54 protein-coding genes (2 of these 54 only partly in view) are annotated in these 55,786 nt (G+C 66.1%); 28 read left to right on the plus strand and 26 right to left on the minus strand.

Annotated features, from left to right (window positions below):
* Positions 1-361, plus strand: the 3' portion of a protein-coding gene (locus QOL68_RS10075; protein WP_058804174.1) for a VOC family protein. Its footprint begins 17 nt before the window's first position; the window shows 361 of its 378 coding nt (coding positions 18-378); the start codon falls outside the window, past its left edge; the stop codon is at positions 359-361.
* Positions 362-396: 35 nt separating this feature from the next.
* The gene (locus tag QOL68_RS10080; RefSeq protein WP_349252322.1) at positions 397-864 is read left to right on the plus strand and encodes a prolyl-tRNA synthetase associated domain-containing protein; all 468 of its coding nucleotides are present in this window, start codon (positions 397-399) and stop codon (positions 862-864) included.
* Here the strand turns inward: QOL68_RS10080 and QOL68_RS10085 are convergent.
* The gene (locus QOL68_RS10085; RefSeq protein WP_282948438.1) at positions 861-1,994 is read right to left on the minus strand and encodes a serine hydrolase domain-containing protein; all 1,134 of its coding nucleotides are present in this window, start codon (positions 1,992-1,994) and stop codon (positions 861-863) included. The two genes, QOL68_RS10080 and QOL68_RS10085, sit on opposite strands and share 4 nt — an antisense overlap.
* 73 nt (positions 1,995-2,067) lie before the next feature.
* On the opposite strand from QOL68_RS10085, the gene fghA reads away from it, so the two are divergent.
* The gene (gene fghA / locus QOL68_RS10090) at positions 2,068-2,916 is read left to right on the plus strand and encodes an S-formylglutathione hydrolase (protein ID WP_282948436.1); all 849 of its coding nucleotides are present in this window, start codon (positions 2,068-2,070) and stop codon (positions 2,914-2,916) included.
* Between the two features lie 28 nt (positions 2,917-2,944).
* On the opposite strand, the gene QOL68_RS10095 is transcribed toward fghA, so the two are convergent.
* The 5 genes from QOL68_RS10095 to QOL68_RS10115 all read right to left on the minus strand — a co-directional run bounded on the left by QOL68_RS10095 (position 2,945) and on the right by QOL68_RS10115 (position 7,865).
* Positions 2,945-3,931 carry a quinone oxidoreductase family protein gene (locus tag QOL68_RS10095; RefSeq protein WP_282948434.1) on the minus strand — a complete coding sequence of 329 codons (987 nt, stop codon included), beginning with the start codon at positions 3,929-3,931 and terminating at the stop codon, positions 2,945-2,947.
* Positions 3,932-4,102: 171 nt separating this feature from the next.
* Entirely contained in the window at positions 4,103-5,965 is a 1,863-nt protein-coding gene (locus tag QOL68_RS10100) for a DEAD/DEAH box helicase (RefSeq protein ID WP_282948432.1), read from the minus strand.
* 66 nt (positions 5,966-6,031) lie between these two features.
* Positions 6,032-7,204, minus strand: coding sequence for a BaiN/RdsA family NAD(P)/FAD-dependent oxidoreductase (locus QOL68_RS10105; protein ID WP_282948430.1), 1,173 nt, complete (start codon positions 7,202-7,204; stop codon positions 6,032-6,034).
* Between the two features lie 8 nt (positions 7,205-7,212).
* Positions 7,213-7,392 (minus strand): hypothetical protein, encoded by a 180-nt coding sequence (locus tag QOL68_RS10110; RefSeq protein ID WP_058457294.1) that lies wholly within the window; start codon positions 7,390-7,392, stop codon positions 7,213-7,215.
* Positions 7,389-7,865: a GreA/GreB family elongation factor gene (locus QOL68_RS10115; RefSeq protein ID WP_282948428.1), complete on the minus strand. Its 477-nt coding sequence runs from the start codon at positions 7,863-7,865 to the stop codon at positions 7,389-7,391. Before QOL68_RS10115 ends, QOL68_RS10110 begins: the two co-directional genes overlap by 4 nt.
* A gap of 143 nt (positions 7,866-8,008) precedes the next feature.
* Here QOL68_RS10115 and QOL68_RS10120 point away from each other — a divergent pair, with 143 nt between their 5' ends.
* The 11 genes from QOL68_RS10120 (at position 8,009) to QOL68_RS10170 (ending at position 16,627) form a co-directional block, all read left to right on the plus strand.
* The gene (locus tag QOL68_RS10120; protein ID WP_282948426.1) at positions 8,009-8,302 is read left to right on the plus strand and encodes a BufA1 family periplasmic bufferin-type metallophore; all 294 of its coding nucleotides are present in this window, start codon (positions 8,009-8,011) and stop codon (positions 8,300-8,302) included.
* Positions 8,303-8,304: 2 nt separating this feature from the next.
* The gene (bufB, locus tag QOL68_RS10125) at positions 8,305-9,165 is read left to right on the plus strand and encodes an MNIO family bufferin maturase (protein WP_282948424.1); all 861 of its coding nucleotides are present in this window, start codon (positions 8,305-8,307) and stop codon (positions 9,163-9,165) included.
* The gene (locus QOL68_RS10130) at positions 9,158-9,856 is read left to right on the plus strand and encodes an HvfC/BufC family peptide modification chaperone (protein ID WP_282948422.1); all 699 of its coding nucleotides are present in this window, start codon (positions 9,158-9,160) and stop codon (positions 9,854-9,856) included. Before bufB ends, QOL68_RS10130 begins: the two co-directional genes overlap by 8 nt.
* Positions 9,857-9,859: 3 nt before the next feature.
* Positions 9,860-10,318, plus strand: coding sequence for a DoxX family protein (locus QOL68_RS10135; RefSeq protein WP_282948419.1), 459 nt, complete (start codon positions 9,860-9,862; stop codon positions 10,316-10,318).
* On the plus strand, positions 10,315-10,836 hold the full coding sequence (locus tag QOL68_RS10140; RefSeq protein ID WP_282948417.1) for a sigma-70 family RNA polymerase sigma factor: 522 nt from the start codon (positions 10,315-10,317) through the stop codon (positions 10,834-10,836). The genes QOL68_RS10135 and QOL68_RS10140 overlap by 4 nt, the downstream gene beginning before the upstream one ends.
* Before the next feature lies 1 nt (position 10,837).
* Positions 10,838-11,488 carry an NrsF family protein gene (locus QOL68_RS10145; protein WP_282948415.1) on the plus strand — a complete coding sequence of 217 codons (651 nt, stop codon included), beginning with the start codon at positions 10,838-10,840 and terminating at the stop codon, positions 11,486-11,488.
* 61 nt (positions 11,489-11,549) lie between these two features.
* Positions 11,550-12,302, plus strand: a complete 753-nt coding sequence (locus QOL68_RS10150) for a head GIN domain-containing protein (RefSeq protein WP_282948413.1) — start codon at positions 11,550-11,552, stop codon at positions 12,300-12,302.
* Between the two features lie 42 nt (positions 12,303-12,344).
* Positions 12,345-13,055 (plus strand): head GIN domain-containing protein, encoded by a 711-nt coding sequence (locus tag QOL68_RS10155; protein WP_282948411.1) that lies wholly within the window; start codon positions 12,345-12,347, stop codon positions 13,053-13,055.
* A gap of 11 nt (positions 13,056-13,066) precedes the next feature.
* A complete protein-coding gene (locus QOL68_RS10160) occupies positions 13,067-15,112 on the plus strand; it encodes a transglycosylase domain-containing protein (RefSeq protein WP_282948409.1) in 2,046 nt (681 codons plus the stop codon).
* Between the two features lie 51 nt (positions 15,113-15,163).
* Entirely contained in the window at positions 15,164-15,670 is a 507-nt protein-coding gene (gene ybeY / locus QOL68_RS10165; protein ID WP_282948407.1) for an rRNA maturation RNase YbeY, read from the plus strand.
* 18 nt (positions 15,671-15,688) lie between these two features.
* On the plus strand, positions 15,689-16,627 hold the full coding sequence (locus QOL68_RS10170; RefSeq protein WP_282948405.1) for a hemolysin family protein: 939 nt from the start codon (positions 15,689-15,691) through the stop codon (positions 16,625-16,627).
* On the opposite strand, the gene QOL68_RS10175 is transcribed toward QOL68_RS10170, so the two are convergent.
* A complete protein-coding gene (locus tag QOL68_RS10175; RefSeq protein ID WP_282948403.1) occupies positions 16,624-17,343 on the minus strand; it encodes a COG3904 family protein in 720 nt (239 codons plus the stop codon). The genes QOL68_RS10170 and QOL68_RS10175 overlap by 4 nt on opposite strands.
* A 434-nt stretch (positions 17,344-17,777) precedes the next feature.
* Here QOL68_RS10175 and QOL68_RS10180 point away from each other — a divergent pair, with 434 nt between their 5' ends.
* Genes QOL68_RS10180 through QOL68_RS10200 form a run of 5 tightly spaced genes read left to right on the plus strand, consistent with a single transcriptional unit; the run spans position 17,778 to position 23,108 of the window.
* On the plus strand, positions 17,778-18,842 hold the full coding sequence (locus QOL68_RS10180) for a hypothetical protein (protein ID WP_282948401.1): 1,065 nt from the start codon (positions 17,778-17,780) through the stop codon (positions 18,840-18,842).
* Between the two features lie 44 nt (positions 18,843-18,886).
* Entirely contained in the window at positions 18,887-20,044 is a 1,158-nt protein-coding gene (locus QOL68_RS10185; RefSeq protein ID WP_282948399.1) for a glycosyltransferase family 4 protein, read from the plus strand.
* Between the two features lie 4 nt (positions 20,045-20,048).
* Positions 20,049-21,368, plus strand: a complete 1,320-nt coding sequence (locus QOL68_RS10190) for a replication-associated recombination protein A (protein WP_282948398.1) — start codon at positions 20,049-20,051, stop codon at positions 21,366-21,368.
* Between the two features lie 2 nt (positions 21,369-21,370).
* Positions 21,371-21,727, plus strand: a complete 357-nt coding sequence (locus tag QOL68_RS10195) for an MmcQ/YjbR family DNA-binding protein (protein ID WP_282948396.1) — start codon at positions 21,371-21,373, stop codon at positions 21,725-21,727.
* A gap of 1 nt (position 21,728) precedes the next feature.
* Positions 21,729-23,108 carry a serine hydrolase domain-containing protein gene (locus QOL68_RS10200; protein WP_282948394.1) on the plus strand — a complete coding sequence of 460 codons (1,380 nt, stop codon included), beginning with the start codon at positions 21,729-21,731 and terminating at the stop codon, positions 23,106-23,108.
* 96 nt (positions 23,109-23,204) lie between these two features.
* On the opposite strand, the gene QOL68_RS10205 is transcribed toward QOL68_RS10200, so the two are convergent.
* The gene (locus tag QOL68_RS10205; protein WP_282948392.1) at positions 23,205-23,615 is read right to left on the minus strand and encodes a GFA family protein; all 411 of its coding nucleotides are present in this window, start codon (positions 23,613-23,615) and stop codon (positions 23,205-23,207) included.
* A gap of 177 nt (positions 23,616-23,792) precedes the next feature.
* Here QOL68_RS10205 and QOL68_RS10210 point away from each other — a divergent pair, with 177 nt between their 5' ends.
* Both QOL68_RS10210 and QOL68_RS10215 read left to right on the plus strand, forming a co-directional pair.
* Positions 23,793-24,797, plus strand: a complete 1,005-nt coding sequence (locus tag QOL68_RS10210; protein WP_282948390.1) for a glycosyltransferase family 2 protein — start codon at positions 23,793-23,795, stop codon at positions 24,795-24,797.
* On the plus strand, positions 24,797-26,467 hold the full coding sequence (locus QOL68_RS10215) for a hypothetical protein (protein WP_282948388.1): 1,671 nt from the start codon (positions 24,797-24,799) through the stop codon (positions 26,465-26,467). Before QOL68_RS10210 ends, QOL68_RS10215 begins: the two co-directional genes overlap by 1 nt.
* A gap of 54 nt (positions 26,468-26,521) precedes the next feature.
* On the opposite strand, the gene QOL68_RS10220 is transcribed toward QOL68_RS10215, so the two are convergent.
* The 6 genes from QOL68_RS10220 to QOL68_RS10245 all read right to left on the minus strand — a co-directional run bounded on the left by QOL68_RS10220 (position 26,522) and on the right by QOL68_RS10245 (position 33,153).
* Complete coding sequence (locus QOL68_RS10220; RefSeq protein WP_282948386.1) at positions 26,522-27,373, minus strand: hypothetical protein; 852 nt, start codon at positions 27,371-27,373, stop codon at positions 26,522-26,524.
* Positions 27,366-28,010 carry a class I SAM-dependent methyltransferase gene (locus tag QOL68_RS10225; protein WP_282948384.1) on the minus strand — a complete coding sequence of 215 codons (645 nt, stop codon included), beginning with the start codon at positions 28,008-28,010 and terminating at the stop codon, positions 27,366-27,368. The genes QOL68_RS10220 and QOL68_RS10225 overlap by 8 nt, the downstream gene beginning before the upstream one ends.
* A gap of 79 nt (positions 28,011-28,089) precedes the next feature.
* A complete protein-coding gene (ptsP, locus tag QOL68_RS10230) occupies positions 28,090-30,387 on the minus strand; it encodes a phosphoenolpyruvate--protein phosphotransferase (protein ID WP_282948382.1) in 2,298 nt (765 codons plus the stop codon).
* A 58-nt stretch (positions 30,388-30,445) separates the two neighbouring features.
* On the minus strand, positions 30,446-31,048 hold the full coding sequence (locus QOL68_RS10235) for a hypothetical protein (protein ID WP_058457268.1): 603 nt from the start codon (positions 31,046-31,048) through the stop codon (positions 30,446-30,448).
* Between the two features lie 354 nt (positions 31,049-31,402).
* Positions 31,403-32,116: a hypothetical protein gene (locus QOL68_RS10240; protein ID WP_282948376.1), complete on the minus strand. Its 714-nt coding sequence runs from the start codon at positions 32,114-32,116 to the stop codon at positions 31,403-31,405.
* A gap of 32 nt (positions 32,117-32,148) precedes the next feature.
* On the minus strand, positions 32,149-33,153 hold the full coding sequence (locus tag QOL68_RS10245) for an NAD(P)H-dependent flavin oxidoreductase (RefSeq protein ID WP_282948374.1): 1,005 nt from the start codon (positions 33,151-33,153) through the stop codon (positions 32,149-32,151).
* Positions 33,154-33,343: 190 nt separating this feature from the next.
* On the opposite strand from QOL68_RS10245, the gene QOL68_RS10250 reads away from it, so the two are divergent.
* Both QOL68_RS10250 and QOL68_RS10255 read left to right on the plus strand, forming a co-directional pair.
* A complete protein-coding gene (locus QOL68_RS10250; RefSeq protein ID WP_282948372.1) occupies positions 33,344-33,514 on the plus strand; it encodes a YezD family protein in 171 nt (56 codons plus the stop codon).
* Positions 33,515-33,613: 99 nt separating this feature from the next.
* Positions 33,614-36,166 (plus strand): TonB-dependent receptor, encoded by a 2,553-nt coding sequence (locus QOL68_RS10255; protein WP_282948370.1) that lies wholly within the window; start codon positions 33,614-33,616, stop codon positions 36,164-36,166.
* A 73-nt stretch (positions 36,167-36,239) separates the two neighbouring features.
* Here QOL68_RS10255 and QOL68_RS10260 read toward each other — a convergent pair whose 3' ends face one another.
* The gene (locus tag QOL68_RS10260; RefSeq protein WP_156416591.1) at positions 36,240-36,395 is read right to left on the minus strand and encodes a hypothetical protein; all 156 of its coding nucleotides are present in this window, start codon (positions 36,393-36,395) and stop codon (positions 36,240-36,242) included.
* A gap of 14 nt (positions 36,396-36,409) precedes the next feature.
* On the opposite strand from QOL68_RS10260, the gene QOL68_RS10265 reads away from it, so the two are divergent.
* Both QOL68_RS10265 and katG read left to right on the plus strand, forming a co-directional pair.
* Positions 36,410-36,556 carry a hypothetical protein gene (locus tag QOL68_RS10265; RefSeq protein WP_283404293.1) on the plus strand — a complete coding sequence of 49 codons (147 nt, stop codon included), beginning with the start codon at positions 36,410-36,412 and terminating at the stop codon, positions 36,554-36,556.
* A gap of 196 nt (positions 36,557-36,752) precedes the next feature.
* Entirely contained in the window at positions 36,753-38,945 is a 2,193-nt protein-coding gene (katG, locus tag QOL68_RS10270; protein ID WP_282948366.1) for a catalase/peroxidase HPI, read from the plus strand.
* Between the two features lie 87 nt (positions 38,946-39,032).
* Here the strand turns inward: katG and QOL68_RS10275 are convergent, their stop codons facing one another.
* Entirely contained in the window at positions 39,033-39,542 is a 510-nt protein-coding gene (locus QOL68_RS10275; protein WP_283404294.1) for a YdeI/OmpD-associated family protein, read from the minus strand.
* Between the two features lie 81 nt (positions 39,543-39,623).
* Entirely contained in the window at positions 39,624-40,349 is a 726-nt protein-coding gene (gene ubiG / locus QOL68_RS10280; RefSeq protein ID WP_282948362.1) for a bifunctional 2-polyprenyl-6-hydroxyphenol methylase/3-demethylubiquinol 3-O-methyltransferase UbiG, read from the minus strand.
* Between the two features lie 159 nt (positions 40,350-40,508).
* Here ubiG and QOL68_RS10285 point away from each other — a divergent pair, with 159 nt between their 5' ends.
* Positions 40,509-41,756: an aspartate kinase gene (locus QOL68_RS10285; protein WP_282948360.1), complete on the plus strand. Its 1,248-nt coding sequence runs from the start codon at positions 40,509-40,511 to the stop codon at positions 41,754-41,756.
* A gap of 130 nt (positions 41,757-41,886) precedes the next feature.
* Complete coding sequence (locus QOL68_RS10290; protein WP_282948358.1) at positions 41,887-42,810, plus strand: alpha/beta fold hydrolase; 924 nt, start codon at positions 41,887-41,889, stop codon at positions 42,808-42,810.
* 34 nt (positions 42,811-42,844) lie between these two features.
* Here the strand turns inward: QOL68_RS10290 and QOL68_RS10295 are convergent, their stop codons facing one another.
* The 4 genes from QOL68_RS10295 to QOL68_RS10310 all read right to left on the minus strand — a co-directional run bounded on the left by QOL68_RS10295 (position 42,845) and on the right by QOL68_RS10310 (position 45,661).
* Positions 42,845-43,423, minus strand: coding sequence for a septation protein IspZ (locus tag QOL68_RS10295; RefSeq protein WP_058457222.1), 579 nt, complete (start codon positions 43,421-43,423; stop codon positions 42,845-42,847).
* Between the two features lie 119 nt (positions 43,424-43,542).
* Complete coding sequence (locus QOL68_RS10300; protein ID WP_282948356.1) at positions 43,543-44,658, minus strand: HlyD family secretion protein; 1,116 nt, start codon at positions 44,656-44,658, stop codon at positions 43,543-43,545.
* On the minus strand, positions 44,655-45,071 hold the full coding sequence (locus QOL68_RS10305) for a PaaI family thioesterase (protein ID WP_058457224.1): 417 nt from the start codon (positions 45,069-45,071) through the stop codon (positions 44,655-44,657). The genes QOL68_RS10300 and QOL68_RS10305 overlap by 4 nt, the downstream gene beginning before the upstream one ends.
* Positions 45,068-45,661: a TetR/AcrR family transcriptional regulator gene (locus tag QOL68_RS10310; protein ID WP_282948353.1), complete on the minus strand. Its 594-nt coding sequence runs from the start codon at positions 45,659-45,661 to the stop codon at positions 45,068-45,070. The genes QOL68_RS10305 and QOL68_RS10310 overlap by 4 nt, the downstream gene beginning before the upstream one ends.
* 55 nt (positions 45,662-45,716) lie before the next feature.
* Between QOL68_RS10310 and QOL68_RS10315 the strand changes: the two genes are divergently transcribed.
* Positions 45,717-47,330 carry a DHA2 family efflux MFS transporter permease subunit gene (locus tag QOL68_RS10315; protein WP_282948351.1) on the plus strand — a complete coding sequence of 538 codons (1,614 nt, stop codon included), beginning with the start codon at positions 45,717-45,719 and terminating at the stop codon, positions 47,328-47,330.
* 14 nt (positions 47,331-47,344) lie between these two features.
* On the opposite strand, the gene QOL68_RS10320 is transcribed toward QOL68_RS10315, so the two are convergent.
* The 5 genes from QOL68_RS10320 to QOL68_RS10340 all read right to left on the minus strand — a co-directional run.
* Positions 47,345-48,016, minus strand: a complete 672-nt coding sequence (locus tag QOL68_RS10320) for a glutathione S-transferase family protein (RefSeq protein ID WP_058457227.1) — start codon at positions 48,014-48,016, stop codon at positions 47,345-47,347.
* Positions 48,017-48,117: 101 nt separating this feature from the next.
* Complete coding sequence (locus QOL68_RS10325; protein WP_282948346.1) at positions 48,118-48,546, minus strand: hypothetical protein; 429 nt, start codon at positions 48,544-48,546, stop codon at positions 48,118-48,120.
* Positions 48,547-48,656: 110 nt separating this feature from the next.
* Positions 48,657-53,186: a glutamate synthase large subunit gene (gene gltB / locus QOL68_RS10330; RefSeq protein ID WP_282948344.1), complete on the minus strand. Its 4,530-nt coding sequence runs from the start codon at positions 53,184-53,186 to the stop codon at positions 48,657-48,659.
* Positions 53,187-53,214: 28 nt separating this feature from the next.
* Positions 53,215-54,393: a DUF2059 domain-containing protein gene (locus QOL68_RS10335; protein ID WP_282948342.1), complete on the minus strand. Its 1,179-nt coding sequence runs from the start codon at positions 54,391-54,393 to the stop codon at positions 53,215-53,217.
* A 23-nt stretch (positions 54,394-54,416) separates the two neighbouring features.
* A protein-coding gene (locus QOL68_RS10340; protein WP_282948339.1) for an NAD(P)-dependent oxidoreductase crosses the window boundary here: on the minus strand, positions 54,417-55,786 show its 3' portion. It continues 73 nt past the right edge of the window; the window shows 1,370 of its 1,443 coding nt (coding positions 74-1,443); its start codon lies beyond the right edge, outside the window; the stop codon is at positions 54,417-54,419.

Genomic DNA, 55,786 nt, shown 5'->3' on the forward strand with positions numbered 1-55,786 from the left:
GGTGGGGTCCAACGACATCGCCGCATCCAAGAAATTCTATGATGCGCTTTTCGCAGCGCTCGGTGGGCCGGAAGGCGTCATCGATCCCAAGGGTCGGCTCTTCTATATGAGCAAGACTGGCATCTTCGGCGTTTCGGTGCCGATCAATGGCGAGCCCGCGTGCCATGCGAATGGCGGCACAATCGGCTTCGCGGTCGAATCGCCCGAACAGGGCGACGCCTGGCATGCGGCAGGCGTCGCCAACGGCGGCACTCCCTGCGAAGATCCGCCGGGTATCCGCACCAGCGAAATGGGCAGCATGTATCTCGCCTATCTGCGCGACCCCGCCGGCAACAAGATCTGTGCGCTCAAGCGCATGTGATCGCGATGCGTGGCGAGGCGGGATTGCTGGACGATTTGAATGCGCTCGCAATCCCCTTCGCAGCCTATGAGCATGTCGCGGTGTTCACCGTCGCCGAGAGCGATGCGGTGAATGCCGCGATACCGGGCGCGAATACCAAGAACCTGTTTCTGAAGGACAATGGCGGCGCATTCTGGCTCGTCACCGTGCCCGCTGAGGCGCGCGTCGACCTCAAGGCCTTGCCCGCCGCGATCGGCAGCAAGCGCATGAGCTTCGGCAAGGCCGAGGATATGTCGCGCTTGCTCGGCATCGCGCCGGGGTCGGTCACGCCGCTCGCCGCTATCAATGCGCCCGCGGGGAGCATCGCCGTGGTACTCGATGAAAATCTGGCGGCCGCCGAAACCGTAAACGTCCACCCGCTTCGCAACACCGGCACGCTCGGTTTGTCGGGCGCGGCGATCCTTGATCTTCTGCGGCACTGGGGACACGCGCCGCTGGTGGCGCCGATCCCGATACAGGCTTAGCCGGCCGCCATCGCCATCCACATCGCGCCGATCAGGGTGAAGGAACGCGGATCGCCGGTCAGCCCGCTGTTCATCTTGTTCATGACGTAACTGAAGGTCGCGCGGGCATCCATGTCGATGATGATCAGCGACCCGCCATAGCCGCCCCAGTAAATGGTGTTGGGGTTGGGCAGCGGCACCAGTTCGCTCGGCAGGCCGAAGCCCATGCCATAGCGGATCGGAATGCCGAGAATCATATCGGTGCCGGCACTCTGCAGCTCGAGCGCCCTGCGGCAGCCCGCTTCCGAGAGCAGGCGCTTACCCTTTGCAACGCCGCCATTGGCGAGCAACGCGTGGATCTCGGTGACGCTGCGTGCATTGCCGGTGCCCCCCGCGGCGGGAATCTCGGCACCGCGCCAGGCGCGCGTGCGCGTCGCCGATACGTCGACGCCGGGGTTGGTGAAGGTCTTGCGCTGGATGTCGGTTGTGAAGGCGCTGATCGTTTCGAGGGGCGCGATCAGGTCGGCGACGCGGTGATCCTCCGATGCGGGCAGGCCGATGTGGAAATCGGCGCCGAGCGGTTCGGCGATCTCCTCGCGAAAAACCGTGCCGAGCGACTTGCCCGTGATGCGACGCACAACCTCGCCGACGAGGTAGCCCTGGGTGATCGCGTGATATCCCGGCGCGCTGCCCGGCCGCCACCAGGGCGCCTGCTCGGCCAGCAACGTGGTCACTTTGTCCCAGTCGTAGAAATCCTCGGTTGTCAGAGGTGTATCCCAGCCCGACAGGCCCGCGCTGTGGCTCATCAGCTGCGCGACGGTGACGTCGGCTTTGCCATTGGCAGCGAACTCGGGCCAGTAGCGCGCGACGGGCGCCGCGAAATCGAGGTCGCCGCGGTCGGCGAGCAGCAGCGCGGTGAGCGCGGTCATCGTCTTGGTTGTCGAATAGACGTTGACGATCGTGTCGGCCTGCCATGGCCGCGTCTTCGCCTCGTCGGCGTATCCGCCCCACAGGTCGACGACCGTCTCGCCCTCGATCGTCGCACAGAAGGAAAGGCCGACGTCGGCGCCGCTAGCAAGGCTCGCCGCCATGCCGAGGCGCACTGCAGCGAAGCGGTCCTGACATCGTCCGTGAATGGCACTATCGAACATCCGGCGCGCGCTCCCCTTTTGAAATTGGCGCGAGCATGCCCTAGCAGGGTGGAAACACAAGCAGGACGACCCCATGCCCATCGAAACTCTCTCCACCCATCGCAGCCATGGCGGCACGCAGGGCGTGTACAAGCACGCGAGCACCGTCACCGGCACCGACATGATCTTTGCGGTCTTCGTGCCCGATCATGCGCCCGGCGCCAAGCTGCCGGTGCTGTGGTATCTGTCGGGGCTCACCTGCACGCACGCCAATGTGATGGAGAAGGGCGAGTATCGCGCCGCCTGTGCCGAGCATGGCGTGATCTTCATCGCGCCCGACACGAGTCCGCGCGGCGAAGGCGTGCCCGACGATCCCGACGAAGCCTATGACTTCGGGCTCGGGGCCGGTTTTTATGTCGATGCGACCGAGGAGCCCTGGGCGAAGAATTACCGGATGCGGTCGTACATCGAGGACGAACTGCCCTCGCTGGTGCTCCGCAATTTCGCCAGCGCCGATCTGACGCGGCAGGCGATCACCGGCCATTCGATGGGCGGCCACGGCGCGCTGACGATTGGGCTGCGCAACCAGGACCGCTTCCGCTCGGTGTCGGCCTTCTCGCCGATCGCTGCGCCGTCGCAATGCCCGTGGGGCGAGAAGGCGCTCGGCGGCTATCTGGGCGACGACCGCGAGGACTGGCATGCCTATGACGCGTGCGCGCTGCTCGATCAGGGGCTGCGCGTTCCCGACCTGCTCGTCGATCAGGGCGAGGCCGACAATTTCCTTGTCGAACAGCTGAAGACCGAACTGCTCGTCGAGGCGTGCGAGCGCAACGGGCAGAAGGCCGAAATCCGAATGCAGCCGGGGTACGACCACAGCTATTATTTCATCTCGACCTTCATGGCCGAGCATGTCGCGTGGCACGCGGAGCGGTTGAAGGCGTGAAACACCCATCCCTCAAGCGGGAGGGGATTTAAATGTATTCCGGAATCAGCAGGCTCGACCCGGTCGTGCGCCCGGCTTCGAGATCGGCGTGCGCGCGCGCGGCATCCTGCAGCGAATAGCGCTGCCCGACCGTGATTTTCACCGCGCCGCTTTCGACCATCTCGAACACGCGCGCCGCGCCGGCGGCGCGCTCGCCGGGATGGAGATAATAATCGAACAAGGTCGGGCGGGTGACGAATTGCGAGCCGTGCTGCGCGAGGACGCCGAGGTTGACCCCCGTCACCGCCCCGCCGGCATTGCCATAGCTCACGATCAGCCCGCGCCGCGCCGTGGCCTTGAGCGAGGTTGCCCAGGTCGCCATGCCGATCCCGTCGAAGGTGACGGGCACGCCCTGGCCGTCGGTGATCTCGCGGACGTGCGCGGCGACGTCGTCGGTCTTGTACCGGATGACATGGTCGGCGCCGGCTTCGCGCGCGGCATGTTCCTTGGCTTCGGTGCTGACCGTGCCGATGACGGTAGCGCCGATCGCCTTCAGCCATTGCACGAGGATCAGCCCCACCCCGCCGGCCGCGGCATGGACGAGCACCGGCCAGCCGGCGTCGACCTTGGCGCAGCGTTCGACGAGCGCTTCGACGGTCGCGGCCTTGAGCAGCGCCGCCGCCGCGGTCTCGTCGTCGATGCCGGGCGGGAGTTTGAAGAGCGATGCCGCGGGAACGAGCCGTGCTGACGCATAAGCATTGCGCTGCGGCCCGAAGGTCGCAACGCGGTCGCCGGGTTTCAAACCGTGAACGTCGGCACCGACCGCGATGACTTCCCCTGCCGCTTCGAGCCCGAGACCGCTAGGAAGCTCGACCGGATAAGTGCCGTCGCGGTGATAGATGTCGATGTAGTTCAGGCCGACCGCGGTCTGCCGCACGAGCACCTGGCCGGGGCCGGGATCGCCGAGCGTGACCTCGCGCCAGTCGATGACCTCGGGTCCGCCCTGCGTTTCGATGAACGCCTCGATCGCCTGCATGCGCCGCTCTCCTGCTGTCCGGCCCATCTGGTGGGCTGGGGCGGGGAGTGCAAGGGCAAGTTGTTCATCGACCCCGTCATTGCGAGGAATCGAAGGCGACGAAGCAATCCAGAGTTGCGCAGGGCCGCTCTGGATTGCTTCCCCCGGCTTTCGCCGGGGTCGCAATGACGGCTATTTCGAACGGCGCGGGCTGCGCTGGCCGTAGGGCTTGGGTTTGTAGCGATCGTTGCCGCCAGGCCCACCGGGACCGCGCGGTCCACGCGGGCCGGCGCGGTCGCCGAAGCTGCGGTCGCCGCCGGGCGCGCGGCCAAGCGTGCTGCGCGGAGCGCCATCGCGTGGACCCTTTTCCCGCGGGCTCTTGTCGCGGCGCGGCGGATAGGTCGGGCCGTCGGGCGCGGGGGTGATCGACACACCGCTGTCGTCCTCGCCGTCCTGATTTGCAGTGCGCGTGACGGCTTCGGCGAAGCGGTCGGCAATGGCGCGCGGGATGTTGAACATCGTTTCCTTGGGACCGATGCGGATCGCGCCGATCTCGTTCTTGCTCACATGGCCGCGGCGGCAGAGCAGGGGGAGGATCCAGCGCGGGTCGGCATTCTGGTGGCGGCCGATATTGAGGCGGAACCACACGGCGTCCTCGAAGCCTTCGCGGCGGTCGGCGCTGCCGCGGTCCGGACGCTCGAAGCGCTCGCCACGTTCGGGGCGGCCGGCACCGTCGCGGCCGCGCGAGCCGTTGTCGAGCAGGTCCTCGGGCGGTGGCATCAGCGCGCGATGCGCCTGGACGAGCGAGGCGGCGATATCCTCGGGCGTGCGCTCGGCCATCAGGCGCTGCGCCAGTTCGATATCCTCGGGCTCATGCTCGACGGGCGTCAGCAGCTTCTCCATCAGCCGTTCCTGATCGCGCTGGCGCACGTCGGCGGCGGTCGGCGCGTCCATCCACTCGGCGTTGATCCGCGCACCGCGCAGCATGCCGTCGACGCGGCGGCGGCGCGGATAGGGGACGATGATGACCGCGGTGCCCTTTTTGCCCGCGCGGCCGGTGCGGCCCGACCGGTGCTGGAGGGCTTCGGCGTCGCGCGGGATTTCGACATGGATGACGAGGCTGAGCGTCGGCAGGTCGATACCGCGCGCGGCGACGTCGGTCGCGACGCAGACCTTGGCGCGGCGGTCGCGCAGCGCCTGCAGCGCCTGGTTGCGTTCGTTCTGGCTATGCTCGCCCGACAGGGCAACCGCGGAGAAGCCGCGCTCGACCAGGCTGGCGTGCAGGCGGCGGACATTGTCGCGCGTCGCGCAGAACAGCATCGCGGTTTCGGCATCGTGCAGGCGGAGCAGGTTGACGACCGCGCCCTCGATGTCGGCGGGGGCGACGGTTACAGCCTGATAGGCGATGTCGCCATGGCCGCGGTCTTCACCGACGGTCGAGATGCGCAGCGCATCGCGCTGATACCGCTTGGCGAGCTGGACGATCGGCTTCGGCAGCGTCGCCGAGAACAGCAAGGTGCGGCGCGTTTCGGGGGTGCCATCGAGAATTTCTTCAAGGTCGTCGCGAAAGCCCATGTCGAGCATTTCGTCGGCCTCGTCGAGGATCGCGACGCGGAGCGCCGAGAGGTCGAGCGCGCCGCGTTCGAGGTGATCGCGGAGGCGCCCCGGGGTGCCGACGACGATCTGGACGCCCTGACCCAATGCGCGGCGTTCCTTGCTGGCGTCCATGCCGCCGACGCAGGTCGCGATGCGCGCTCCCGCCTTGGCATAGAGCCAGCCGAGTTCGCGGCTGACCTGCAGCGCGAGTTCGCGCGTCGGCGCGACGATCAGCGCGAGCGGCGATGTCGCGAAGGGCAGGCGGCCGTCCTCGATCAGCTCGTCGGCCATCGCGAGGCCGAAGGCGACGGTCTTGCCCGAGCCGGTCTGCGCCGAGACGAGGAGGTCGCGGCCCTTGGCTTCTGATTCGGTGACTTGCGTCTGGACGGGGGTGAGTGCTTCGTATCCGCGCGCGACAAGGGCGTCCGAAAGGACGGGGGAAAGATTTTCGAAAGGCATTTTTATCTCAATAATATAGGCGGCCACCGGTGCGGTGGCAGGGCGACAGAAAGGGGCTCAATGGGCTTAAATCACCTGTCCGGCAGCGTGTCCGCTCGCCCAGGCCCATTGAAAATTATAGCCGCCTAACCACCCTGTGACATCTACGGCTTCGCCGACCGCATAGAGGTTCGGGACAGTTTTGGCCATCATTGTTTGCGAGGACAGGTTTGCGGTCGAGATTCCCCCCACGGTAACCTCGGCCTTCGCGAAGCCTTCGGTGCCGTTGGGGTGGAAGGTCCAGCGCGCAAGTTTCGCCTCGGCATCGGCGAGCTTGCGGTCGGTTTGCGCCGCGAGTTCGCCGGGAAGCGTAAGGCGTTCGGCCAGCGTTTCGGCGAGACGATCGGGCAGTGCGGCGCCAAGCGCGGTCCGGAGCGTGCTGCGCGGGCGGGCGCGCTTGGCATCGAGCAGCCAGCCCGAGGGCGCGTCGGGAAGGAAGTCGATCGTCACCGACTCGCCATGACGCCAATAGCTGCTGATCTGCAGGATCGCAGGGCCCGACAGGCCCTTGTGCGTGAAGAGCGCCGCCTCGCGGAAGGCCGTCTTGCCAGCACGCGCTTCGACCGGCGCGGCGATGCCCGACAGCTCGCGGAACAGGACATCGCCGCCGCCGAGCGTCAACGGAACCAGTGCGGGACGTGGCTCGACGACCTTCAGGCCGAACTGGCGCGCGAGATCATAGGCGAAGCCGGTTGCGCCCATCTTCGGGATCGACGGGCCGCCCGTGGCAATGACGAGCGATGCGGCCGTGAAATTCTGTTCGCCAAAGCGGACGGCGAATTTGCCGTCGGCATGGGTGACGTCGCTCACCGGCTGACCGGTGCGGACCTCGACACCGGCTTTGGCGCATTCCTCGAGCAGCATCGCGACGATCTGTTTCGCCGAACCGTCGCAGAAAAGCTGGCCGAGCGTCTTTTCATGATAGGCGATGCCGTGGCGCTCGACGAGCGCGATGAAATCGGCAGGGGTGTAGCGCGCGAGCGCCGATTTGGCGAAATGCGGGTTCGCCGAAAGGAAACGGTCGGGCGCGGTGTGGATGTTGGTGAAGTTGCAGCGGCCGCCGCCCGATATGAGGATCTTCTTCCCCACCTGATCGGCATGATCGAGCAGCAGAACGCGCCGTCCGCGTGCGCCAGCGACCGCGGCGCACATCAGTCCGGCCGCGCCGGCACCCAGCACGATGGCGTCGTAGGTTGTCATGTCGGACCTTAGCGCAGCTTCGCGATCGGGAGGCCGTCCGCCTTGGCGCGGATTTTCACCGATTCCTCGCTGCGCGTCAGCGCCTTCGCGATGGCTTTGAGCGCCATGCCCTTCTTGGCGAGCGTGTGGAGCTTGTCGATCTCGGCGGCGGTCCAGGGCTGTTTGTGGCGTTCGAACTTGTCCTTCATGCCATGACCTCCGGATCGGCGGCAGCGGCGAGGATTTCGATGGCGTCCTCGCGGCCCTGGAATGCGACCATGTCACCGGCTTCGGCGCCCATCAAGGCGCGGCCGAGCGGCGCGGTGAAGGCGATGCGCCCAGCGGCCGGATCGGCCTCGTCATGACCGACGATGGTGACGGCGCGCTCGGTGCCGTTCAGCGTGTAGCGAACGCGGCTGCCGATGCCGACGACAGTATCCTTGGCGGGCGCCTGCACCTCGGCGGTCGCCTTGCGCGTGTTGAAGTGGCGGAGCTGGCGCTGGAGCTTCTTGCGCGCCTCCTCCTCGCCCTCGGCCGCGATCGCCGCTTCGAGACGCGCGACCGCTTCGCCGAGCAGGCGGAGCCCGCGCGGCGTCACGAGGTTCGCGCCGGCCGGGATCGGCAGCTCATATTCGGGTTCTTTATGCTCGTCGTCGCTTTCGCGGCGGAAGGCTACGCTCATCGTCTCTTTTCCTGATCTAGGCGCGCCCCTGCGCGAGGAAGGTGGCGACAAGATGGCACAGGGCGTAACCTGTTCGCCATCCCGCGCGAAACAGGGACGATGCCATCCCCCGCATCATCCATTTCTTAAAGGGAGTAATGACCATGACGAATGCACTCAAACTGTCGCTCGCCGCTTCGGCCGTTCTTGCCATGGCCGCCGGCACGATGGCCGCCCCGGCCGCTGCTGCCGACGGCGCGAAGGAAAAATGCTACGGCGTTTCGCTCAAGGGCAAGAATGATTGCGCCGCGGGTCCGGGCACCAGCTGCGCCGGTACCTCGACCGTCGACTATCAGGGCAATGCCTGGAAAAATGTCCCGAAGGGTACCTGCGTCAAGATGGGCGGCACGCTGGCCGCGCACAAGGGCAATGCGAAGCCGGTTCCCAAGAAGAGCTGATCTTGTCCGTTCCCCCGCTCCACTCGCTGCCGCCGCGTGCCGGCATAGGGCTTCGATCCCGGCACTATGCCGACGTGCTCGATGCGGCGGAGCGGGGGGCGGCGCCCGCCTGGGCCGAAGTTCACCCCCAAAACTACTTCGGCGCGGGCGGGCCACCGCATCGCTGGCTGACCGCGATTGCGGAGCATATACCGCTGAGTTTCCATTCGGTCGGCCTGTCGCTGGGCTCGGCGTCGGGCGTCGACGCCGACGAGCTGGAAGCGCTCGCGGCGCTGTGCGACCGTTATGAACCGGCAATGGTTTCCGACCATCTGAGCTGGAGCAACGGGCCGGACGACAAATTCCCCGACCTGCTGCCCATCCCCTATACCAACGCTGCGCTCGATCATTTCGTTGGCGAATTGGCCCGCGTGCAGGATCGGCTCGGCCGGGGCATCCTCATCGAAAATCCCTCGCGCTATCTCGCTTATGCCGAGAGCGACTGGGATGAAGCGCAATTCCTCCACGAACTCTGCCGTCGCAGCGGCTGCCGCCTGCTGCTCGACATCAACAATGTCGAGGTGTCGGCCTTCAACCTCGGGCTCGATCCGGCACCCTGGCTCGATGCGTTCGACCCCGCACTGGTGGGCGAGATCCATGTCGCCGGCCATGCGGTGAAGGACGACGAGATGGGCGGGCTGATCGCGATCGACGATCATGGATCGGCTGTCCGCCCGCGCTGCTGGGACTTGCTCGCGACCTTCCTGCGGCGCGCTGGGCCGAAGCCGGTGCTCGTCGAATGGGACACCGACGTTCCGGATTATGATGTCCTGATGGCCGAGGCGGCGAAAGCCGACGCGCTGATCGAGCCGGTCGATGCTTGAGCGCGAGCAGGCGGCGATCGCGGCGACGCTGCTTCACGGACCCGACCATCTGCCCGCCGGATTGTTCGCTGGCGATGACAATGCCGTGCTGCGCGGGCTGCGCGTCCACGCCAACACCGTCTCGCACGCGCGGCTCGTCGCGCTCGAAGAGACGTTTCCGCGCACGCGCGACTATCTCGGTGAGGCCGAATTCAATCGCCTGTCGCGTGCCTTCGTCGAGGGCGGCGGCGCCGAACGCCTCGCGTTACCAGATATCGGCCGCGATTTCGCGGGCTGGCTGGGCGACCCGCTCGCCGCCGACCTCGCGCGGGTCGAATGGGCGTGGCTCGAAAGCTACAACGCCGCCGACGCGCTGCCGCTTCGCCTCGCCGATCTTGCGGGATATGAGGAAGCCGCGCTGCTCGGCCTGACCGTCCGCCTGCACCCCGCCACGCGGATCGTGAAGCTGGCGAGCGATGCTGCGCCGCTGATCGACCCCGCTTTCGCGCCCGGCACCGCGGTTCTGCTGGTCACGCGGCCCGAGGCCGAGGTGCGGCTGTTCGCGCTGCATCCTGCCGACGATGTCGCGCTCGACCGCGCGAAAGAAATTTCGACCCTCGGTAACCTGATCGATTCGCTCGCCGAAATGCATCCCGACGGTGGCGCCGCAATCGCGGCGCTGATCGACGCAGGGGCATTTGAAAAGGTTTGAGAGATGAATCGCATTGTCGCCTTTTACGACCGCGGCGTGGAGATCGCCGCGTCGCGAATCCCCGAATCGATCGCATTGTTCCTGCTCCGCCTGGCGCTCGCCGGGGTTTTCTGGCGTTCGGGCGAGACCAAGGTGGTCGAGGGGAGTTTTCTGCAGATCGACCCGTCGCAATATGACCTGTTCGCGTCGGAATTTTCAGGGCTGCCGCTCGACCCGGTGATCGCGGTGCCGCTCACCACCTACGCCGAGCATTTCTTTCCGATCCTGCTGCTCTTCGGTATCGCGACGCGCTTTTCGGCCGGTGCGCTGCTGGTGATGACGATGGTCATCCAGATTTTCGTCTTCCCCGACGCCTGGTGGCCGGTGCATTCGCTGTGGGCCGCGATGGCGGCAATCCTGATCGTGCGCGGCGGCGGGCTGTTTTCGCTCGACGCGCTGCTTGCTAGGGTGCGGCGGCAATGAGCATCGACGAACCCTCGCTCGCGCGCCTGATGGCCGCTTCGCAGCGAGGGGATCGTGCGGCCTATCGCGCGCTGCTCGGCGATTGCCGGAAATGGCTTGCCCGCTATTTCGCGCGCCGCATCGCGCCGCACCAGATCGACGATCTGGTGCAGGAAACGCTCGTGTCGATGCACCGCAAGCTGGCGACATGGGACTCGGGGCGGCCGTTCCTGCCCTGGCTCGCCGCAATCGCGCGCTATCGCTGGATCGACATGCTGCGCCGCCAGCGCGACGAGGCCGAGCTTGGTGACAATGACGCCGCGGTCGGCGCGGAGGATGACGCGGTGCATGCGCGGATCAGCATTGACCGGATGCTCGGCTACCTGACCCCGGGTCAGGCTCAGGCGATCACGCTGGTGAAAATCGAAGGCGCCTCGATCGCCGAGGCGTCGAAACTATGCGGCCAGAGCGAAAGCCTGGTGAAGGTGAATATCCATCGCGGGCTGAAGAAGCTCGCGCAATTGATTGAAAGTGAATGAGATGAACGACGCATCGATCGACGCGCTGATCGACGGTCTCGCCACCGGTCTGAAGCCCGTCCGCCCGCAGCGCGTGCTACGCGGCGGGCTTTGGGTCGCGGCGGGCTGGATCGCGGGAGGCGCTGCGCTGCTCTGGCTGTTCGGGATGCGGCACGACCTGTCGGCCGGGCTTGCGATGGCACCGCTGCCGATGCTCGCCTTCTGGCTGATCGCCGCGCTCGGCATGGCGGCAGCGTGGAGTGCGCTGCGCATGGGGCTTCCTGCCGTCGGGCGCGACTATAGCGGGTGGCGCTGGGCCGGGCTCGCGGCGCTTGCGCTGCCGCTGAGCGCGATCTTCATCGGCTTTGGCGATGCCCATGGCGCAATGGAATCGATGCGCCCCGAACTTGGGATGCGCTGCACGATCGACGGGCTGATCGCCGGGATCGGCGTCGGCGCGGCGCTGTTTGCCTGGCTCAAGGGCGGCGCGCCGACCTCGCCCGCGCGTGCGGGCTGGGTGATCGGGATCGCCGCCGGATCGGCGGGGGCGACCGCCGTCGGGCTCCACTGCTCGTCGAACGACATGATCCACATCGCGATGTGGCACGGGCTTGCCATCCCGCTGTGGGGCGTTGCCGGCCGCCTGCTACTCGCGCCGCTGCTGCGCTGGTAGGACGAACTGGACAGCCCTCATCCTTCCGTGTTATGTGAATAATACACGAAGGAGATTGGCGATGCGAAACCGGATGATGGCGGTGCTGCCGCTGGCCCTTGCGATGGCGACCACGGCGTGCAGCCATGAGGGCAAGGGCGATCGGGACGGCGGCAAACGCACGGTCGATGCCGGTCCGGCGACGACGCAAAGCTATGACCTCAAGGGCTTTACCGGCGTCAAGGTCGCAGGCCCCGACGATGTTACGATCCGTCAGGGCGAAGCGTTCGCGATCACCGCGAAGGGCCCGAAAGCCATCATCGACGAACTGGAAATCGAACTCGACGGCGACATGCTGTCGGTCGGCCGCAAGAAATCGGGTTTCAGCTTCTCGCACCGCGACGACGACAGCGTCCGGATCGAGGTGACGATGCCGAAGCTGGTCGCGGCGCGGCTGACCGGATCGGGATCGATCGATGCCGACACGCTCGACGGCGACGCGGTTGAGGCGATCGTCACCGGATCGGGCGACCTCAAGGCGGCGAAGCTCACCGGCAAGAGCGCGAAGCTCAGCATCTCGGGATCGGGTGATATCGAAATCGGCGGCGGCACGGTCGCCAGCGGTGACTATAGCATCACCGGATCGGGCAACATCGACGCCGAAAAGCTCGCCGCGCAGACGATCAACGCGTCGATCGCCGGATCGGGCGACATCGACGCGCAGGCGACCGGCAAGGCCGACATCAACATCCTGGGATCGGGCGACGCCAATATCAGCGGCGGCGCCAATTGCACGACGCGGGCGATGGGGTCGGGCACCGCAACCTGCAAATAAAGCACGCTGGCACCGATGCTGCGGAACGGTTAAAGCCTGTCCATGACCCTGACCCTGCGCTGGGCCGCGATCGCGGCCATTGCCATCCTGTCCACCGGCCCCGCCTCGGCGGCCGAGAAGCGCTATGGCCTCACCAGTTTCGAGACCATCGAGGTCAATGGCGATTTCACGGTCGAGGTGGCGACGCGCGCCCCGGTCAGCGCGATCGCGACGGGCCCCGCCGATGCGCTCGACCGGCTGACGCTCGAAACGCGCGACGGGCGGCTGGTGATCGGCGAGAAGAAATTCGCGGGCGACGAGAGTCGCAAAAGTCCGGTCGGCGGGGTCGTGATCCGCGTCAATGCGGCGAACCTTGCCTCGGCGAGCCTCGCGGGCGCGGGTTCGCTCCAGATAGACCGGCTGAAGGGGACGCGCGTTTCGGTCGGGCTTCAGGGTCCGGGAAGGCTGACCGTCGGTAATATCGCGACCGACCGGCTGCTCGTCGTGATGGTCGGCAATGGGTCGATGACGCTGGCGGGCAAGGCGAAGCAGGGCCAGCTCAGCCTGTCGGGCGCGGGCGGGATCGACGCCGGGGCGCTCGCGATCGACGAGCTGATCGCCGACGGTGAGGGCGCGGGCGACCATGTGCTGCGCGCGGTCAAGAGCGCCACGATCACCTCGCGCGGGATCGGCAAGACGGTCGTCCTCGGCCGCCCCACCTGCACCGTCCGCAACATCGGCAGCGGATCGGTCACCTGCGGCGCGGCGAAATAATCCGCGCGACCATGTTCCCCTTCCGGAAGAAAGCGCCGCCCGCGCCATCCGGTCCGCCCGAGATTTCGCTCGGCGGAGTCGAGGGCGTGCCGCCTCCGGCCGTACCCGAAACGCGGCGGCGCAAATGGGCGAGGCGCATTTCGCGCGGCTTCGCGATCTTCGCGGTGACTTTCATTCTCCTCGTCGGCTGGCTCGCGCTCACCGCGCCGCTGTCCAAGTCGCTCGAACCGATCGCGCCGCCCGAGGTGACGTTGCTCGCCGCCGACGGCACGCCGATCGCGCGTGCCGGGGCGATCGTCGACGCGCCGGTCAAGGTCAGCGCGCTCCCCAAGCATGTCACCGGCGCCTTTCTCGCGATCGAGGATCGGCGTTTCTACAGTCATTGGGGCGTCGATCCGCGTAGCGTCGGGCGCGCGGTGTGGAGCAATGTCACCGGCGGGCGTACGCAGGGCGGCAGCACGATCACGCAGCAGCTCGCGAAATTCACCTTCCTGACCCCGAAGCGGACGCTTGGGCGCAAGGCGCGCGAGGCGCTGATCGCCTTCTGGCTCGAGGCGTGGCTGACGAAAGACGAGATCCTCGAACGCTATCTCTCGAACGCCTATTTCGGCGACAACACCTATGGACTGCGCGCGGCATCGCTCCATTATTTCTATCGCCAGCCCGAGAAGCTGACCCCGGCGCAGGCGGCGATGCTTGCTGGACTGGTGCAGGCACCGTCGCGGCTCGCGCCGACGAAGAACCCCGATCTTGCCGCAAAGCGCATGAAGCTCGTCGTCGATGCGATGGTCGACACCGGCGCGATCACAGCGGCCGAGGCGAAGGCGATGCGGGCGCCGCGCATCGACGTTCGCGCGCGCAACGATCTGCCGACGGGCACCTATTTCGCTGACTGGGCGCTGCCCGAGGCGCGCAGGCTCTCTGACGTCGGCTATTCGCGCCAGACGATCCGCACGACGCTCGACGCGCGGCTGCAGGGAATCGCGCGGCGCGTCACCAGCCGCGCGGCGCCGGGCACGGCGCAGGTCGCGCTCGTCGCGATGCGGCCGAACGGAGAGGTCGTCGCGATGGTCGGCGGGCGCGACTATGCCGCCTCGTCCTTCAACCGCGTGACGCAGGCGCGGCGCCAGCCGGGCTCGACGTTCAAGCTGTTCGTCTATCTCGCCGCGCTGAAGGATGGAAAGCGGCCCGACGACCTGATCGACAATCGCGCGATCACGACGGGATCGTACCAGCCGAAGAATGCCGGCGGCGCCTATTCGGACACGATCACGCTGGAGGACGCGTTCGCGACATCGAGCAATGTCGCGGCGGTACGCCTGCTGCGCGAGGTAGGCGACGACAAGGTCATTCGCGTGGCGCGCGATCTTGGCGTCACCTCGCCGCTGGCGCGCGGTGACCCGAGCCTTGCGCTCGGCACGTCGAGCATGACCCTGCTCGAACTCACGGCCGCCTATGCCGCGGTTGCGGCCAACAGCTATCCGGTCGTGCCGCACGCGTTCAAGGAGGAGGAGGCGGGCTGGTTCGAGCGCTGGTTCACCGGCCCCAGGCATTTCCCGTCGGGCGTCCACGACGATATCGAACAGATGCTGCGCGCCGCGGTCAATCGCGGCACCGGCCGCGCGGCGCGGCTGCCGCAGGCCAATTTCGGCAAGACCGGCACCAGCCAGGACAGCCGCGACGCGCTGTTCGTCGGTTATGCGAACGGCCTCGTCGTCGGGGTGTGGATCGGCAACGACGACAATTCGCCGCTGCAGGGCATTTATGGCGGCGGGCTGCCCGCGCGCATCTGGCGCGACTTCATGGTGCAGGCGAACGGGCAGGCCGTGCCGCGCAAGGCGCCGCCCGCGCGCGCCGAGGATCCCGGCACGCCGGTTCAGCCGCTCGACATTCCCGAGATCCCCGCGATCCCGATCGACGACAAGACGAGCGTCGGGGTGAAGGATGGCAATGCGGTGATCAGCACCGAAATCGGCGGAACGAAGGTCGATCTGAAGCTGCCGATCGGCGACCGGCCACCGGCGCCGCCGCCCGCGCCGGCGCAAACGCCGCCGTAGGGGCGCGGAATTTTGCTGCCATCGGCGAAACCGGCGCTATAGGCTGGCGCGATGCTGATCGTCGAAACCCACGAGGCCCGCCCCTGGCCCGACGCGCTCGACTGGGAGATGCGCGGCGGGGAGGCGGCGGCTGCCGCGCTCGCGCTGACACCCTATGCCGCGCTTGCCGACGCGGCGCCGATGGTCGAGATCGCGATCCGGCTGACCGACGACGCCGAGGTCCATGCGCTCAACCGCGACTTTCGCGGCAAGGATAAGCCGACCAACGTCCTTTCCTTTCCGCAGGTCCAGGCCGACCTGCTCGAAACGCTCGCCAACAGCGATGACGGCGAAATATTGCTCGGTGACATCGTCCTCGCGCGCGAAACCTGCGCGCGCGAGGCGGCGGAGAAGGGAATTTCGCTGGAGGATCATGCGACGCACCTGATGGTCCACGGCACGCTCCATCTCGTCGGCTATGACCATATGGACGACGCCGCCGCCGCCGCGATGGAGGCGCTGGAGGTGAAAGCGCTTGCATCGCTGGGCATCGCCAATCCATATGCCGATCAGGACTAACAGGGAAAAGCGACGCACATGCCCGACGATCAGGGATCTTCGAACCGATCGGAAGAGGACAGTAGATCCGGCCTGCTGGCCGGATTGAAGACATTGTTATTCGGCGGCGACAAGGAACCGTCGCTGCGCGAGCAGATCGAAGAGGTCATCGACGAGGCCGAGGAAGAGGGCGACGAGCGCCGCGGCAGCAGCGTCGTCGGCGACCTGTCGCTCATCGAGCGCAAGATGGTGCGCAACCTGCTCCACTTTGGCGAGCAGACCGTCGACGATGTCGCGGTCCCGCGCGGCGAGATCATCGCCATCCCTGAAAGCGCTACGTTCGCCGAGGTCGTCGCGGTCTTCGCCGATGCGGGGCACAGCCGCCTGCCGGTCTATCGCGAGACGCTCGACGAGGTCGTCGGGATGATCCACGTCAAGGATGTCTTCGCAGTGCTCGCAGCGGGCGCGAAGCCGCCGCCGCTGATCGACCTCATTCGCCAGCCGCTTTATGTGCCGCAGTCGATGGACGTGCTCGACCTGCTGGCCGAAATGCGCGCGAAGCGGACGCATCTGGCGATCGTGATCGACGAATATTCGGGAACCGAGGGCCTCGTCACGTTCGAGGATCTGGTCGAGGAGATCGTTGGCGAGGTTGAGGACGAGCATGACGACGAGCCGACGGCGCTCTTCGTGCGCAACGACGATGGCAGCTGGGACGCCGACGCGCGCGCCGAACTCGACGATATCGGCGAGGCGATCGATCCGCGGCTTGCCGAGGTCGAGGAAGATGTCGACACGCTGGGCGGCCTTTCGGCCGTGCTCGCGGGGCATGTGCCCGAGGTCGGCGAAGTTCTGCAGCATCCGAGCGGCTGGCGGATCGAAGTGATCGAGGCCGACGAGAAACGCGTCCACCGCCTGCGCCTTCACCCGCCGGTCGAGATCGACCTCGAGCCGCCGCTTGACACCGGCGGCGACTAGTCGGGCCGGACGTTCACCACATTGTATCGCAGCGCTTCCTGAATCGTCAGGCATCGGCGCGTCGAACGGTCGCTTTCGGTCGCGATCGCCTTTTGTCGGTACATGATGTCGGACAACAGGTCGCGCGAGACGTCCAGGCGGATCAGCAGGTCATTGTCCTCCGTCGCCATCAGCGCTGCCTCGCGCTCGACGTCGCTGATCAACTCGGTGGTCGATTCGGTACCCAATGCGACGCTCGACTGAATGGCATTCTTGTCGCCGGTCATCGTGAACATGTGGACCATGAAATAGCCGCCGGGATCGATCGTTCGCGCGCGGCCGCCCATGAAGACGAAATTGCAGGCACTGAAACACGTCCATCCCGACGGGATTCGGGTGACCATCTGACGGTCCTTGCTGAACTTGCGGATCAGCAAGCCCGCGGCATTGCCGGCGCGGGCATCTCCGCCCGGCGACCGGATCCATATTTCGCTGATCGATGGATTGTCGGTCAGAATCTTTTCGAGCCGCGCGGGAAGTTCGCTGTCGACGCGGCCTTCGGCCAGCAGCACCTTTTCGCCGCTGCGCACAAACGGCGTCAGCACCATCTTCTTATAATCCGACCAGTTGGGATTGGCGGGGCAGGTCGGATTGTCGGGGTCCATCCCGGGAGGCGTCGCGCCGGCGCAGGCCATGAGGGCGACCAGAGCGGAAATCGGCTTGATCCAGCGGCGCATGAAACCACCCCCTTTCGATCCAGGCTGTGGGCCACAGGATCATGCTAAGCCATCGGCGGCACCAAGACAATAACGGGCGGCGCGCCCCAGCCGCTGTGACCGGCATCATTGACCGAACTTGTGGTTCCGGTCATTCGGGATTAGGGTCAGGACCCATTAATTCCGCGATCGAGGTTTGAAGCGATTTTGCTTGGGGCGAGGAGAAAAGGCGCAGGAATATGTCGATATTTCCAGACTTTTCGACGAAGCCACAGGCAAAATCGGTCAAATCCCGCAGGGACGCCGAAATGGCTTCGATCTCGGGCCCGGGCGGCCTTGCGGGTAGCGATGCTACCCGCTGCACCCGCCCGAACCCGATATCTTGGCCATTTCGACGCCTCGAACGCGGAATTAATGGGTCCTGACCCTAGCCTTTTCAATCAAGGAGGGAGGGCATGCGGCCTGTGCTGCGAGGGAAATCGCTGCTCGCGATCATTGGCTCGATATGGCTTTCGAGCGGTGCCGTCGCCGGCGCCTGGCAAGGAGAGCCTCGTCCGGGCGAGGGCGACAAGGCGTTCGTTCCGCCGGCCATCGTCGAACCGCCGTTGCCCAATCTGCCGGCGCGCCCGGCGCTCGATACCGCAAGCTATCCCGACTGCCGCGAGGATTACCGGAAGATCAAGGCGCCGTTCGATCAGGCGGCCGCGATCAATCGCTGCACCCTTTCGATCGATGATTATTACAACAGGAAGATGCTGCCCTACCGCGAGGCGATGATCGCCTATCAGCAGGCCTTGTCGTCGCTCTATCTGTCGCAGGTTGGCGGCAATAAACGCTATTCGGCCGCGACGCAGGATCGCTTCTATCGGGCGATTATGGCCGAGCATGCCGCCTCCGATCCCGAAGGCGCGAACCTTGCCGCCTATCGCGGGATCGAGGCCCGATATCAGACCGACCGTGCCTATCTCGCCGACCGGTTCTGCTTCAACACCGGATGCAACGGCTATCCGGTTCCGGCCGATGCCGCCAGCGGCCCGGTACCGCCAAAGGCCGCGAAGGAGAGAAAAGAGCGCGACGCGCAGACCAAACAGGCCAGCCGCGACGCTGATCCCAAATGCAAACGCGCCCGCAAGCGCGGCGGCGCGCTGGGCGGACTGCTCGGTGGGGTCGCCGGCAGCGCCGCGGGCCTAAAAGGCGTCGGCACGGCGATCTCTGGGCTGGTGGGCGCCGTGCTCGTCGCCGAAATCGCGTGCCAGCTCGACGAGAAGGAACAGAAGGTTGCTGCCGAAGCGACCGTTGCGGTGACGAAAAAGGAAGAGGTTGGCGCGACCGCCCACTGGACCAGCCCGACGCGCCAGGGCGTCGGCGGATCATCGACGATCACTGCCCTCAACACCGAACCCAACGGCACCAAATGCCTGGCGATCACCGACATCGCCATCATCGAAGGCGAGGAGACGCGCGTGTCGAAGCGCATGTGCCGGTCGAAGCCGGGCGAACCGTACAGCGTCATGGCCTGATCGCGGCGTTGCCTTTGACTGGCGAGAGGACTAGCGCAGGCGAAATGGACATTTCCGACCTGCGCATTGCCCTGTTCAGCGGCAATTACAACATGACCGTCGACGGCGCGAACAAGGCTCTCAACCGCCTCGTCGGCTATCTCCTGGAAAAGGGAGCCGCGGTGCGCGTCTATTCGCCGACCGTCGCCGACCCCGATTTCGAACCGACCGGTGATCTGGTCAGCGTCCCGTCGATCGCGATTCCCGGGCGCGCCGAATATCGCATCCCCTTGTCCTTCTCGTCGCGGGTGCGCGAGGATATCGCCAAATTCGCGCCAAATGTCATGCATATCTCCAGCCCCGATCGCGTCTCGCGGCAGGCGGCGGCGTGGGCGCGGCGGCGGCATATTCCCGTCACCTGTTCGGTGCACACGCGGTTCGAAACCTATTTCCGCTATTATAATCTCTCGTTCCTCGAGCCGCTTGTCGTCGCGTGGCTGCGCAAGCTCTATCGCAAGTGCGACGCGCTGATCGCGCCGTCGGAAAGCTTCGCGCAGGTGCTGCGTCAACAGCGGATGAACTATGATATCGGCATCTGGACGCGCGGCGTCGAGCGCGACACCTTCAATCCGGGGCGCCGCGACTTGAGCTGGCGCCAGTCGTGGGGCATCGCCAACGACACGCCGGTCATCGCCTTCCTTGGCCGCCTTGTGATGGAAAAGGGGCTCGACGTGTTCGCCGACACGATCGACCAGCTCGAGCGCCGCAAGGTGCCGCATCAGGTCGTCGTGATCGGCGAGGGGCCGGCGGGCGAATGGTTCGAATCGCGCTTGCCGGATGCAAAATTCGTCGGTTTCCAGGGCGGCGAGAACCTCGCCCGCGCACTCGCCTCGTGCGACATGTTGTTCAACCCCTCGGTCACCGAAACTTTCGGCAATGTGACACTGGAGGCGATGGCGTGCGGGTTGCCCGTCGTTGCGGCGCGGGCGACGGGCAGTGCGAGCATCGTCAAGCACGGCCAGACGGGCTTTCTCGTCGCGCCGGGCGCGATCGGCCTGTTCGCCGACGATCTCGAACTCTATTGCCGCGATCCCCAGCTTCGCGTCGCGCACGGGCAGGCGGCGCTGGTCGAGAGCGGCGCCTATCAATGGGATGCGATCAACCAGTCGGTCGCCGACACCTATCTGCGGCTGATCCGCCAGAAACAGCGGCGGCGGGGCTGATCGCATGGCGGCGGACCTGTTCGGCGAGGATGCGCCCGCGCGGCCGGAAGCTCCGGGCGCCGCGCCGCTCGCCGAGCGGCTTCGCCCGCGCCAGCTGGCCGATGTCGTCGGGCAGGAACATCTGACCGGCCCCGACGGCGCGATCGGGCGGATGGTGGCGGCGGGACAATTGTCGTCGATCATCCTGTGGGGCCCGCCCGGGACAGGCAAGACGACGATCGCGCGGTTGCTCGCCGAGGCGGTGGGGATGCGCTTCGCGATGCTCTCGGCGGTCTTCTCCGGCGTGGCCGACCTTCGGCAGGCCTTTGCCGATGCGGAGAAGATGGCGGCGGCGGGCAAGCGCACGCTTTTGTTTGTCGACGAGATTCACCGCTTCAACCGCGCGCAGCAGGACGGTTTCCTGCCCTATGTCGAGCGCGGGACCGTGGTGCTTGTCGGCGCGACCACGGAAAACCCGAGCTTCGCGCTAAATGCCGCCTTGCTCAGCCGAGCGCAGGTGCTGGTGCTGAACCGGCTCGACGAAGCGGCGCTCGGGACGCTGGTCGCGCGCGCCGAAGCCGAGGTGGGGAAGCCGCTGCCGGTCACCGATGAAGCCCGCGCGGCGCTGGTCGCGAGCGCCGATGGCGACGGGCGCTTTCTGCTCAACCAGGTCGAGACGCTGTTTTCGGTGGCGATCGACCAGCCGCTCGACGCAGGCGAGCTCGCGGCTTTCCTGCATCGCCGGATGCCGGTCTATGACAAGGATCGCGACGGCCATTATAATCTCATCTCGGCGCTGCACAAGGCGCTGCGCGGATCGGACGCGCAGGCATCGCTCTACTGGCTCGCGCGAATGCTCGTTGCGGGCGAGGAACCGCTCTACCTCCTTCGCCGCCTGACGCGCTTCGCGAGCGAGGATATCGGGCTCGCCGATCCGCAGGCGCTGGTGCAGTGCCTTGCCGCGAAGGATGCGTACCAGTTCCTCGGCTCGCCCGAGGGCGAGCTGGCGATCGTGCAGGCGTGTCTCTACCTCGCGACCGCGCCCAAGTCGAACGCCGCCTATGTGGCGCAAAAGGCGGCGTGGGCGGCGGCGCGCGACACCGGATCGCTGGCACCGCCCGCGAACATCCTCAACGCCCCGACCAAGTTGATGAAAGATCTGGGCTATGGTGCCGGCTACAGCTACGATCATGATGCGCCGGGCGGCTTTTCGGGGGACAATTACTGGCCCGACGCGATGCCGCCGGCCGAATTCTACCGCCCCGTCGACCGCGGCTTCGAAAGGCGGATTGCGGAACGCCTCGCCTGGTGGGACGAGCGGCGGCGCGAGCAGCGGGGCGGGTGACGATGGCAGGGGTGCGTTTCGACGATTGGGACGATGTCGTCGCCTTCGCCTGTACGCTGCCCGAGGTCGCGATGCTGCCTTTCTATGGCACCCCCTGCCCGAAGCTCAATGGTAGGGCGCTGGCAGCGCCGGGGCGCGAGCCGGGAAGCTTCGCGGTGATGTGCAAGCCCGACGAGAAGGAAATCCTGCTTGAAACCGATCCCGACACTTTCTGGCAGACCCCGCATTATGAAGGCTGGCACGCGCTCCTCGTCCGCTTCGGGTCGGCCGATCCCGAGCGCGTTGCCGACGTCATCCGCCGTGCCTGGTGGGACCGCGCCAAAAAGGCGCAGCGCGCGGCGTTCGGCGAGCGGCCCTGAGATGTTCGCACGGTTCGCGCTGGGTCTGCTGCTTGCAACGACGGCCGCCCCGCTGGCCGCGCAGGCGCCCGCGAATGCGGAAATCAACCGCGCGTGGGCGGCGGGCTATCGCGCCGCCTTCACCTGTTCGGCCTTGTGGAACGGCGCGGGCAAGCCGCTGGACGCGATCGAGCGCGACGAGCTGACCGGCATCTATCCCGAGATCGAGGCCGATGTCCGCCTGCTCAAGGCCGACGTCGACCCGGCGGCGAAGATTGTCCGTGTGCGCTACCGTGACGACATGCCGCCGCGCTTGGCCGTGTGGAGCGCAAGCGACGGTTGTGTGACGCTGCCGATCGGCGCGACGTCGCTGCCGGTGTCCGGCGGCTCACGGGCGCGGCCGAACCTCGACGATCGTCCCTGGCCGATGGGCGACAAAAATGCGCGGTCGCCGATCCCGCGCGGGTACACGGCTTATGACATGGCGGTCATCAACCTCGAAGGCTTTGGCGGGCGGACGAGTTCGTTGCTGATTGTGAAGGACGACCGGATCGTCGTCGAACGCTATGCGCCCGGCCACCACATTCACACGGCGCAACGGACATTTTCGGTCGCGAAGTCGATGGCGGCGACGCTGATCGGCGACGCGGTGCGGCGCGGGACGTTCGACGTCAGGGCGCCCGCGTCGATCGCCGAATGGGAGTCGCCGGGCGATCCGCGCGCGCGGATCACGACCGAGCAGCTGATGCGCATGGCGAGCGGGCTGACCAGCGATACCGCGGGCAACCGCAGCGATGCCATCTATATGGGCGGGGCATCGGTGCGCCAGTGGACGACACAATGGCCGCTGCTGAACCCGCCGAATACGCGCTATCGCTATGCCAACAACGACACGCTGCTCGCGACGCTTTCGCTCAGGGCGGCGGCGGCGAAAGCGGGTCAGGCGCTCGACCCCAATGGCTTCTTCGACCGCATCGGGATGACCCGGACCTTCGCCGAGCATGACGTGAACGGCGACTATATCCTCTCGAGCCAGGTGTGGACGAGCGCGCGCGACCTCGCGCGGCTGGGTTTGCTCTATCAGGACGATGGCATGTGGCAGGGTGCGCGATTGCTGCCCGCGGATTGGCGCGGCTTCGTCACCGCGCCGAGCGGCCCGCAGCCCGAGGGGCCGTTCGGCTATGGCGCGGGCTTCTGGCTCCTGAACAAGTCGCCCGGTGTTCCGGGCGATGCGTTCGGCGCGTTCGGCAACCGCGGCCAGTATCTGGTCGTCATTCCGTCGCGCCGCCTGATCGTCGTCCGGCAGGGCTATGACGATGACAAGCAACGGCTCGATATCGCGAAGCTGGTCGCTGCGGTCGTGGCGGCCGACGACAAGGCGCCGTCGTCGCAAAGGCGCTAGAGTGCGTTGGTTTTGATTGAATCAAAACGCCACTCTAGACTCTTGTTTTTCCGTGATTTCCGAGCCGTGAAATGTTCCCTTTCACTCGAAATCACTCTAGTCCATCCCGGGATAGCGGTTGAACGCGGGCATCTCGTCCAGCGTCTCCATCCAGCCGATCCGTTCGGCGACCTGGATCTGGGCGCCGGCGGGGATCAGGTCGGGGTCGTCGAGCGTTCCCGTCTGCACGTCGATCTTGCCCGGAAAGACCGCCTCGTTGGTATAGAACAGCCCGGTGCCGCAGTCGCCGCAGAAGTGGCGCCGGCCATGTTCGGACGAGGCGTAGATCTTGGCGGTTCCGCTCGTCTCGAAATCGGCCTGGTTCACCATCGCCCAGCCCACCATCGGTGCGCCGGCATGGCGCCGGCAATCGCTGCAATGACACAGCGCATGATGGTCGACCTCGGTCGGCATCGAGTAGCGGATGGCGCCGCAATGACACCGCCCGCTGGCACGCGAATCGCTCATGGGACATCTCCTCCTGAAATGAGAACATAACATAAACATGAAATTGGGCAACATGGTCCGCGCCGATCTTAGGTGCGCGTTAACCATATCGGCCTAAACCCGCATTCCGTCGGGATAAGTGGGGGAAAGTATGGCCAGCCAGGGTGTAAACAGGCTCGGCGAGGGGTATCGCGGGCGATGACGAAACTGATCATCCAGATTCCCTGCCTGAACGAGGCGGAGGATCTGCCGGCGACGCTCGCCGCGCTGCCGCGCCGCATTGCGGGCATCGATACGATCGAGATCCTCGTCGTCGACGACGGCAGCACCGACAACACGGCGCAGGTCGCGCGCATGTGGGGCGCACATCACGTCGTCAGTCACCGCACCAATCGCGGCCTTGCCGCCGCCTTCCAGTCGGGGCTGGACGCCGCGCTGCGCGCCGGGGCCGACATTGTCGTCAACACCGACGCCGACGGCCAATATGCGGGCGAGGATATCGCGACCATCGTCGCGCCGATCGTCGAGGGCCGTGCCGATATCGTGATCGGTGACCGCGGGGTCGCCGACAATGCCCATTTCGGGCCAATCAAGCGCCGGCTGCAGCGGCTTGGCAGCGCGGTCGTCCAGCGGCTCGCCAATGTCGAGGTGTCCGACGCGGTCAGCGGCTTCCGCGCGATCAGCCGCGAGGCCGCGCAGCGCATCACCATTACGACCGAATTCAGCTACACCACCGACATGCTGATCCAGGCGGGACGCAAGCGGCTCGCGGTCATCAGCGTGCCGATCCGCACCAACGCCACGACGCGGCCGTCGCGGCTGTTCAAGTCGGTGCCGCGTTTCATCATGAACACCGGTCTGACTATGGTGCGCGCCTATACGACGTATAAACCGCTGCGCGTTTTCGTCGGCCTCGGGACCGCGATCGGGTTTGTCGGGCTGTTGCCGCTCGTCCGCTTCCTCTTCCTCTTCGCGCGGGGCGACGGCGACGGCCATGTCCAGTCACTGGTCATAGGCGGCGCCCTGCTCGTCCTTGGTACGCTTGTCGCGGTCATGGGAATGCTCGCCGACCTCATCGCCGCGAACCGCAAGCTGATCGAGGCGAGTCTGAAGCGCCTCGCCGAAATCGAGGATCGCCTGCCGCCCCCCGCGACCGAAACGCCGCGCGATACGGCCGTGCCGCCGCGCGCCGGAGCTGCGTGATGGATGCGGCCGCGTCCGGGGCCGTCGCTCCGGCATCGACGCGCCGCCGCTGGCTCCCCGCCACGCAATCGGAGTTCTGGCCCTTCGCCGCGATTGCCGTCGCGCTCCTCGCCCATCTGCACATGGCGCTGACGCGGGCGATCAACTGGGACGAATTCTATCATTACAGCCAGGTCCAGAAGCTGGTCCAGGGTACGCTGAACGAACCGCTGCAGACGCTCTATACCCGCGCCTTCGCATGGGTTGCCGATCTGCCGGGGTCGGGGATCGACCATATCATCGTCATCCGTCTGTTCATGCTCATGTGCGAACTGGTGGTCACGGCTGCGATCATCGGCGCGGCTTCGCGTTTCGTCGCACGTCCGGTCGCGGCGCTATCGGGGTTGTCCTATCTGACGGCCGGCTACGTTCTGCAGCATGGAACATCCTTTCGCTTCGACGCGCCCGCCGCTGCCTTGCTGATGACCGCCGCGTGGATATTGCTGCAAAGGCGTCTGACTTTGCCGACAGTCGCCATTGCGGGTGTTTTGGCCGGAACCTCTGCGGTGCTGACGATCAAGACGATACTCTATGCGCCGGTCTTTCTCGGGATCGCTTGGCTATTATGGCGCGAAGCGGCCGAAAAGCGCGCGGCGGCGTTGCGCCTCTTCGCCGTTGGGGCCGCGGCGCTGTTGTCCTTCGTCGCGATATACATGCTCCATGCGAGCAGCCTCGGCCCGGACAGCAGCAACGAGGCGTCGAAACTCGTCTCCTCCGCCGGCGACAAGATGTTCGCGCTGATGTCCTATTGGAGCCACACACTGCGCGGCGCGCAGATCGCGATCGTCCAGACGCTTCTGATCCTGCTGTTTCCCGGGCTGCTTTGGATCTCTGTCCGTCCGCGGGCGGAGAAGGTTGCGATCGCAGGATTCTATCTGCCGATCCTGACACTGCTCTTCTATCATAACACGGCACCCTATTTTCACGTCTATATGCTGCCGCCCGTCATGGTCGCTTGTAGCGTTTCGCTGGAGCGGGTCGCCAAGCGCTATTCGGTTGCAGCGGTGGCCGCGCTGTTGGGGTTCAGCGGCGGTGTCGTCCTCGCGAAGGAGCCGCCAAACACGATCGAGCGCCAGCGCGAGATATTGGGCGTTGCCGACCGGCTGTTCCCGGACGGTGTCGCCTATTTCGACAGTTGTGCGATGCTGGGCCGCTTCCCAAAGGCGAATGTGTTCATGACGCCGTGGGGGATCACCCGTTATCAGTCAGGCGATTACCCCACGATGGAAAGCGTCATGGCGGCCAAGCCCGTCCCGCTGGTGGTCAACGACGATTACATGTTCGAGAAGGCCCTTGCCGGGACCGGCCCGGTTCCCGAATTTCTGCCGGGCGACCTCGCTGCGATCCGGGACACCTATATTCCGCTTTGGGGGCCTCTCTGGATCGCCGGAGAAATCGTTCCCGCCGGTGCGGCGGATCGAGCCATTCGCATTCGGGTTGCCGGTCCCTACACTGTTCGCGACGCGCCCATCATCGTCGATGGCAAGCACCTTGGTGTCGGAGACGTCGTCGATCTGGCGCGCGGAGAGCACAGTGTCTCGGCAGATGTGACGGCGCGGCTGACCTGGGGCCGAGATCTGAAGCTTCCGCCTCAGCCAGATAAAGGCGGTCCGATCTTCATGCCGTTCTGAGTTCCATAGCTTTCCGGGGCTCCGGACATTTCGGTAGCCGGTGAAGGGCGGCGCCTATCGGCCGGGACTTCTGCCGCTGGCGGTGAAGGCCAACCCGAACAAGACGTCGCCGCCAATCGAGGCTATTCGGAGTGCCAGCGTGGCGGCCATCAGGCCGGCAGCCGGCAGCGCTCCGCCCCCCAGCATCAGCAGCGCCGCCTCGCGCACACCAACGCCGCCGGGGGCGACCGGAACGATGAAGCCGGCAAGCCACGCGAGAAGGAAGATCGCCGCGAACTGTGCCAGTCCCGTGCCTGCGGGAAAAACAGCGTAGCCGACCAGGATCGCCGCAAGCGCGAACAACGCGAATGCGCTCATCTGGAGTAGCAGCGCGCGTGGCAGCGGACGGCGGATGGATAACAGGCAAATGGCGGCCAGCGCACCTGCCGCCAGAGCAGCAGCTATCGAATGGACCGCGAGGAAAAAGACGGCCGCGACAGCGAGGCTGCTGACCAGATGCAGGGCGATTTCGAGCAGGGCCGATTGCGCGAGCCGCTTGTGACCGATGCCGGTTTTGGCGCCGTGATACTGGCGGCTGAGGTACTGGAATATCGCGCCCGGTAGATATTTCATAAGCACACCGCGCGCATAGATGCGGCGCATGTCGCGCGGAGCAACGGCCCCCTCGGAATCCGCGGTAACCGCCCACGCGCGCGCGAGCGCAACGTCAGCCGCGGCGAACAGCAGTCCGGCGCCGACGAATGATCCGGCCAGACTCGATGAGAAATAGGGGCGCAGGCTTGCCCAATCGAGCAACCACAGGCGCTGGGCGATGAAGAGAATACTGGCGGCTAGCGCGATACCGCCGACCCACCGGCCGATGCACTCCAAGGCGGATCGCTTTTGGGGCAGCGCGGCCTCAGCCATGCAGGAGGCTGGTGTGGTCCGGATAGGGGACGCAATAGGAGCGACCGTAATAGCGTCGCTCGGGCAGGCCGCATGTTTCGATGGCGCTGCGATAGCGACGTCGGCCGCTATCGTCGAAAAGGATGATACCGCCCTGCTTCAGATGGGGCGTCGCGCGCGCAAGGCATTCGGTGCGGCGGCGCCCGTCTATTACGATGAGGTCGAACGGCCCTTCGGCCTCCGCGATCGCGTCGATATAGGCTTCCCCGTCGAGGTCGCGGTGCAACAGGCGGATGTTGGCGAAGGGTGCGACCTTCGCCGCGAGCAACCGGTACCATTCGGCGTGATGTTCAACCGAGACGAGACTGGCGGACCGATGGGCCAACCAGATGGTGCTGGCTCCCGCGCCATATTCGAACACGCGGGCGTCGGGATGAGCGCGCAGATAGTCTTCGGCCACGCGCGTTGCGGCGACGTTCCACCACGGCAGGTCAAGCTCGATCATGCGCTCGATGTTATGAATGGCGAACAGCGAGGCGGCCCAACGGCGCCAGCCATAGGGGTCGCTGTCGCGAGCCTCCGCCGTTAGCTTTTCCAAGGGGCCAAGGCCCGCGATCGTTTGCATCAACCCGGCATAGGATCGCTTGACCAACTGCATAGGAGCCTCCCGCCGCCCGATCGGCGACAAGAGTATATTAACCAAAAAATCCCTGTCGAAAGGTTAATGGGCCCAGATCCTATTCCCCCAGATCGACCCCGTGGCTCTTCGCCCACGCCAAATATTGCCCACGCGGGTCGGAGGCCGGCCGGGCGAGCATCGCGGGGATGTCGGCGCGGAGCGCCGCGAGGTCGAGCGAGCGGATCATCGCCTTGACCGGACCGACGCCCGCCGGGGTGATCGACAGCCGTTCGATCCCGATGCCGAGCAGCGCCATCGCCTCCAATGGCCGCCCGCCCATCTCGCCGCAGACGCCAAGCTGTACCTTCGTTCCCGCGACGAGCTTCACAACACGCGACAGGTAACGCATCACCGTCGGCGACAGCCAGTCGTAGCGTTCGGCAAGCCGCGGGTGCGCGCGGTCGGCGGCGAACAGGAACTGGGTAAGGTCGTTGGTCCCGATCGACAGGAAATCGAGGTGCGGCAGCATCAGGTCGAGCGTTTCGACCAGACCCGGCACTTCGAGCATCGCCCCATAGCGGATCGCGACGGGCAGCTTCTTGTTGTGCTGCGCGAGCCACGCGCGCTGCTTCACGAACAGGTCGCGCGCCGCCTCATACTCCCAGGGTTCGGACACCATCGGGAACATGACGTTGAGCGTGCGGCCGGCCGCCGCCTCCATCAGCGCACGCGCCTGGACCTTGAGCAATCCTTCGCGTTCGAGCGCGAGGCGCAGCGCGCGCCAGCCCATCGCGGGATTTTCCTCCTGCGCGGTGTCGCCGAGGTTCATATAGGGGAGCGCCTTGTCGCCCCCGATGTCGACGGTGCGGAAGATGACCGGCCGCTCGCCCGCCGCGTCGAGCACGTCGCGATAGAGCCGCTGCTGCCGCTCGCGCTGGGGCAGGGTGGCCGATACGAGGAACTGGAATTCGGTGCGGAACAGGCCGATGCCGCGCGCGCCGGTGAGGTCGAGCGCCGCGACATCCTCGCGCAGCCCGGCGTTGATCATCAGTTCGATCGGCACGCCGTCCTTCGTGACCGCGGGCAGGTCGCGCAGCGCGGCGAGATTGGCGCGGCGCTTCTGCGAGATTTCGAGCTTGGCGTCGAAGGCTTCCTGGACCGCAGGGGTCGGACGGACCTGGACCGTGCCCGCCCCGGCGTCGAGCAGCAGCGCGTCGCCCTCGCGGATCGAGGTGCGGACGTCGCGGACGCGGCCGATCACCGGCACGCCCATCGCGCGCGCGACGATGATGACGTGCGCGGTGAGCGATCCTTCCTCCAGCACCACGCCTTTCAGGCGGCGGCGGTCGTATTCGAGCAGCTCGGCGGGGCCGAGGTTGCGCGCGATCAGGATCGAATCCTGGCGAAGCCCCATTTGCGCCGCGGTGCCCATCTGGCCCGAGACGATGCGGATCAGCCGGTTCGACAGATCCTCGAGGTCGTGCATCCGGTCGCGGAGCAGCGGGTCGTCGATCTGGCGCATCCGCATCCGGGTGCGCTGCTGGACGCGCTCGATCGCCGCCTCCGCGGTCAGGCCGCTGTCGATCGCCTCGTTGATCCGGCGCGACCAGCCCTCGTCATAGGCGAACATCTTGTAGGTTTCGAGCACCTCCTCATGCTCGCCGCCGACGCCGAATTCGGCCTGGCTCGCCATGCGGTCGATCTGCTCGCGCATCTTGTCGAACGCGGCATAGACGCGGTGGCGCTCGGCTTCGGTGTCGTCGGCGACGGTATGCTCGATCGTGATGCGCGGCTGGTGGAACACGGCGACGCCGGCGCCCATCCCGTCGACCAGCTTCTGGCCGGTCAATCGCTGCGCCGACTGGTCGGTCGCCGCAGCATCGGTGCGCGCCGCGGTGTCGACAAGGTCGGCGTTGGCGATGAGTTCGGACAGCACCATCGCAACCGTCTGCAGCGTCTCGATCTCGATCTCTTCATAGCGGCGCGGGTCGCTGTGCTGGACGCAGAGCACACCGACGGCGCGTTCGCGGCGGATGATCGGCACGCCCGCGAAGCTGTGGAACAATTCCTCACCGGTTTCGGGGCGGTAGGAAAAGTCGGGATGTGCCGCGGCTTCGTCGAGGTTCAGCGTCTCGATCTGCTCGGCAATCGTGCCGACCAGCCCTTCGCCCAGGCCGAGGCGGGTGACGTGCACCGCCTCCTGCTTCAGGCCGCGCGTGGCGTAGAGTTCGAGCGACCCGTCACGCAGCAGGTAGATCGAGCAGACTTCGCTGTGCAGGCATTCGCCGATGATTCCGACGACCTGGTTGAGCTTGCTTTGCGCGTTGGTGCGCGCCGCCATCACCTCGTGCAGCCGGGTCAGGATTTCGCGCGCCGACTGCGCGGCGGTCGAGGGAGGGGGCGGAGCATTGGTCATCGCTCCACCCTGCTAACAGATGCGTTCACCCGTTGCTATCGCCCCACGATATTTTCGTTCAGGGCTTTGCCGAGGCCAGCTGCACGGTCTGTCCGCTGCGCCATTCGGCCAGATCGGCCTGATATTGCGCATAGGCGCGATAGAAGTCGGTGAAGGGCCGGTCGAGCTCGCTGAGCAGGGCCGGGGCCGCTTCGATCGCCTCGGCGGCGCTCATTCCGCGCATCCGTTCCGCCACCGATCCGGCGACCGGACAGAATTGCTTCTGCGCGGGCGGCTGCGCGAAATAGTTGAACAGCTTCGTCGACATGCGGTCGCGCACGGCGACGCCGGTACGCGCGATCACCGTCCCCTCGGCGGCGCGGATCAGATTGCCGTGGCGCGCGATGATATCGTTATAGTCGGCGATGAGCCGCAGCGAGCCCGGATGCCGGCAGCCGATGGCGGCAACGTTGAGCGCGATCTTGACGTTCCAGAACGCCACGTGACCGGTCAAATCACGATTGGGCGTCACGAAATCGCCGCGCGCATCGAGCGGCGGCAGGCGCAGGTTGGGCGCGGCATAGCCGGGAGCCTGCGGCTCCTGCGTCCTATATTGGGCGGCGGCAGGCGCGGCCGCCAGCGCCGCCGCGCAAGCGGCGACGAATCCGATCGATCTGGTCATGTTCCCAAGTCCCCCAAGGCTCTCGCGAGCGGCGCCGGACGGTTCCGGCAAGGAGGACGATAAGGGGCGGTGGAGAGTCGAAACGTTGCCGGAAATTCATCATGAACGCGGCGGAAAGGCTGTTCCGCAGGCTCCGGTCCACCATGGGAGGTATGGCCATTGCCGGCGCATGAATTTCGAAATGCACGGCTTTTTCGGCCGGGCGAAAACCGGGCGCGACCGGGCACTGGCGGTTTGACGTCACATCGCAAGCAACGGGGTTAACCCGAAATGCGACGAGCCGAAGGCGATTTTTTCGGCGCACCCGGCGCGGCGTTGCGCGAATGCAACACCGCCGCCCGCGCTCGCGGATCGTCACATGCCGGCCGGCGTCCCGGCGGGCCGGACCGGCGTCGCGATCGGCGCGACGGGAGTGGTCGCGAGCGGCGCCGGGGCATATTTCGCGTCCCATGCGGCCGCCTCGACCTGATAGGCGGCGTAGGCCTCGTAAAAGTCGAGGAACGGCTGGTCGAGCCGCGACAGATAGGCCGGCGCCTGCGCTATCACCTGCGCCGTCGGCTCGGACGAGACGAGCTGCGCGATTTCGTTGGCGCGCGCGCAGAAGGCGCGCTGCGCGGGCGGCTGCGCGAAATAGTTGAAAAGCTGGGTCGACAGCCGGTCGCGCGGCGCAATGCCGTTGTTCCTGTTCTGCTTGCCCAGTTCGGTGATGACCGTCTTTTCGGTCGATTTGATCACTTTGGCGTGGGTCTTGATGATCTTGTTATAGGCGGCGACGAGTGTCGCTTCCTCGGTCCCGCGACAACCGATCGCGGCGACGTTGAGCCCGATCTTGAGCTGCCAGAAGGCGCGGTCGCCGGTGACGGCCGTGTTGGCGGTGACGAAACGGCCGTCGACGCCGCGGCCCGGCAGGATCTGCGTGTGCGCCGCGTTGCCGGGGGGCAGCGGGCGGGGCGGGATCACGATCGCGACCGCCGGCGGGGGCGGCGGCGGGGCAGGGGGCTTCTTTGCCGAGCAGGCGGCGACGCTCGCCAGCAAGCCGACTGCGATGATCTTACGCGACATAGTCATGATATTCTCCCCAACCGCTCGACCATGCGGTTTCAACCCCGGGCACGCAACGCCTCGTCGGCCTGTTGCACCAAAGTTGCGATAATCTCGGCAACGCTCTCCTCGCGGGTTACCATACCCACAGATTGCCCTGCCATTAACGAACCGCCGTCGACGTCGCCGTCGATGACCGCGCGGCGGAGCGCGCCCGCCCAATAATGTTCGATTTCGAGCTGCGCCGCCGCCATGTCGACCTCGCCCGCGTCGAGCCTGTTCGCGACCTCGCGCTGCTTCGCGGTGAAGGCTTCGGTGCCATTGTTCTTGAGCGCGCGTACCGGGATCACCGGCAGGCGGGGGTCGATCTGGACGCTGGCGACGGCATCGCGCGCCGAGGCGCGGATGAAGGCCTTTTTGAAGTTGGGATGCGCGATGCTCTCGGTCGCGCAGACGAAGCGCGTGCCGAGCTGAACGCCCGAGGCGCCCATTTCGAGATAGCCGGCGATCGCCTCGCCGCGGCCGATGCCGCCCGCGACGAAGATCGGCACGTCGTTCGCGAGTTCGGGCAGAATCTCCTGCGCCAGCACGCTCGTCGATACCGGGCCGATGTGGCCGCCGGCTTCCATCCCCTCGATCACCAGCGCGTCGACGCCCGAGCGAACGAGCTTCTTGGCGAGGGCCAATGTCGGCGCAAAGCAGATGACTTTCGCGCCCGACGCCTTGATCGCCTCGAGGCTGCCCTTGGGAGGCAGGCCGCCCGCGAGCACGACATGGCCGACCCGATGCTTCGCGCACACCTCGATCAGTTCGAAGAGCTGCGGGTGCATCGTGATCAGGTTGACGCCGAAATTGCGCGTTGCGAGCGCCTTGGTCGCCGCAATCTCGGTATCGAGCAGTTCGGGTGTCATCGCGCCGCACGCGATCACGCCGAAGCCGCCGGCGTTACTGATCGCGCTCACCAGATTGCGTTCCGAGACCCAGCTCATCGCGCCGCAGAGAATGGCATAGTCGCTGCCGAGAAGCTCGGTCCCGCGGGCCATCAGATCGTTCATTTTGCTCATTGGCTGCGCCTTTGCCAGCGTTGACGCGCGGGCGCAATCACTTCGGCGACGAACGGTTTCGGCTGGTCGCAGCGCTGAATCCGTTCGGCGCGGCAACTTCACCTTTGGGCGCAGAAAGCAAATTTATTGATTGTCAACTAAAACACTTAGGATATGGTTTCGCCGACTCACAAGGAGGGAAAGGCAAAGCATGAGCGCCACCAAAGAACAGCCGCAGGGTGAAAGCGGCGATACGCCGCGCGCTGTGCAGACCGTGCTCGATGCGCTGGAAAAGCTGAAGTTCGGCGCGATCCAGCTCACCGTCCACGAAGGACGGCTGGTGCAGGTCGATGTGACCGAACGGCACCGCTACCCGAACTGATTTTCACAGCTCCCGACCGGGGATTCTCCCCTTCCTGCCGCAGACCGGACCGCCGGATGTGGCAATTTTCTTGCATCATCGAAGCAACAGGAAATTGTCATGACCGCAAAATATCCGTCCGCCCGCCGCCGCTTGCCGGCGTCGGCTCTTACGCTCTCCTTCCTGCTCGCGCTCGGCGCCACGCCCGCTTTCGCTGCGGAAGCATCGGCGGACGGCGCGGGCGACGATGCCGCCAGCGCGGCGGTTGAAGCCGCCGGGGCAGCCGATGCCGCCGGGCAGTTCGATGACGATGTCAGCCGCGGGGACGTGATCATCGTGACCGCGCGCCGCCGTCAGGAGACCGCACAGGAAGTACCGGTCGCAATCTCGGTGATCCGCGGCGATTCGATCGAGGCGACGGGCAATTTCAACGTCGTGAAGCTGCAGCAACTCGCCCCCACCTTGCAGGTCTATACCTCGAACCCGCGCAACACCTCGGTCAACATCCGCGGCCTTGGCGTGCCCTTCGGGCTGACCAGCGACGGCTTCGAACAAGGTGTCGGCATCTATGTCGACGACGTCTATAATTCGCGCGTCGCCGCCGCGACCTTTGACTTCCTCGACGTCGAGCAGGTCGAGGTGCTCCGCGGTCCGCAGGGTACGCTCTACGGGAAGAATACGACCGCGGGCGCGATCAACATCACGTCCAACCAGCCGACCTTCGACTTCGAGGGCCGCGCCGAAGTGAGCGTCGGCAATCTCAGATACCGGCAGGCCAAGGCGGCGATTTCCGGTCCGCTTTCGGACAAGATCGCCGCGCGTGTCGCGATTGCCGCGACCAGCCGTCGCGGGACGCTGTTCAACACGACGAGCGACCGCTGGATCAACGAACAGGACAATCTCGGGCTGCGCGGCCAGCTCTTGTTCCAGCCTAACGACGATCTCAGCATCACGCTCTCGGGTGACTACAGCAAGCAGGATCCCGAAGGCTTCGGCACCGCGTTCGTCCGCGTCGGGCCGACGCAGCGCGCGCTCGCGCGCCAGTATGACGGGCTTGTCGCCGCCTATAATGCGGCCAATCCGACCCGGCCCTATGCGGTTCCCAGCCGCAACGTCTATGATCGCCTGACCGACATCGACGCCAGCCTGAATGCGGGCAACAAGATCGGCGGCGCGTCGCTGCGCGTGAAGTGGGACGTCGGCCCCGGCACCTTCACCTCGATCACCGCTTGGCGCTTCTGGGACTGGAAGCCCGAGAACGACCGCGACTTCACCGGCCTGTCGATCGTCTCCAAGTCGCAGAATCCCTCGCAGCAGGACCAGTATAGCCAGGAATTCCGCTACAATTACGAGGGCGACCGGGTCGATTTCGTCGTCGGCCTGTTCGGCTTCAAGCAGCGCGTCGACACGCAGGGGACCGAACAGCAGGGTGCAGACGCCAGTCGCTGGAGCCTCACCGGCGCGCAGGCGGGCATCCCGAGCATCCTCGAAGGGCTCACGGCGACCAACACCCAATATCTGAAGTCGACCAGCGCGGCTGCCTATGGACAGCTTAGCTGGAAGGTGACCGACGCGCTGACGATCCAGCCGGGCCTGCGCCTCAACTATGACAAGAAGACGGGGTTTTATCAGCGCATCGTGACCGATGGTGCGGGGCAGGTGCTCAACTGTACCCCTATCCCCCCGGCGACCAGCTTGCCTGCGGGATCGGTGCTGGCAGCGCAGTGCGGCGTCTATCAGCCGCAGCTCACCCAGCCTTCGGTCAGCGACTGGAACTTCAGCTACGACTTCAACGTCAACTACAAGCTGGCCCGCGACATCCTCGCCTATGCGACCTATGCGAAGAGCTTCAAGACCGTCGGTATCAACCAGAACGGCTTGCCGCTCGACGCCGACAATACGCCGAACCTCGACGCGAGCACGGTGAAGCCCGAATCGGTCAATCACTATGAGATCGGGCTCAAGACCCAGTTCCTCGACCGCCGCGCGACCTTCAATCTCTCCGTCTTCCGGACCGAGATCAAGAATTTCCAGGCGACGGTGAACGGCGGCCAGTTCGGCACGGTGCGCGGTTACCTTGCCAATGCGGAGAAGGTGCGGTCGCAGGGTATCGAGGCCGACTTCAAGATCGTCGCGAACGACCGCCTCACTGCCTATGCCAATGGCGCCTACACCGACGCCAAATACAAGAAGTTCACCAATGCGCCGTGCCCGCCCGAATTGTCGGGCGGTACGTTCCAGCCGGCCAATGCGACGCCCGACTATTCGCAGCCCGGCGTCCCCGGCGCGCTCAGCCCGCGGCAGTGCGACATTTCAGGCCAGCGCCTGCCGGGCGTGTCGAAATGGGCCTTCTCCTACGGGGCCGAGATCAATGCGCCGCTCGAACTGCTCGCGAAGGAAGGGCAGCTCTATTTCGGGGTCGACGGCAATTACCGCTCGCACTGGAATTCAAACGCATCGCCGTCGATCTATACCGAGGTCAAGGGCTATGCGCTGACCAATTTCCGTGTCGGCTTCCGCAGCGACGGTGTCGACGTGTTCGGCTGGGTCCGCAACGCGTTCGACGTGAACTATATCGAATTGCTGCAGGTCGCGCCCGGGAACATCGGCCTCATCGCCGGTACGCCGGGTGACGAGCGGACGTGGGGCGGAACGATCAAGTTCAGTTTGTAGGTGCTGACTTCCGCCGCACAACAGAAAAGGGCCGCTCCCGCGAGGGAGCGGCCCTTTCTCGTGCAGCCTGGGCTCAGCGCTGCTGCGGGTTCTTGTTGCGATCCTGATCGGAGCGCTGACCGCCCTGCTGGCGGTCGTTACCGTCCTGCTGCTGCTGCTGACGACGCTGTTCTTCGTCGCGATCAGCCTGGGGAGTCTTCTGGTTATGTTGGTCGGGGGTGTTAGCCACTTTCCATCTCCTTGATGCCGCATCATGCCATCATGCTGCGACGCTTCATCAACTCGGGCGAGATCAAGATGTTGCGCCGTCGCGCCGGGGCGTGGCCGGGCCGCGACGGGCGGCTCGTCGCACCTGCGGCCCGCCGCGCCGTTGATCGCTTCGGTCGATGACTGAATTCAGCTTATTCGTTTAGGTCGATCGGACGGCGCGGCGTAGTCTGCCCCGGTCAGAACGAAAGGATGACGCCATCGACTCGACGCCTGCCCGCGCCGACCGACCCTTGCGGCCCCTTGGCCGCAGCGCCGTCATGCGCCCGTCATCCTGCCGCATCACGATCATACAACATCTGAAAAGAGGAGAGACTGCATGAACGACCAGACCCCCATCGGCAGCGGTTGCCCGGTGCATCAGCCCGGCGGCGTCCGCGCCCTGCTCGGTCGGACCAACAAGGATTGGTGGCCCGACATGCTGGCGACCGAGATCCTCAATCCCAATGGTTCATCGAACCCGCTCGGTGACGATTTCGACTATGCTGCGGCGTTCAAGTCGCTCGACTATCAGGCGCTGAAGAATGACCTGACCGCGCTGATGACCGACAGCCAGCCGTGGTGGCCGGCCGACTATGGCCATTATGGTCCCTTCTTCATCCGCATGGCGTGGCACGCCGCCGGCACCTATCGCACCGCGGACGGCCGCGGCGGCGCGAACAGCGGGCAGCAGCGCTTCGCACCGCTCAACAGCTGGCCCGACAATGGCAATCTTGACAAGGCGCGCCGCCTGCTGTGGCCGATCAAGCAAAAATACGGCAACAAGATCAGCTGGGCAGACCTGTTCATCCTCGCCGGCAATGTCGCGATCGAAAGCATGGGCGGGCCGGTGTTCGGCTTCGGCGGCGGCCGCGCCGACGTCTTCGAGCCCGAGCGCGACATCTATTGGGGCAGCGAAGAAAAGTGGGTCAACGAAGGCGTGCAGACGCGTATCGACCCCGACAAGGGCTTTCATGAGATCGAAGGCCCGCTCGCTGCGATCCAGATGGGCCTGATCTATGTCAATCCGGAAGGACCGGGCGGCAACCCCGATCCTATGCAGTCGGCGCGCGACATAAAGGAAACCTTCCACCGCATGGCGATGAACCATGAGGAAACCGTCGCGCTGACCGCGGGCGGCCACACCTTCGGCAAGGCGCACGGCAATGGCGACGCGTCGCTGCTGGGCGCGGCGCCCGCGGGCGGCGACCTGGCGGCGCAGGGCTTCGGCTGGGTCAGCAGCCACGAGAGCGGCGGCATCGGCGAGCACGCGGTAACGAGCGGTATCGAAGGGTCGTGGGTCAACACCCCGACCGAGTGGTCGGAAAACTATTTCCGCCTGTTGCTCGACTATGATTATGAGCTCGTTCATTCGCCCGCCGGCGCGCAGCAATGGCAGCCGATCAACCAGAAGGAAGAGGATATGGCCCCCGCGGCCTGGGATCCGAACCTGAAGGTGCCGACGATGATGACGACCGCCGACATGGCGCTGAAGGTCGATCCGGAATTCCGCAAGATCAGCGAGAAGTTCCGCAACGACCATGAAGCGTTCAAGGACGCCTTCGCGCGCGCCTGGTTCAAGCTGTGCCACCGCGACATGGGGCCGAAGGTCCGCTATCTCGGGCCCGAAGTGCCCGCCGAGGACCTGATCTGGCAGGACCCGATTCCCGCCGGCACCAAGCCGTCGGACGCCGACGTCGCCGCGGTGAAGCAAAGGATTGCGGCGAGCGGCCTGACCGTCAGCGAACTGATCAAGACCGCGTGGGCGTCGGCGAGCACGTTCCGAAAGTCCGATTTCCGCGGCGGCGCCAATGGCGCGCGCGTCCGTCTGGCGCCGCAGAAGGACTGGGAGGTCAACGAACCCGCGCTGCTCGCCAAGGTGCTGACTATGCTCGAAGGGCTGCGCGGCAACCTGTCGATCGCCGACACGATCGTGCTTGGCGGTGTGGTCGGGCTGGAAAAGGCGATCAAGGATGCGGGCTTCAACGTCGCGGTGCCGTTCACCGGCGGCCGGGGCGACGCGACCGCGGAGCAGACCGACGCCGAGAGCTTCGAGGTGATGGAGCCCGAAGCCGACGCCTTCCGCAACTATGTCGGCAAGAAGAAACTGGCGGTGAAGATCGAGGAAATGATGCTCGACCGCGCCTCGCTGCTCGGCCTGTCGGTGCCCGAAATGACGGTGCTGATCGGAGGCCTCCGCGTCCTCGGCGCCAATCATGGCGAACGCGGGCATGGCCATTTCACCAAGCGGTCGGGCCAGCTGACCAACGACTTCTTCGTCAACCTGCTCGACATGACCAATGTGTGGAAGGCCGTCGAGGGTTCGGACGATCAGGAATATGTCGCCACCGACCGCAAGGGCGGCGGCGAAATTTGGCGCGCGACCCGCGCCGACCTGATCTTCGGCTCGAACGCGGAACTCCGCGCCGTGGCGGAAGTTTATGCCGAGACGGGCCACGAAGAGAAGTTCGTGAAGGACTTCGTCAAGGCCTGGACCAAGGTGATGAACGCCGACCGTTTCGACCTCGCCTGAGCTTTCGGCACAGACGACGGGTCGCGACCCGCCCCCGGGGACATGGGCCTGGGGGCGGGTCTACTTTTTTGGCTCAAGGCGACAGGGTCAGCAGCTCTTGTACTTCCAGTGGCGGTCCTTGCCCTCGGCGACCAGCGCGACGATCGTCTCGATGCGTTTCGCGCGGGTCTCCTCGCGCTTCGCCTCCAGCACCCATTCGATATAGTCGCGGCGCTTGCCGGCCGAGAAGGCGTCCCAATGGCCCTGCGCGGCGGCATTGGCCGCCAGCGCCGTGCCGAGGTCGGCGGGCACCTCGAGCGCCGGTTTCGGCGCAGGCTTGGGTCGCTTCGGCTTTGCTTCGGCACAGAGTGCCGCTGCCTTCGCGATCCAGGCCGCCAGCTGTTCGTCCGATGGCAGGTCGGCGAGCGTCGCAAGGCGCCCCATGCTGCCCATCGCGCCCGTGTCACGCGGCGACCCCGTCACCTCCTCGTCGCGCCAGAAGCCGAAGGTCGCATGGCCCTTGAACGCCGCCATGCCTGCCAAATTTTGATCGTTCAGGATGAAATGCGGCACGCTCCACTTCAGTGTCTCTTCCGCGCCCGGCGCATGGTGGTGCACCAGCTCCGCGCAGGTGTCTGAGGATCGGCTGGGCGAAAGGCTGCGCCGCCGCGATATAAGCATCGACGCGCGGGTCGCGGCTCACACCCGGTGCCTCGCCGCGACGAGATAGTTCAGCGCCTCGCTGCCGCCGAGCTTGAAGCCCCTGGCGGGTGAGGGCGACAGGCCGGTGCGGTCGATGACCTCGAGTCCCGCGTCCTCGATCAATCGGGTGAGCTCTTCGGGCTTCAGAAACTGGTCCCAGTCGTGCGTCCCGCGCGGAACCGCGCCGATCCGCTCGGCGGCTTCGACGAGCAGCAGCTTCGATAGCGCAGTGCGGTTCGGCGTCGACAGGATCATCAATCCGCCGGGCGCGAGCCGCGCCGCCAGCTCGGCGATGAAGGCGGCAGGGTCGGTGACATGTTCGACGACCTCCATCGACGTGACGAGATCGAAGGTCGCGGGCGGCAGCGCCGCGAGCTCGCCCGCGTGATAGCGGATCGCGAGCCCCTGTCCCGCCGCATGGTCCAGCGCGGCGGCGATATTCTCCGGCGCCGCGTCGACGCCAGTGACCTGCGCCCCCATCCGCGCCAGCGGCTCGGCGAGCAGCCCGGCGCCGCAACCGACGTCGATCGCGGTGCGGCCCTTGAGCGGAAAGCGTTCGCGGGCGTCGACGTGCCAATGCGCGTCGATCTGGCCGCGGATGTAGGCGAGGCGCACCGGACCCAGCTTGTGCAGCATCGCCGACGATCCGTGCGGATCCCACCAGTCGGCGGCAAGAGCGCCGAAATGGGCGGCTTCGTTCGGATTGATCGTTTGGGCGCTCATGCCCAGCGATTTGGCACTGTGCCTTCGCGGGTGCAAGAAATTCTATCCTGTGCACGCGTTCGCGCGCTTGCCATCGTCCGCCCCCTTGCTTAACAGCCGGACGCCGCAGAAACCCAAGGGAAAGTTGCGGACGAAACCAGTTCAGGAAAGCGGGGCGAGATGGCGCGGATCGTGATGAAATTCGGGGGCACGTCGATGGCGGGCACCGAGCGGATTCGCACCGTGGCGCGGCTTGTCGCCCGCGAAGTCGCAAACGGCAACGAGGTCGCCGTCGTCGTCTCGGCGATGGCGGGCGAAACCGACCGGCTCGTCAATTTCTGCCGCGAGGCGAACCCGCGCTACGACCCCGCCGAATATGACGTCGTCGTCGCCGCGGGCGAGCAGGTGACGTCGGGACTGCTCGCACTCACGCTTCAGGCGATGGGCGTTCCCGCGCGCAGCTGGCTCGGCTGGCAGCTCCCGATCCGCACCGAGGAAGCGCACGCCCGCGCGCGCATCCTCGACATCGACACCGGCGCGCTTCTCGCAGCGATGGGGAAGGGCGAGGTCGCGGTGATCCCCGGCTTCCAGGGAATGATGGACGACGGTCGCGTCTCGACATTGGGCCGCGGCGGCTCGGACACCAGCGCGGTCGCGGTCGCGGCGGCGGTGAAGGCCGATCGCTGCGATATCTATACCGACGTCGATGGCGTCTATACCACCGACCCGCGCATCGTCGCGCGCGCGCGCAAGCTCGACTTTGTGACCTATGAAGAAATGCTCGAACTCGCGAGCGTCGGCGCGAAAGTGCTCCAGACCCGGTCGGTCGGGCTCGCGATGAAGATGGGCGTGCGCGTGCAGGTGCTGTCCAGCTTCGTCGAGGGCGACGAGGCTCCCGCCCGAGGCACGATGATCGTCAGCGACGAGGAAATAGAGGAACATCAGATGGAACGGCAGCTGATCACCGGCATCGCCCACGACAAGAATGAAGCGAAGGTCATCGTCACCCGCGTCCCCGACCGGCCTGGCGCCGTCGCGACGATCTTCGGCCCGCTCGCCGCGGCGGGGATCAACGTCGATATGATCATCCAGAATGTCGGCCGCGACAAGGGCGAGACGGACGTGACGTTCACCGTTCCGGGAACCGACCTGCTGCGTTCGATCGACCTGCTCGAAGGCGCGAAGGACAAAATCGGCTTCAACCGGATCATCAGCGACGACAAGGTGGCGAAGATCAGCGTCGTCGGCGTTGGCATGAAAAGCCACGCAGGCGTCGCGAGCACGATGTTCCGCGCGCTCGCCGACCGCGGCATCAACATCCAGGCGATCTCGACCAGCGAGATCAAGGTCAGCGTGTTGATCGACGAGGACGAAACCGAACTCGCGGTGCGCGTACTGCACACGGCGTACGGGCTCGACGCCGAATAAGACGGAACGTCGAAGTGTCGCCCCCGGCCAGACGGACGCCGGGTCGAGCCGGGCCTTGCGTAAAATCATCCTTCAGAGCATGTTGACTGCCTGAAGCGGCGCTGGCCGGCTTCGATCGGGGAGCTGGCCCATGAAAAATTCTGGCAGATTGCTTGCGGCATTGTCGCTCGGGCTGATGAGCCTGCCCGCGATGGCGCAGGTGCCACCCTTCCCGGCAGCATTCCAGTCGCGGGACATGGCCGCCAACGGCACGACGCTGCACGTCCGCGTAGGTGGCGCAGGCCCGGCGGTCGTCCTGCTTCACGGCTATGGTGAGACGGGAGACATGTGGGTGCCGCTCGCCGCCGCGCTGATGAAGGATCACACGGTCGTCGTCCCCGACCTGCGCGGCATGGGGCTGTCGGCGCATCCCGACGGGGGGTATGACAAGGCGACGCAGGGCCGCGACATCGCGGCGATTCTCGACCAGCTCAAGATCGACAAGTTCGCGCTCGTCACCCACGACATCGGCAATATGGTCGGCTTCGCGCTCGCGACGCAAAACCCCGGTCGCGTGACGCGCTTCGCACTTCTCGACGCGCCGGTTCCGGGCGTCGGGCCGTGGGAGGAGATTTTAAAGAACCCGCTGCTGTGGCATTTCCGCTTCGGCGGCCCCGATATGGAACGCTTGGTCGCCGGCCGCGAGCGCATCTACCTCGATCGTTTCTGGAACGAATTTTCCGCCGATCCGAAGAAATTCGACGAAGCATCGCGCGAACATTATGCGCGCCTTTATGCGCTTCCGGGCGCCATGCATTCGGGGTTCGCACAATTTGCAGCCTTCGATCAGGATGCGATCGACAATCGCGCTTGGCTCGCCACGGGTAAAAGGCTGACGATGCCCGTCTTGGGAATCGGCGGCGCCAAGTCGTTCGGTCCGACGATGGCGCTCGTCATGCGGTCCGCCGCGACCGATGTCCGCGAAGGTGTCATAGCCGATTCCGGGCATTGGCTGATGGAAGAACAACCCGAAGCGACGGTGAAGATGGTCGTCGACTTTCTGAACGCCGCGTAGCTTCAGCCCCCGAGGGTCATTGCGAGCACAGGCCTCACTCCGCTGCGGGCTGCAGCCCGCCCGCGCGGCGGCGCAGCCGATTCTGGCCGGTGACGTGCACAACCGCGATGTGGATCGCGAACAGGCCGAATTTCGAGGCAAGCGGGAATACCGCAATGAACAGCGGCCACCACTCGGTGAAGAATACCGCGACGATCAGGTTGAGCCCGGCGCTAAGGAACATCAGCGCCGACCAGATCATGCCGAAGCGGTCCATGACGTCGCCGACCAGCGCCTTCTGTTCGGGCGGGATATAGCGGTCGAGCCAGCCGCGGCGCAGCATCACCGTTCCGACGATCAGATAGACGATCGTCGGCTTCGCCATCACGAAGCGCGGATCGCCTGTCGTCAGCGTCGCGGCGGCAGCGAGGAGGACCGAGGCGAGGCTGATCCATTGCAGCGCCGCGATCTTGTGGCCGCGCAGCGCCTCATAGCCGACGACGGCGACGGCCACCGCGGTGCCGGCAACCGTGGCGGCGACGATGTCGGCGCCGAGCGCTAGCAGCACCGCAAACACGATGATGCCCAGCGAATCGAAGATCATCGGCCCGATGGCGTAAAGCAGCGTCCTCATCCGCCGATCCTTTCGCGACTCAATGTTGCCGATGTAAACATTGATCGACGGACGACGCCGGGTCAAGGTGAAATTTACGTTGTTAACATGAGCCGCGCCGAAACGATGCTTCGACGCGGTCAGTCGCGCAGGCGCACCTTCGCCGTCACCGACAGCCCCGGCCGTAGTTGCGCCAGCGCCGCCTGCCCCGGATCGAGTCGGATGCGCACCCCGACGCGCTGGACGATCTTGGTGAAATTGCCCGATCCGGGTTCGAAGGGCAGCAGCGTGAACTCGCTGCCCGATCCCGGCGCGAGGCTTTCGACCGTGCCGGTCAAGGTCTGCCCCAGCGCGTCGACATAGATATCGGCCTTCTGTCCCGGACGCATCTCGCGCGTCTGCGTTTCCTTGAAATTGGCGGTGACGTAGATCGATTTTACGGGAACCACGGTCAGCAGGCGCGAGCCCGGCTGGACATAGTCGCCGACCTGGATGCGGCGATTGCCGACGACGCCGTCGATCGGCGCCGTAACCAGCGTATGGCCGCGATCGAGCTTCGCCAACGCGAGCGCGGCGCGGGCCTTCGCCGCGGTGGCTTCGGCCGCCTGCACCTGCGCTGCGAGGATCGGCCCCTTGGCGCGCGTCACCGCGGCCGCTTCGACGCTGGCGCCGAGGTCGGCGCGCGAACGCTGTGCCGCCGAGGCCGCGCTCACCGCGTTCGCCGACACCTGTTCGGCATCGCGCTTGGGCACGAAGCCGTCGATCAGCAGCGCGTCATAGCGTTTCCGGTCGGCGGCCGCGCGCGCATATTCGGCGTCGGCGGCGGCGATCTGCGTGTTCATCGAGCGGATGTGCGCGGCGGCAAGCTTCTGTTCGGCGCCGAGCGACGCAAGGGTGGCGCGCGCGGTCGCGACCTGCGCGTCGGCGTCGGCGACAGCGGCCTCGGCCGCCATCACGCGCGAATCATAATCGCGCACGTCGATGCGGACGAGCGGATCGCCTGCGCGAACAGCCTGATTGTCCTTCACCAGCACCGCGGTGACGAGCCCGCCGACGCGCGGCGCAACCTCGCTCGAATCGGCTTGCAGATAAGCGTTGTCGGTCGATTCGGCGGTCGCGGGCGAGACGAGCCACCAGATGCCGAGGGCGGCGATCGCAAGCGCGAACAGCCCGACCTTCCACGCCTTTTGGGGCACTGCGATCCGGCGGCGCGTGGGTGCGGCGACTTCGGCCTCGATCGTCACGGGCGCGTTCATGGCTGCATCACCAGCAGGGTCGAGGTTGCCGTCGCATAGAGCCGCCCCTCGGCATCGGTCAGCTTTGCCTCGACATAGGCGACGCGGCGGCCGACCGAGATCACGCGTCCTTCGGCGCGCACCTTTCCGGTCTTGCCGGTCATCGCCTTGAGATAGGAGGTCTTGAGTTCGAGCGTGGTCATCGCCTGATCGTCGGCGAGTTTCGTCACCACCGCGATCCCGCAGGCGGAATCGAGCAGGGTCGCGGCATAGCCGCCGTGGACGATCCCCATCGGGTTATAATGTTCGGGCCCGGGAACGCCCTCGAATGCCGCCCAGCCATCGCCGGCCTCGACGAGCTGGAAGCCCAGCGTCTCGCCGATCGGCGGGCGGCCGCCGCTCGCGATCAGCCCCTGCACCTTGGCGAGCGTCATTGCGCGGTCTCCAGCGAATAGCGGCGGACGATGCTGGCATGGGTATCGGCGAGCAGAGCGTCGGACAGGGCGGCATCGCCGACCGCACGCGCAAGCGCGACGCCGCCGACGAGTTGGGCCAATAGCGCGTGCGCCTCGGCGTCGGGATCGACATATCCAAGCTTCGCGAGCGGGGCCGCGAGACGGGTCGCGATACCGACCACCCCGGCACCGAAGCGCTGGCGCGTTTCGGGTCGCGAGCGGGCAAAATCGCCCGAGAGCGTCGGCAGCGGGCAACCGCGATCGCGCCGATCGCGATGCGCGGGTGAAAGATAGAAATCGATATAGGCGCGCAGGACGTCGCGCGGATCGCCGTCGGCGTCGATCTTGTCGCTACGCGCGCGCGCGTCGGCGAACATGGTCCCGATCGCTTCCTTCACCAGCGCATCCTTCGACGGGAAATGGGCATAGAAGCCGCCGTGGGTCAGCCCGGCACGCGCCATGATGCCCGATACCGCGACATTGTCGGGTCCTTTGGCGCGGATCTCGTTCGCCGCCTCTTTCAGCACCCGCTCACGGGTCTCGGCCTTGTGGTCGCTTGAATAGCGCACTTGCGTCTCCTTTTATATGACGCATATAATATAAAGACGACAGGACACAAGACCCATGGCCTCCATTCCCCTCTCCCCCGGGCAGTCGCCCGCCGTGCCCGATGCGCCGTTCGATCCGGCGGCGATGCCCAACGCCCGGAAATATCTGATCTTTGCGGTGATGGCGTTCGGCCAGTTCATGGCGCTGATCGACATCCAGATCGTCGCGGCATCGCTCAACGAGGTGCAGGCGGGACTCAGCGCCGGGCCCGACGAAATCAGCTGGGTGCAGACCGCCTATCTGATGGCCGAGCTGGTGATGATCCCCTTTTCAGCCTTTCTCGCGCAGGCGCTGTCGACGCGGTGGCTGTTCGCGGCGTCGGCGGGGTTGTTCACCATCGCAAGCATCCTCTGCGGCATGGCGTGGAGCATCGAATCGATGATCCTGTTCCGCGCTGTGCAAGGCTTCGTCGGCGGCGCGATGATCCCGACGGTGTTCGCCACGGGCTATATGCTCTTTCAGGGCAAGCAGCGCGCGATGATCCCCGCGATCCTCGGCATGGTGTCGGTGCTTGCGCCGACGTTGGGCCCGACGGTGGGTGGCTGGATCACCGACGCGCTCGGCTGGCGCTGGGTCTTCTTCATCAATGTCTTGCCGGGCGCGATGGTGACGCTGATGATTCTGGCGCTCGTTCGCGTCGACAAGCCGAACCTGCCGATGCTGCGCCGGATCGACTGGGTGCATCTCGCCTCGATGGCGGTGTTCCTTGCGGGGCTGGAATTCGTGCTGGAGGAAGGGCCGAAGCACGACTGGTTCAGCGAGCCCGAGATCGCGATCGGCGCGTGGGTGTCGTTCGTCGCCTTCGCCCTGTTTCTCGAACGCTCGTTCCGCTCGGACGGGCCGATCGTCAAGCTGTCGCCATTCCGCGTTCCAACCTTCGCCTTCGCCTGCCTTTTCAACCTCGTCATCGGCTTCGGTCTCTATGCCAGCACCTATCTGATCCCGATCTATCTTGGCCGCGTGCAGGGCTATAATGCGTCGGAGATCGGGACGACGGTGTTCGTCGCGGGTCTCGCGCAATTGCTCGGCGTGCCGATCGCCGCCGCGCTGTCGCAGCGCGTCGACCAGCGCATCGTCATCACCTTCGGGCTCACGCTCTTCGCGGTCGGCCTCTGGATGTTCAGCTTCATGACCCCCGAATGGGGCTTCGCCGCGCTCTTCTGGCCGCAGGTCGTGCGCAGTTTCGCGATCATGCTCTGCATCGTCCCGTCGGTCGGGCTCGCGCTCGGCAATTTCGAGGGGCCCGAGCTGCGCTACGCGTCGGGGCTGTTCAACCTGATGCGCAACCTTGGCGGGGCGATCGGGATTGCGCTCGTCAATACCTGGCTCGGCGACAATATGCGGCTCCACATGCTGCGCCTCTCCGAAGCGCTCGGGCGTTCGGCCGATGCCGCGAACGAGGCGGCCGCGGGCTTGGCGCAAAGCATCGGCCGCTATGTGTCCGACCCCGCACTCGCGCAGCAGATGGCAGAGGGAACGCTAGGTCGGATCATCGGGCGCGAGGCGCTGACGCTGGCCTTCGACGACGTCTTCCGCCTGATGTCCTATTTGTTCCTTGCGGCGCTGGCCATGGTGCCCTTTTGCAAGCCCCCGCCGATCGGCGGCGCGGCGCCGACCGACGCGCACTAGCGCGATCCGCTTCCCTAGAAGTCGACATCCTCGTAATATTTGGGCGGGGTCACGATCTCCATCCGCTCGGCGAGCAGCGGGCGGAAGCTCGGGCGCGACTTGAGGCCCGAATACCAGCCCTTCGTCTGCTCGTGCCCCGTCCAGTCGATGCCGCCGAGATAGTCGGCGACCGAGATGTGCGCCGCCGCCGCCAGGTCGGCGAGGCTCATCGTCGCGCCGGCGAGCCAGGTGCGATGGTCGATCAGATAATCGATATAGTCGAGATGCTGGTTCGCGGCCTTCATCGCCTCGCGCAGCGCGCCGGCATCGGGGGGCTGGCGGTGGACGATGCGCTTCTGCATCCGCTCGAAGAGCAAAGGCCCGGTAACCTCGAAATAGAAATCCTGGTCGAACCAGGCGACGAGGCGGCGGATCTCGGCGCGATTAGCGGCGGTGCCGTTGATCATCGCCTTGCCCTCGACGGTCTCCTCGAAATATTCGGCTATGGCGTTGCTGTCGATCAACACCTGCCCGCGCGCCTGATCGACCATCACGGGGGTGCGCCCGGCGGGATTGAGGTCGATGAATTCGTCGCGGCGCTCCCACGGCGATTCGCGCACCAGCTCATAGCCGACGCCCTTCTCGCCCAGCAGGAGCCGGATCTTGCGCGAAAACGGACAGAGCGGGAATTGATAGAGCTGCCACATGCTTACCGCATAGCGGCAGGCGGGCGCTGCGTGCAACGCCTATAGGCGCATGTCTGTGGACTAAGTTCCTAGCGGCGTGCGGCTTCGCGCTCGCGTTCCCCCTAGCGGCGCGCGGCGGCGCGTTCGCGCTCCCATTGCGCGGCGAGGTCGCGCGCCATGTCCTTGAGGACCGGGGCATAGGCTGCGAGCGCCGAGGCGGCCTGTCCCGCCATCCGCGTCCCCGCGCGGACATCGGCGCCCATGCGTTCGGCATAGGCCGGGTCATGGCCCGCGATGTCGCCGACGGTGGCGTCGGGCGGAATGTCGGCAGCGCGCGACGCCGGGTCGATGCGCGCGACGGCATCGGCGAGCGGCCCGACCGGCATCTGCATCAACGCGGCGACCAGTGCGGTCACGGTGTCGGCCATCCGTTCCTGCGTCGCCGGGTCGTTCAGCGTCGCGACGGCGCCCGCGACCTCGCGGTCGGCGGCGGTCGCCGGCAGCGGCGCGGCAAGCGCGAGCAGGGGGAGGGCAGCGATGGTCAGGCGCATGGTATATCCTTTCGGACACGACGATCGATCCGCGCGTCTAGCGGGCCGACGCTTTCGCGCGGCTGAACATCTTTTGGGGGTGCGGCGAACCGTATCCTTCGTACGACGAACTACTCCGCCGCTTCGACCACGACCTCTTCCTCGTTCAGCGGTTGCGTCAGGCGGCTGAGCATTTCCTTGGGACACACCTGCCAGAACTGGTCCCGCCAGCGGTCCCAGTCGGCGAGGATTTCGGCCGACCATTTGCTGCCCGTCGCGCGCGCATGGTCCTCGACCAGCTCCTTCAGCACGCCTTCCCAATGGCTGCTCGCGATCCGCTGCCAGATGATCGATTCGCCGTTGGCGCGGCCCTCGAAGCTGCCGTCAGTGTCGAGGATGAAGGCCATGCCGCCGGTCATCCCCGCGCCGAAGTTCGACCCCACCGGGCCGAGGATCACCGCGGTGCCGCCGGTCATATATTCGCATCCGTTCGCGCCGCAGCCCTCGACGACAACCTTGGCGCCCGAGTTGCGGACCGCGAAGCGCTCGCCCGCCTGACCCGCCGCGAGCAGGGTGCCCGCGGTCGCGCCATAGAGGACGGTGTTCCCGACGATGCTGTTGTGCTGGCTGACGAGCGGGCTCGATACCGTCGGGCGCACGACGATGCGGCCGCCCGACAGACCCTTGCCGACATAGTCGTTCGCGTCGCCGAATACCTCGAGCGTGATGCCGCTGCACAGGAAGGCGCCGAGCGACTGGCCCGCGGTGCCGCGGAGGCGCACCTGCACATGATCGTCGGCGAGCCCGTTCATCCCGAAGCGCGCGGTGACCTCGGCCGACAGGCGCGTTCCGACGGCGCGGTGCGTGTTGCGGACATTGTAGGTGAGCTGCATCCGTTCGCCGCGCTCGAACAGCGGCTTGGCGTCGCTCAGGATCTGCGCGTCGAGGCTGTCGGGGACGGGGTTGCGGAAGTTCGGGCCCTGCGAACGACGCTGATCATCCGGCGCGTCGACCTTCGCGAGGATCGGGTTGAGGTCGAGGTCGTCGAGATGTTCGGCGCCGCGGCTGACCTGCCGCAGCAGCTCGGTGCGGCCGATCACCTCGTCGAGGCTGCGGCAGCCGAGCTTGGCGAGGATTTCGCGCACTTCCTCGGCGATGAAGGTCATCAGGTTGATGACCTTCTCGGGGCTGCCGGTGAACTTCGCGCGCAGCTTCTCGTCTTGCGTGCAGACGCCGACAGGGCAGGTGTTGCTGTGGCACTGGCGCACCATGATGCAGCCCATCGCGACGAGGCTCAGCGTCCCGATGCCATATTCCTCGGCGCCGAGGATCGCGGCGATCACGATGTCGCGGCCGGTCTTGAGCCCGCCGTCGGTGCGCAGGCGGATGCGATGGCGCAGGCCGTTGAGCGTGAGGACCTGATTGACCTCGCTGAGCCCCATCTCCCACGGCGTGCCGGCATATTTGACGCTGGTCTGCGGGCTTGCGCCGGTGCCGCCGGTGTTGCCCGAGACGAGGATCACATCGGCGTGCGCCTTGGCGACGCCCGCCGCGACGGTGCCGATGCCCGCCGAGCTGACGAGCTTCACGCCGACGCGCGCTTTCGGATTGATCTGCTTCAGATCGTAGATGAGCTGCGCCAGATCCTCGATCGAATAGATGTCGTGGTGCGGCGGTGGGCTGATTAGCATCACGCCGGGGGTCGAGTGGCGCAGGCGCGCGATGAATTCGGTCACCTTGAAGCCCGGAAGCTGGCCGCCCTCGCCGGGCTTTGCACCCTGCGCGACCTTGATCTCGATCTCGTCGCACGCGCCGAGATATTCGGCAGTGACGCCAAAGCGGCCGCTCGCGATCTGCTTGATGTTGCTGTTGGCGTTGTCGCCATTGGCGTAGGGCTGGTAACGCTCGCTCGCCTCGCCGCCTTCGCCGGAGACGGCCTTGGCGCCGATGCGGTTCATCGCGATCGCGAGCGTTTCGTGCGCCTCGGGCGAGAGCGCGCCGAGCGACATGCCGGGGGTGACGAAGCGCTTGCGGATCTCGGTGATCGCCTCGACGCTGTCGAGCGCGACGCCCTGCGACGGATAGTTGAACTCGACAAGGTCGCGCAGATACACCGGCGGCAGGTCTGCAACGCCGCGCGCAAACTGCAGGTAGGTCGAATAGCTGTCGGTCGCGACCGCCGTCTGCAGCAAATGCATGAGCTGCGCCGAATAGGCGTGCGTTTCGCCGCCCGCGCGCTGGCGGTAGAAGCCGCCGATGGGGAGCGCGGTGACGCGCTTGTCGAACGCCGCTTCATGCTTCTCGGTCGCGTTGATGAAAAGCGACTGATAACCCTCGCCCGAAATCTTCGCAGGCATTCCGGGGAAGAGGTCGTTGACGAGCGCGCGGCTGAGGCCCACGGCCTCGAAATTATAGCCGCCGCGATAGCTGGAGATCACTGCGATCCCCATCTTCGCCATGATCTTGAGCAAGCCGTCGTCGATCGCCTTGCGGAAACGGACGTGGCAGTCGGCCAGCGACAGCTCGCCGCCGAACAGCCCGCGCGTCCAGCGATCGGCGATCGCCGCCTCGGCGAGATAGGCGTGGACTGTGGTCGCGCCGACCCCGATCAGCACCGCAAAGGCGTGGGTGTCGAGCACCTCGGCCGACCGCACGTTGATCGAGGCATAGCTGCGCAGGCCCTTGCGGACGAGGTGGGTGTGGACCGCGGCGGCGGCGAGCACCATGGCGACGCCGACGCGCGTCTCGCCTATATTCTGGTCCGAGAGGAACAGCTCGCTGCGCCCTGCGCGCACCGCATCCTCGGCCTCGCGGCGGATACGCGCGATCGCGTCGCGCAACGTCGAGGCGTTGCCGCCGGCCGCGAAGGTGCAGTCGATGTCGGCGACGGCATCGCCGAAATAGGCGCGCAGACGGTCCCAGTCGTCGCCGACGAGCACGGGCGAGTCGATCACGAGGACGTGCGCGCTTTGTCCCTTTTCGTCGAGAATGTTGGCGAGGTTCGAGAAGCGCGTCTTCAGGCTCATCACATGCCGTTCGCGCAAGCTGTCGATCGGCGGGTTTGTGACCTGGCTGAAATTCTGGCGGAAGAATTGCGCGACGTGGCGCGGCTTGTCGGAGATGACCGCGAGCGGGGTGTCGTCGCCCATCGAGCCGACGGCCTCCTTCGCATCCTCGACCATCGGGCTGAGGATCAGTTCCATATCCTCCATCGTCAGGCCGGCAGCGACCTGGCGGCGGAGCAGCTCGCTGCGGTCCCACTGGCCGAGAGTCGACTTGCCGCCCTTGGGCAGGTCGGCCATGGTGCGGAAGCCCTTCACGCGCGCGCCATAATCATGCGCGCCGGCGATCTTGTCCTTGATCGCGCGGTCTTCGTAGAGCGTGCCCTCTTCGAGATCGACGGCGATCATCTGACCGGGGCCGAGGCGCCCCTTCTTGCGGATGCTCGCCTCGGGCAGCAGCACCATGCCGCTTTCGGACCCGACGACGAGCAGATTTTCGGCGGTGAGCGTGTAGCGCAGCGGACGCAGCGCATTGCGGTCCATCCCCGCGACCGCCCAGCGGCCGTCGGTCATCGCGAGCGCGGCGGGGCCGTCCCACGGCTCCATGACGCTGGCGAGGTAATTATACATCGCCTTGTGCGCTTGCGGCATTTCGCTGTCGGTCGCCCAGGCTTCGGGGACAAGGATCAGCTTCGCGGTCGGGGCATCGCGGCCGGCGCGGCAGAGCGTCTCGAACACCGCATCGAGCGCGGCCGTGTCCGAGGCGCCCGCCGGGATCACCGGCTTGATGTCTTCCGAATGCTCGCCGAAGGCGAGGCTCGCCATCTTGATCTCGTGGCTCTTCATCCAGTTCTTGTTGCCGCGGATCGTGTTGATCTCGCCATTATGGGCGAGGGTACGGAAGGGCTGGGCGAGCCACCATTGCGGGAAGGTGTTGGTCGAATAGCGCTGGTGGAAGATGGCGACGCGGCTTTCGAACAGCTTGTTCGTGAGGTCGGGATAGAAATCGGCGAGGCTCTCCGCAAGGAACAGCCCCTTGTAGATGATCGAGCGCGCCGACAGGCTGCAGACATAGAAGTCGGCGATCTGCGCCGCGATCACCTTCTTTTCGATGCGGCGGCGGACGAGATAGAGCTGCTTTTCAAACTCGGCGGCGGACTGCTCGTCGGGCAGGGGCCCGGCGATCATGATCTGCTCGATCTCGGGGCGCGTGCGCTGCGCCTTGTCGCCGATCACCGATACATCGACCGGCACCTGGCGCCAGCCATAGATGGTGTAGCCCGCATCGATGATCTCGGCCTCGACGATCGTGCGGCATTCTTCCTGCGCGGAAAGGTCGGTGCGCGGCAGGAAGACCATGCCGACGGCGAGGCGGTTCGGGCGCACCTTGTGCCCCGACGCCGCGATCGCATCGTCGAAGAAGCGGACCGGCAGGTCGACGTGGATACCCGCGCCATCCCCGGTCTTGCCGTCGGCGTCGACCGCGCCGCGGTGCCAGACGGCACGCAAGGCTTCGATCGCCGCCTCGACAACGCGGCGCGACGGCTTGCCGTCGGTCGCCGCGACCATGCCGACGCCGCAGGCATCGGATTCCATGTCGGGGCGATACATGCCGCTTTCGGCGAGCCGCGCGTGATCGGGGGTGGGGTAGTGGGTCATTTACAGTTCCTGACGGCCGCGGCCGCTTCTATTGTCCGGATGGCTTCTTCTTGCGCGCGTTGGCGATAGCCGCTTCCTGCGCATCATAGGCGGCGCTTGCGGCGCTGCTCGCCGCTTCCTCGAGCTGTTCGACGTGGGTGCGATCGGCGGCCGACCAGTTTGCGCGGTCGAACGCGGGGTCGTCGATTGCCTCACCGGCCGCATCCGCAGCCGCTGCCGCGGCATCGGCGACATCGGCCGCAGCAGCATCGGCGGCGGCATCGGCGGCGCCCCAATCCTCGCTTGCTTCGACCGCGTCCTCGACCGGCGGGCTGTTCCACGCGTCGCGGTTTTCCTTCAGCGTCTTGACGTCGACCTTCATCAGCTTGGCGAGTTTCGCCAGCTCGGCGTCGCTCATGTCGGTAAGCTGCTTTTCCTTGGGCAGCGCCTTGAACTTGCCTTCGATCTCGGGCCCGCGGTCGATGAACTTGCCGACCAGCGGCGGCACCGCCTTGATCATTGCCAGCATCACCTCGGGATCGGCCTGGAGCGCCATCCATTCGGCGCTGTACGCCTTGCCCGTCGGGGTCGCGAAAAAGGCGTTCATCTCGCCGAGCTGCGCGGCAGAGAATTTGCGCGCATAAGCGTGCGCCAGCCCGCTCCGCATCGGTCCTTCCAAGTCGGTGAGCGCTTCGCTGATCAACGGCTTGACGACCGTCATCAGCTGGTCCTCGCGCTGCTTGCGATAGGGGTCGAACAGGTCGGCGATCGCGGTCTTGCTCTTCTCGTCGAGCGTCGCGATCTTTTCGCTGTCGACGCCGGTCTTGATCGACAACATCACGTCGGACATGCCGCCGAACTCGCCGAGCAGGCCCTTGAAAAGCTTGCCGTAGAGATTGTCGAGCATCTTCTCGAGGCTGCCCGGCGGGATCAGCGCGGTGGTCGTCGTTTGCGCGAGCGCCAGCTGTGCGGGCGCGACGGGTGGCAGCTTGTCGGTGCCGAAGATCTTCTCGACCAGCTTGATCGCTTCGTCGATCTCCTTCTGCATCTTCGCTTTGGCGTCGGCCATTGCGGCCTCGCTGTTATATTCGGTCTCCGGAATCGTCTCCGGTTTCGTCTGCGAAGGTTCGAAAACGACGACAGGCGCTTCCTTGTTCGGCGCAGCAAAAGCCTGCGCAGGCACGATCAGCATGGCGCCGGCGAGCAGCGCGGATTTCCATTTCGACATAAACATGATCCTTCCCCTGTTGGTCATGCTGCCTTCTTTTCGCTTATCGCCTTCGCTTTCAACCACTTTGCCATCTGATCGCTGACGTCGCGGCCGTCGCGGATGCCCCAGACGACCAGGCTGGCGCCGCGCACGATGTCGCCCGCCGCGAAAACGCCGGGCAGGCTGGTCATCATCGTCTGGTGATCGACGCGCAGTGTGCCCCAGCGCGTGACGCTGAGGTCGGGCGCGCCGAACAGGTGCGGCAGCTCTTCGGGGTCGAAGCCCAGTGCCTTGATCACCATGTCGGCGGGCAGGTCGAACTTGCGGCCGGGATCGGGCTCGGGGCTGCGGCGCCCGCTCGCATCGGGCGCGCCAAGGCGCATGCCCTGCACCGCCACCTGCTTGACGCTCTTGTCGGCGGTGAAGCTTTCGGGTGCCGAGAGCCAGACGAACTCGACGCCTTCCTCCTCGGCATTGGCGACCTCGCGCTGCGAACCCGGCATATTCTCGCGGTCGCGGCGATAGAGGCACTTCACCGACTTGGCGCCCTGGCGCACCGCGGTACGGACACAGTCCATCGCGGTGTCGCCGCCGCCGACGACGACGACATGCTTGCCCTTGGCGTCGAGGCGGCCATCCTCGAACTCGACAACGGTGTCGCCGAAACTCTTGCGGTTCGAGGCGATCAGATAGTCGAGCGCGGCGACGACGCCCGCGGCTTCGTTGCCCGGTACGTTGATCTCGCGCGCCTTGTACACGCCGGTCGCGACAAGGATCGCGTCATGCTTCTGCCGCAACTGGTCGAGCGTCGCTTGCCTGCCGACCTCGAAACCAAGGTGGAACTGGATGCCGCCCTCCCGAAGCCGGTCGATGCGGCGCATCACGACATCCTTCTCGAGCTTGAAGCCAGGAATGCCATAGGTCAGCAATCCGCCCGCGCGGTCGTGACGGTCATAGACATGCACCTCGTGACCCATCGCGCGCAGATATTCGGCGGCGGTCAGGCCCGCGGGGCCGGCGCCGATGATGCCGACCGACTGGCCGGTGGGCGTGCCGACATACAGCGGCTCTACCCAGCCTTCGGCCCAGGCGGTGTCCGTGATATATTTCTCCACGCTGCCGATCGTGACGGCGCCGTGGCCCGAAAATTCGATCACGCAATTGCCTTCGCACAGCCGATCCTGCGGGCAGATGCGGCCGCAGATCTCGGGCATGGTCGAGGTCGCGTTCGACAGCTCATACGCCTCGCGCAGCCGCCCTTCGGCGGTCAGGCGCAGCCAGTCGGGGATATGGTTGTGCAGCGGACAATGCACCGAGCAATAGGGCACGCCGCATTGCGAACAGCGCGCGGCCTGCGCATCGGCATCGGGCGCCGCATAGCGCTCGGCGATCTCGCGGAAATCGCGCGCGC

Source organism: Sphingopyxis sp. Geo25, from assembly GCF_949769135.1.
GTDB lineage: Bacteria > Pseudomonadota > Alphaproteobacteria > Sphingomonadales > Sphingomonadaceae > Sphingopyxis.

What these genes read in the sequence shown, in the direction of transcription:
- QOL68_RS10085 (WP_282948438.1), bottom strand. Translation starts at nt 1,994, where the DNA reads ATGTTCGATAGTGCCATTCACGGACGATGTCAGGACCGCTTCGCTGCA.
- fghA (WP_282948436.1), top strand. Translation starts at nt 2,068, where the DNA reads ATGCCCATCGAAACTCTCTCCACCCATCGCAGCCATGGCGGCACGCAG.
- QOL68_RS10095 (WP_282948434.1), bottom strand. Translation starts at nt 3,931, where the DNA reads ATGCAGGCGATCGAGGCGTTCATCGAAACGCAGGGCGGACCCGAGGTC.
- QOL68_RS10100 (WP_282948432.1), bottom strand. Translation starts at nt 5,965, where the DNA reads ATGCCTTTCGAAAATCTTTCCCCCGTCCTTTCGGACGCCCTTGTCGCG.
- QOL68_RS10105 (WP_282948430.1), bottom strand. Translation starts at nt 7,204, where the DNA reads ATGACAACCTACGACGCCATCGTGCTGGGTGCCGGCGCGGCCGGACTG.
- QOL68_RS10110 (WP_058457294.1), bottom strand. Translation starts at nt 7,392, where the DNA reads ATGAAGGACAAGTTCGAACGCCACAAACAGCCCTGGACCGCCGCCGAG.
- QOL68_RS10115 (WP_282948428.1), bottom strand. Translation starts at nt 7,865, where the DNA reads ATGAGCGTAGCCTTCCGCCGCGAAAGCGACGACGAGCATAAAGAACCC.
- QOL68_RS10120 (WP_282948426.1), top strand. Translation starts at nt 8,009, where the DNA reads ATGACGAATGCACTCAAACTGTCGCTCGCCGCTTCGGCCGTTCTTGCC.
- QOL68_RS10130 (WP_282948422.1), top strand. Translation starts at nt 9,158, where the DNA reads ATGCTTGAGCGCGAGCAGGCGGCGATCGCGGCGACGCTGCTTCACGGA.
- QOL68_RS10135 (WP_282948419.1), top strand. Translation starts at nt 9,860, where the DNA reads ATGAATCGCATTGTCGCCTTTTACGACCGCGGCGTGGAGATCGCCGCG.
- QOL68_RS10140 (WP_282948417.1), top strand. Translation starts at nt 10,315, where the DNA reads ATGAGCATCGACGAACCCTCGCTCGCGCGCCTGATGGCCGCTTCGCAG.
- QOL68_RS10145 (WP_282948415.1), top strand. Translation starts at nt 10,838, where the DNA reads ATGAACGACGCATCGATCGACGCGCTGATCGACGGTCTCGCCACCGGT.
- QOL68_RS10150 (WP_282948413.1), top strand. Translation starts at nt 11,550, where the DNA reads ATGCGAAACCGGATGATGGCGGTGCTGCCGCTGGCCCTTGCGATGGCG.
- QOL68_RS10155 (WP_282948411.1), top strand. Translation starts at nt 12,345, where the DNA reads ATGACCCTGACCCTGCGCTGGGCCGCGATCGCGGCCATTGCCATCCTG.
- QOL68_RS10160 (WP_282948409.1), top strand. Translation starts at nt 13,067, where the DNA reads ATGTTCCCCTTCCGGAAGAAAGCGCCGCCCGCGCCATCCGGTCCGCCC.
- ybeY (WP_282948407.1), top strand. Translation starts at nt 15,164, where the DNA reads ATGCTGATCGTCGAAACCCACGAGGCCCGCCCCTGGCCCGACGCGCTC.
- QOL68_RS10170 (WP_282948405.1), top strand. Translation starts at nt 15,689, where the DNA reads ATGCCCGACGATCAGGGATCTTCGAACCGATCGGAAGAGGACAGTAGA.
- QOL68_RS10175 (WP_282948403.1), bottom strand. Translation starts at nt 17,343, where the DNA reads ATGCGCCGCTGGATCAAGCCGATTTCCGCTCTGGTCGCCCTCATGGCC.
- QOL68_RS10180 (WP_282948401.1), top strand. Translation starts at nt 17,778, where the DNA reads ATGCGGCCTGTGCTGCGAGGGAAATCGCTGCTCGCGATCATTGGCTCG.
- QOL68_RS10185 (WP_282948399.1), top strand. Translation starts at nt 18,887, where the DNA reads ATGGACATTTCCGACCTGCGCATTGCCCTGTTCAGCGGCAATTACAAC.
- QOL68_RS10190 (WP_282948398.1), top strand. Translation starts at nt 20,049, where the DNA reads ATGGCGGCGGACCTGTTCGGCGAGGATGCGCCCGCGCGGCCGGAAGCT.
- QOL68_RS10195 (WP_282948396.1), top strand. Translation starts at nt 21,371, where the DNA reads ATGGCAGGGGTGCGTTTCGACGATTGGGACGATGTCGTCGCCTTCGCC.
- QOL68_RS10200 (WP_282948394.1), top strand. Translation starts at nt 21,729, where the DNA reads ATGTTCGCACGGTTCGCGCTGGGTCTGCTGCTTGCAACGACGGCCGCC.
- QOL68_RS10205 (WP_282948392.1), bottom strand. Translation starts at nt 23,615, where the DNA reads ATGAGCGATTCGCGTGCCAGCGGGCGGTGTCATTGCGGCGCCATCCGC.
- QOL68_RS10210 (WP_282948390.1), top strand. Translation starts at nt 23,793, where the DNA reads ATGACGAAACTGATCATCCAGATTCCCTGCCTGAACGAGGCGGAGGAT.
- QOL68_RS10215 (WP_282948388.1), top strand. Translation starts at nt 24,797, where the DNA reads ATGGATGCGGCCGCGTCCGGGGCCGTCGCTCCGGCATCGACGCGCCGC.
- QOL68_RS10220 (WP_282948386.1), bottom strand. Translation starts at nt 27,373, where the DNA reads ATGGCTGAGGCCGCGCTGCCCCAAAAGCGATCCGCCTTGGAGTGCATC.
- QOL68_RS10225 (WP_282948384.1), bottom strand. Translation starts at nt 28,010, where the DNA reads ATGCAGTTGGTCAAGCGATCCTATGCCGGGTTGATGCAAACGATCGCG.
- ptsP (WP_282948382.1), bottom strand. Translation starts at nt 30,387, where the DNA reads ATGACCAATGCTCCGCCCCCTCCCTCGACCGCCGCGCAGTCGGCGCGC.
- QOL68_RS10235 (WP_058457268.1), bottom strand. Translation starts at nt 31,048, where the DNA reads ATGACCAGATCGATCGGATTCGTCGCCGCTTGCGCGGCGGCGCTGGCG.
- QOL68_RS10240 (WP_282948376.1), bottom strand. Translation starts at nt 32,116, where the DNA reads ATGACTATGTCGCGTAAGATCATCGCAGTCGGCTTGCTGGCGAGCGTC.
- QOL68_RS10245 (WP_282948374.1), bottom strand. Translation starts at nt 33,153, where the DNA reads ATGAGCAAAATGAACGATCTGATGGCCCGCGGGACCGAGCTTCTCGGC.
- QOL68_RS10250 (WP_282948372.1), top strand. Translation starts at nt 33,344, where the DNA reads ATGAGCGCCACCAAAGAACAGCCGCAGGGTGAAAGCGGCGATACGCCG.
- QOL68_RS10255 (WP_282948370.1), top strand. Translation starts at nt 33,614, where the DNA reads ATGACCGCAAAATATCCGTCCGCCCGCCGCCGCTTGCCGGCGTCGGCT.
- QOL68_RS10265 (WP_283404293.1), top strand. Translation starts at nt 36,410, where the DNA reads ATGCCGCATCATGCCATCATGCTGCGACGCTTCATCAACTCGGGCGAG.
- katG (WP_282948366.1), top strand. Translation starts at nt 36,753, where the DNA reads ATGAACGACCAGACCCCCATCGGCAGCGGTTGCCCGGTGCATCAGCCC.
- ubiG (WP_282948362.1), bottom strand. Translation starts at nt 40,349, where the DNA reads ATGAGCGCCCAAACGATCAATCCGAACGAAGCCGCCCATTTCGGCGCT.
- QOL68_RS10285 (WP_282948360.1), top strand. Translation starts at nt 40,509, where the DNA reads ATGGCGCGGATCGTGATGAAATTCGGGGGCACGTCGATGGCGGGCACC.
- QOL68_RS10290 (WP_282948358.1), top strand. Translation starts at nt 41,887, where the DNA reads ATGAAAAATTCTGGCAGATTGCTTGCGGCATTGTCGCTCGGGCTGATG.
- QOL68_RS10295 (WP_058457222.1), bottom strand. Translation starts at nt 43,423, where the DNA reads ATGAGGACGCTGCTTTACGCCATCGGGCCGATGATCTTCGATTCGCTG.
- QOL68_RS10300 (WP_282948356.1), bottom strand. Translation starts at nt 44,658, where the DNA reads ATGAACGCGCCCGTGACGATCGAGGCCGAAGTCGCCGCACCCACGCGC.
- QOL68_RS10305 (WP_058457224.1), bottom strand. Translation starts at nt 45,071, where the DNA reads ATGACGCTCGCCAAGGTGCAGGGGCTGATCGCGAGCGGCGGCCGCCCG.
- QOL68_RS10315 (WP_282948351.1), top strand. Translation starts at nt 45,717, where the DNA reads ATGGCCTCCATTCCCCTCTCCCCCGGGCAGTCGCCCGCCGTGCCCGAT.
- QOL68_RS10320 (WP_058457227.1), bottom strand. Translation starts at nt 48,016, where the DNA reads ATGTGGCAGCTCTATCAATTCCCGCTCTGTCCGTTTTCGCGCAAGATC.
- QOL68_RS10325 (WP_282948346.1), bottom strand. Translation starts at nt 48,546, where the DNA reads ATGCGCCTGACCATCGCTGCCCTCCCCCTGCTCGCGCTTGCCGCGCCG.
- gltB (WP_282948344.1), bottom strand. Translation starts at nt 53,186, where the DNA reads ATGACCCACTACCCCACCCCCGATCACGCGCGGCTCGCCGAAAGCGGC.
- QOL68_RS10335 (WP_282948342.1), bottom strand. Translation starts at nt 54,393, where the DNA reads ATGTCGAAATGGAAATCCGCGCTGCTCGCCGGCGCCATGCTGATCGTG.